This is a genomic window from uncultured Dysosmobacter sp. (genome assembly GCF_947631635.1).
Lineage (GTDB): Bacteria > Bacillota > Clostridia > Oscillospirales > Oscillospiraceae > Oscillibacter.
Genome location: NZ_CANRMB010000026.1, coordinates 1 through 52,696, shown reverse-complemented (window position 1 = coordinate 52,696; position 52,696 = coordinate 1). Strand labels below are relative to the sequence as shown.

The 52,696-nt window shown below is 57.5% G+C and carries 45 protein-coding genes; 10 read left to right on the top strand and 35 right to left on the bottom strand.

Annotation, left to right across the window (positions count from 1 at the left end; all coding sequences use genetic code 11):
• Nucleotides 1–76: 76 nt before the first annotated feature.
• From Q0Z71_RS12655 to Q0Z71_RS12595, 13 genes are all read right to left on the bottom strand, one after another.
• On the bottom strand, nt 77–1,219 hold the full coding sequence (locus Q0Z71_RS12655; RefSeq protein ID WP_298023261.1) for an acyl-CoA dehydrogenase family protein: 1,143 nt from the start codon (nt 1,217–1,219) through the stop codon (nt 77–79).
• An 85-nt stretch (nt 1,220–1,304) separates the two neighbouring features.
• Complete coding sequence (locus Q0Z71_RS12650) at nt 1,305–1,895, bottom strand: flavodoxin family protein (RefSeq protein ID WP_298023258.1); 591 nt, start codon at nt 1,893–1,895, stop codon at nt 1,305–1,307.
• Nucleotides 1,896–2,019: 124 nt separating this feature from the next.
• Nucleotides 2,020–3,474 (bottom strand): 4-hydroxyphenylacetate 3-hydroxylase family protein, encoded by a 1,455-nt coding sequence (locus Q0Z71_RS12645; RefSeq protein WP_298023255.1) that lies wholly within the window; start codon nt 3,472–3,474, stop codon nt 2,020–2,022.
• An 89-nt stretch (nt 3,475–3,563) separates the two neighbouring features.
• Nucleotides 3,564–4,100: a 2-oxoacid:acceptor oxidoreductase family protein gene (locus tag Q0Z71_RS12640; RefSeq protein ID WP_298023252.1), complete on the bottom strand. Its 537-nt coding sequence runs from the start codon at nt 4,098–4,100 to the stop codon at nt 3,564–3,566.
• Entirely contained in the window at nt 4,101–4,850 is a 750-nt protein-coding gene (locus Q0Z71_RS12635) for a thiamine pyrophosphate-dependent enzyme (RefSeq protein WP_298023250.1), read from the bottom strand.
• Between the two features lie 3 nt (nt 4,851–4,853).
• A complete protein-coding gene (gene vorB, locus Q0Z71_RS12630; RefSeq protein WP_298023247.1) occupies nt 4,854–5,936 on the bottom strand; it encodes a 3-methyl-2-oxobutanoate dehydrogenase subunit VorB in 1,083 nt (360 codons plus the stop codon).
• Nucleotides 5,937–5,953: 17 nt separating this feature from the next.
• The gene (locus Q0Z71_RS12625) at nt 5,954–6,169 is read right to left on the bottom strand and encodes a 4Fe-4S binding protein (protein WP_298023244.1); all 216 of its coding nucleotides are present in this window, start codon (nt 6,167–6,169) and stop codon (nt 5,954–5,956) included.
• A gap of 72 nt (nt 6,170–6,241) precedes the next feature.
• Nucleotides 6,242–6,952 (bottom strand): ATP-binding protein, encoded by a 711-nt coding sequence (locus Q0Z71_RS12620; protein ID WP_298023242.1) that lies wholly within the window; start codon nt 6,950–6,952, stop codon nt 6,242–6,244.
• Nucleotides 6,953–6,957: 5 nt separating this feature from the next.
• Entirely contained in the window at nt 6,958–7,893 is a 936-nt protein-coding gene (locus Q0Z71_RS12615) for a ketopantoate reductase family protein (RefSeq protein WP_298023239.1), read from the bottom strand.
• A gap of 69 nt (nt 7,894–7,962) precedes the next feature.
• Complete coding sequence (locus tag Q0Z71_RS12610) at nt 7,963–9,249, bottom strand: TRAP transporter large permease (RefSeq protein WP_298023234.1); 1,287 nt, start codon at nt 9,247–9,249, stop codon at nt 7,963–7,965.
• 56 nt (nt 9,250–9,305) lie between these two features.
• Nucleotides 9,306–9,797 carry a TRAP transporter small permease gene (locus Q0Z71_RS12605; RefSeq protein WP_298023230.1) on the bottom strand — a complete coding sequence of 164 codons (492 nt, stop codon included), beginning with the start codon at nt 9,795–9,797 and terminating at the stop codon, nt 9,306–9,308.
• A 22-nt stretch (nt 9,798–9,819) separates the two neighbouring features.
• Nucleotides 9,820–10,872 carry a TRAP transporter substrate-binding protein DctP gene (dctP, locus tag Q0Z71_RS12600; protein ID WP_298023227.1) on the bottom strand — a complete coding sequence of 351 codons (1,053 nt, stop codon included), beginning with the start codon at nt 10,870–10,872 and terminating at the stop codon, nt 9,820–9,822.
• A gap of 1,137 nt (nt 10,873–12,009) precedes the next feature.
• Entirely contained in the window at nt 12,010–12,753 is a 744-nt protein-coding gene (locus tag Q0Z71_RS12595) for a FadR/GntR family transcriptional regulator (protein ID WP_298023223.1), read from the bottom strand.
• A 210-nt stretch (nt 12,754–12,963) separates the two neighbouring features.
• Between Q0Z71_RS12595 and Q0Z71_RS12590 the strand changes: the two genes are divergently transcribed.
• A complete protein-coding gene (locus Q0Z71_RS12590; protein ID WP_298023221.1) occupies nt 12,964–13,845 on the top strand; it encodes a PfkB family carbohydrate kinase in 882 nt (293 codons plus the stop codon).
• A 403-nt stretch (nt 13,846–14,248) separates the two neighbouring features.
• On the opposite strand, the gene Q0Z71_RS12585 is transcribed toward Q0Z71_RS12590, so the two are convergent.
• Nucleotides 14,249–15,265 carry a LacI family DNA-binding transcriptional regulator gene (locus Q0Z71_RS12585; protein WP_298023219.1) on the bottom strand — a complete coding sequence of 339 codons (1,017 nt, stop codon included), beginning with the start codon at nt 15,263–15,265 and terminating at the stop codon, nt 14,249–14,251.
• Nucleotides 15,266–15,512: 247 nt separating this feature from the next.
• Here Q0Z71_RS12585 and Q0Z71_RS12580 point away from each other — a divergent pair, with 247 nt between their 5' ends.
• The 6 genes from Q0Z71_RS12580 to Q0Z71_RS12555 all read left to right on the top strand — a co-directional run bounded on the left by Q0Z71_RS12580 (nt 15,513) and on the right by Q0Z71_RS12555 (nt 23,256).
• Complete coding sequence (locus Q0Z71_RS12580) at nt 15,513–16,571, top strand: transposase (protein WP_298023217.1); 1,059 nt, start codon at nt 15,513–15,515, stop codon at nt 16,569–16,571.
• Nucleotides 16,572–17,048: 477 nt separating this feature from the next.
• On the top strand, nt 17,049–18,068 hold the full coding sequence (locus tag Q0Z71_RS12575) for a LacI family DNA-binding transcriptional regulator (protein ID WP_298023215.1): 1,020 nt from the start codon (nt 17,049–17,051) through the stop codon (nt 18,066–18,068).
• 2 nt (nt 18,069–18,070) lie between these two features.
• Nucleotides 18,071–19,108 (top strand): endonuclease/exonuclease/phosphatase family protein, encoded by a 1,038-nt coding sequence (locus Q0Z71_RS12570; protein ID WP_298023213.1) that lies wholly within the window; start codon nt 18,071–18,073, stop codon nt 19,106–19,108.
• Between the two features lie 76 nt (nt 19,109–19,184).
• Nucleotides 19,185–20,267 (top strand): ABC transporter substrate-binding protein, encoded by a 1,083-nt coding sequence (locus Q0Z71_RS12565; RefSeq protein WP_298023211.1) that lies wholly within the window; start codon nt 19,185–19,187, stop codon nt 20,265–20,267.
• A 107-nt stretch (nt 20,268–20,374) separates the two neighbouring features.
• Nucleotides 20,375–22,141, top strand: coding sequence for an iron ABC transporter permease (locus Q0Z71_RS12560; protein WP_298023209.1), 1,767 nt, complete (start codon nt 20,375–20,377; stop codon nt 22,139–22,141).
• A complete protein-coding gene (locus Q0Z71_RS12555; RefSeq protein WP_298023207.1) occupies nt 22,138–23,256 on the top strand; it encodes an ABC transporter ATP-binding protein in 1,119 nt (372 codons plus the stop codon). Before Q0Z71_RS12560 ends, Q0Z71_RS12555 begins: the two co-directional genes overlap by 4 nt.
• A 463-nt stretch (nt 23,257–23,719) precedes the next feature.
• Here the strand turns inward: Q0Z71_RS12555 and Q0Z71_RS12550 are convergent, their stop codons facing one another.
• A complete protein-coding gene (locus Q0Z71_RS12550; RefSeq protein ID WP_298023198.1) occupies nt 23,720–24,730 on the bottom strand; it encodes an ATP-dependent 6-phosphofructokinase in 1,011 nt (336 codons plus the stop codon).
• A gap of 465 nt (nt 24,731–25,195) precedes the next feature.
• Complete coding sequence (locus Q0Z71_RS12545; RefSeq protein ID WP_298023195.1) at nt 25,196–25,822, bottom strand: alpha/beta fold hydrolase; 627 nt, start codon at nt 25,820–25,822, stop codon at nt 25,196–25,198.
• Between the two features lie 150 nt (nt 25,823–25,972).
• On the opposite strand from Q0Z71_RS12545, the gene Q0Z71_RS12540 reads away from it, so the two are divergent.
• Nucleotides 25,973–26,746 (top strand): nucleoside phosphorylase, encoded by a 774-nt coding sequence (locus Q0Z71_RS12540; RefSeq protein WP_298023192.1) that lies wholly within the window; start codon nt 25,973–25,975, stop codon nt 26,744–26,746.
• Between the two features lie 108 nt (nt 26,747–26,854).
• Here the strand turns inward: Q0Z71_RS12540 and Q0Z71_RS12535 are convergent, their stop codons facing one another.
• The 10 genes from Q0Z71_RS12535 to Q0Z71_RS12490 form a co-directional block, all read right to left on the bottom strand.
• On the bottom strand, nt 26,855–27,784 hold the full coding sequence (locus tag Q0Z71_RS12535; protein ID WP_298023189.1) for a sugar phosphate isomerase/epimerase: 930 nt from the start codon (nt 27,782–27,784) through the stop codon (nt 26,855–26,857).
• 117 nt (nt 27,785–27,901) lie between these two features.
• On the bottom strand, nt 27,902–29,068 hold the full coding sequence (locus tag Q0Z71_RS12530) for a zinc-binding dehydrogenase (RefSeq protein ID WP_298023186.1): 1,167 nt from the start codon (nt 29,066–29,068) through the stop codon (nt 27,902–27,904).
• Nucleotides 29,069–29,083: 15 nt separating this feature from the next.
• Nucleotides 29,084–30,247 carry a zinc-binding dehydrogenase gene (locus Q0Z71_RS12525; RefSeq protein WP_298023183.1) on the bottom strand — a complete coding sequence of 388 codons (1,164 nt, stop codon included), beginning with the start codon at nt 30,245–30,247 and terminating at the stop codon, nt 29,084–29,086.
• A gap of 55 nt (nt 30,248–30,302) precedes the next feature.
• Nucleotides 30,303–31,289: a LacI family DNA-binding transcriptional regulator gene (locus tag Q0Z71_RS12520; RefSeq protein WP_298023180.1), complete on the bottom strand. Its 987-nt coding sequence runs from the start codon at nt 31,287–31,289 to the stop codon at nt 30,303–30,305.
• Nucleotides 31,290–31,499: 210 nt separating this feature from the next.
• Nucleotides 31,500–32,492: a sugar ABC transporter substrate-binding protein gene (locus Q0Z71_RS12515; RefSeq protein ID WP_298023177.1), complete on the bottom strand. Its 993-nt coding sequence runs from the start codon at nt 32,490–32,492 to the stop codon at nt 31,500–31,502.
• A 64-nt stretch (nt 32,493–32,556) separates the two neighbouring features.
• On the bottom strand, nt 32,557–33,549 hold the full coding sequence (locus tag Q0Z71_RS12510) for an ABC transporter permease (RefSeq protein WP_298023174.1): 993 nt from the start codon (nt 33,547–33,549) through the stop codon (nt 32,557–32,559).
• Between the two features lie 19 nt (nt 33,550–33,568).
• Complete coding sequence (locus Q0Z71_RS12505) at nt 33,569–34,993, bottom strand: sugar ABC transporter ATP-binding protein (RefSeq protein WP_298023171.1); 1,425 nt, start codon at nt 34,991–34,993, stop codon at nt 33,569–33,571.
• 758 nt (nt 34,994–35,751) lie between these two features.
• Nucleotides 35,752–37,296 (bottom strand): nitrite/sulfite reductase, encoded by a 1,545-nt coding sequence (locus Q0Z71_RS12500; protein ID WP_363316716.1) that lies wholly within the window; start codon nt 37,294–37,296, stop codon nt 35,752–35,754.
• A gap of 201 nt (nt 37,297–37,497) precedes the next feature.
• Entirely contained in the window at nt 37,498–40,017 is a 2,520-nt protein-coding gene (locus Q0Z71_RS12495; protein ID WP_298023168.1) for a heavy metal translocating P-type ATPase, read from the bottom strand.
• 225 nt (nt 40,018–40,242) lie between these two features.
• Complete coding sequence (locus Q0Z71_RS12490) at nt 40,243–40,539, bottom strand: metal-sensing transcriptional repressor (RefSeq protein WP_298023165.1); 297 nt, start codon at nt 40,537–40,539, stop codon at nt 40,243–40,245.
• A gap of 179 nt (nt 40,540–40,718) precedes the next feature.
• On the opposite strand from Q0Z71_RS12490, the gene yfcE reads away from it, so the two are divergent.
• A complete protein-coding gene (gene yfcE, locus Q0Z71_RS12485; RefSeq protein WP_298023163.1) occupies nt 40,719–41,261 on the top strand; it encodes a phosphodiesterase in 543 nt (180 codons plus the stop codon).
• A 36-nt stretch (nt 41,262–41,297) separates the two neighbouring features.
• On the opposite strand, the gene Q0Z71_RS12480 is transcribed toward yfcE, so the two are convergent.
• Nucleotides 41,298–42,194: a TIGR01212 family radical SAM protein gene (locus Q0Z71_RS12480; protein ID WP_298023160.1), complete on the bottom strand. Its 897-nt coding sequence runs from the start codon at nt 42,192–42,194 to the stop codon at nt 41,298–41,300.
• A 162-nt stretch (nt 42,195–42,356) separates the two neighbouring features.
• Here Q0Z71_RS12480 and Q0Z71_RS12475 point away from each other — a divergent pair, with 162 nt between their 5' ends.
• Complete coding sequence (locus tag Q0Z71_RS12475; protein ID WP_298023157.1) at nt 42,357–42,815, top strand: helix-turn-helix domain-containing protein; 459 nt, start codon at nt 42,357–42,359, stop codon at nt 42,813–42,815.
• A 78-nt stretch (nt 42,816–42,893) separates the two neighbouring features.
• Here the strand turns inward: Q0Z71_RS12475 and lpdA are convergent, their stop codons facing one another.
• The 8 genes from lpdA to Q0Z71_RS12435 form a co-directional block, all read right to left on the bottom strand.
• Nucleotides 42,894–44,639, bottom strand: coding sequence for a dihydrolipoyl dehydrogenase (lpdA, locus tag Q0Z71_RS12470; protein ID WP_298023154.1), 1,746 nt, complete (start codon nt 44,637–44,639; stop codon nt 42,894–42,896).
• Between the two features lie 114 nt (nt 44,640–44,753).
• Entirely contained in the window at nt 44,754–46,100 is a 1,347-nt protein-coding gene (locus Q0Z71_RS12465; RefSeq protein WP_298023150.1) for a 2-oxo acid dehydrogenase subunit E2, read from the bottom strand.
• Between the two features lie 27 nt (nt 46,101–46,127).
• Nucleotides 46,128–47,102: an alpha-ketoacid dehydrogenase subunit beta gene (locus Q0Z71_RS12460; protein ID WP_298023147.1), complete on the bottom strand. Its 975-nt coding sequence runs from the start codon at nt 47,100–47,102 to the stop codon at nt 46,128–46,130.
• 20 nt (nt 47,103–47,122) lie between these two features.
• Complete coding sequence (locus tag Q0Z71_RS12455) at nt 47,123–48,106, bottom strand: thiamine pyrophosphate-dependent dehydrogenase E1 component subunit alpha (protein WP_298023145.1); 984 nt, start codon at nt 48,104–48,106, stop codon at nt 47,123–47,125.
• A gap of 196 nt (nt 48,107–48,302) precedes the next feature.
• Nucleotides 48,303–49,355 (bottom strand): DctP family TRAP transporter solute-binding subunit, encoded by a 1,053-nt coding sequence (locus Q0Z71_RS12450; RefSeq protein ID WP_298023142.1) that lies wholly within the window; start codon nt 49,353–49,355, stop codon nt 48,303–48,305.
• Between the two features lie 73 nt (nt 49,356–49,428).
• Nucleotides 49,429–50,733, bottom strand: coding sequence for a TRAP transporter large permease (locus Q0Z71_RS12445; protein ID WP_298023140.1), 1,305 nt, complete (start codon nt 50,731–50,733; stop codon nt 49,429–49,431).
• Nucleotides 50,733–51,248, bottom strand: coding sequence for a TRAP transporter small permease (locus Q0Z71_RS12440; protein ID WP_298023137.1), 516 nt, complete (start codon nt 51,246–51,248; stop codon nt 50,733–50,735). The genes Q0Z71_RS12445 and Q0Z71_RS12440 overlap by 1 nt, the downstream gene beginning before the upstream one ends.
• A 249-nt stretch (nt 51,249–51,497) precedes the next feature.
• The gene (locus tag Q0Z71_RS12435; protein ID WP_298023134.1) at nt 51,498–52,496 is read right to left on the bottom strand and encodes a lipoate--protein ligase; all 999 of its coding nucleotides are present in this window, start codon (nt 52,494–52,496) and stop codon (nt 51,498–51,500) included.
• Between the last annotated feature and the right edge of the window lie 200 nt (nt 52,497–52,696).

Genomic DNA, 52,696 nt, shown 5'->3' with positions numbered 1-52,696 from the left:
ACTGCCACCTTGCCGGAGGTATCGGGAACCTGCTTAATACTAACAATGATCTTCATTTTTACCTTTACCTCCTATCTCACTTGAGCAATGCACGGGAAATAACGGTCTTCTGAACTTCAGAAGTGCCCTCATAAATGGTCAAAATGCGGGCATCACGGTAGATTCTCTCAATAGCATAATCTTTCATATAGCCATAGCCGCCATGGATCTGCAATGCCTTTGCGGCAACCCAGTTCGCGGTTTCAGAAGCATAGTATTTTGCCATAGAGGCATTCTTTCCTGCGTACTTTTTGTTGTCCAGCAATTCTGCCGCCTTGTAAGTCAGCAAATAGGCCGCCTCAACACGAGTAGCCATATCCGCCAGATAAAACTGCAATCCCTGCTTGTCAGCAATAGGCTTGCCGAACTGAACTCTCTGTTTCGCATACTCAACAGCAGCATTCAAAGCGGCTTCTGCCTCACCACAGGCCTGCGCGGCAATACCAATGCGGCCGCTGTCCAAGCCGCCCATGGCAACCTTGAAACCGTCGCCGACCTTACCCAGGATCGTGCTCTTATGGACCCGGCAATCCTGCAAGATCAACTCGGAGACAGACGCTCCATGGATTCCCATCTTCTCCTCCAGCTTACCGACTACAAAGCCCGGAGTATTTCTGTCAACCAGGAAAGCCGTCATACCACCGTGATTCTTTTTCACACGATCTGTCAGGGCAATCACTACGGCATAGGCGCCCTCTTCTTTGCCGAGATTGCTGATAAAGCACTTGGAGCCGTTCAGCACATAATAGTCTCCGTCTGCCACAGCTGTGGTCTGAAGAGACCCGGCGTCAGAACCGGCATTGGGCTCGGTCAATGCAAACGCCCCCACATAGCCGGAGCATGCCATGCCCAGATATTTCTTTTTCTGTTCCTCATTGCCGAACTTGGTGATAATGTAGTTCACCAAGAGATGCACTGCGAACATTTCAGCCGTGCTGGCGCACGCCTTGGCGATCTCAGAAATCGCCATTACCTTACAAACATCGGATAGACCTGCGCCGCCGTATTCCTTTGGAACATTGAGTCCCATCAGTCCCAGTTTCGCCATCTTTTCAACGGTCTCCTGGGGGAAGCGTCCGGTCTTATCGAGTTCATCCGCAAGGGGTGCCACCTCATTTGCTGAAAATTCTTTTAGCATTTTCAGCAGCATTTCTTGTTCTTTAGTAAACTCAAACGTCATAATCCTATACTCCCTCTTGAATTTTGATTATTTAAAAGAACATTCACGATCATGGTCAGCGCTTCATAACTCACAATAGATTCGTCTATTTTGATCGTTCAGCTTTCCCGCTTAGGAAACGTGCGAATTGCCTCGCATGCAGTGCTTTTTCTTCTGTCATAAAGGTTGACTGGTAGCCATGATCATGCTCTGCCAAAATTCCCTGAAAAACCAGCTTGGAATGCTTGCAATATCGCTGCATTCCCTGGGTCCACAGGTCCGCTCCCTTCCCTGGTGGATAGCCACAGGTGGTTAACAGTGCCAAATACTTGCCTTCCCATAGCGCTGGACCTTTTCTCTCTCCATAGTATTTATTCATTCCATACACCAGCCTGTCCAGCATTGCCTTCATGGGCGGTGTACAATACCAAGAATAAATCGGGGTAGCCAACAAGATCAGGTCACAAGCTAATATCGTATCGAAGATATATTGCATATCGTCCCGTTGCTGACATCCAAAAACCGACCAATCTTGCTGACATTTTCGACATGCTATGCAGGGCAAAATCTGTTTTTCATATAGCCATATTTTTTTATAAGTATTACCGCAAACTATCCACTCTGCCAAAAAGGAGTTCAGCAGCTGTTCTGTATTTCCATCTTTCCTCGGACTACCCTGTAAAACGCAACAGTTCATACATTCAATTCCTGCAGTTTAGTTCTACGAAATCTGTACAAATCGCCCTGCCAATATGGGGCAGGATACCGGCGGTCATATCGAGCCGCCAGCATCCCATCCCAGCAGCACTCTTCTTATGCTATTAGAACTCTTTGATTCCCGCCAAATGCCTTGCGAAAGCTTTCTTGCCCTCCAAGTCGGCCTGCCTCCGGATCATAATGCGCTGTGCCTGGGGAGAGCCCGCGCCATGCATGGACTCTGTCCGGAATCCCACGGCGGCGGTTCCCAGCGTCAGATTCTCAACAAGGCGCAATGCACGCAGGCGCGTTTCTGCATCGACCCCGTTGGCGCCCTTCAGATATTTCTCAATATAGGGGCCGGTCACCTCGTTGCGCAGATCTTTTTCGGAAGGTGCGGTGACCATGATACCGCCAGCAATATCCTCAGCGAGCCGGCAGATCTCATAGGGGAAGCGCGTAACATTTTGCTTGCAGACATTGGCAAGCAGGTTATCGATATAATAATTTCCCGCGGCGGTTTTGGTTCCCAGCGTGGCGCTTGCGATACCGCAGCTATACAGCGTCTCATTCAAATGGATCATCTCAATAAGCTTGTCATTGATATGGGACACCTTCGACACGCCGTTATACTCTGCTACAAGGGCCGCTGCGCCAATAACGCAGTCTCCCACGCCGGACTTACAGCCGCCATAGCTGTTGCGGTGGTACCCTGCAAAGCGTTCCACCACGACTCCGGCAAATTCCGTCTCCCCGTTCAGGAAGATGCGCTCATTGGGCACAAATACATTGTCAAAAATTGTAAGTGCCTCTACTCCGCCATAATTTACGTTTCCACAATCGATCGGACAGCCTTCAAGCTTTCTGGTGTCGCAGCTCTGACGGCCTACGATCATGGTTATGCCCGGCGTGTCACAAGGCACAGCAAATGCGATCGCATAATCCTCATCGCCGGGTTTGAGCGCCATGGTCGGCATGACAAAGACTTCATGCGCATTTGTAATTCCCGTCAGATGCGCTTTTGCTCCGCGAACAACTACACCATCCGGTCTGCGTTCGACCACATGCAGATACATATCGGGGTCTTCCTGCTGTCTGGGCGGAATCGTCCGGTCGCCCTTGGGATCCGTCAAAGCGCCGCCCACGATCAGATCCTCGTCCTGCACGTGAATCATAAACTTTTTGAAATTTTCAAAATAGCTCGTTCCGTATTTTTGATCCACTTCATAAGTGGTCGCATACAGGGCATTGGAGCCATCACAGATAACGCAACGCTGGAAACAGGAGCCGGTCATCTGTCCCATCAGGCGCTGCATCTGATTCTTCTTGATCAGGTCATCAACGCTCTGATGGATCGTGCTGAAGCGATTGATCTTGTGGCCAGTCAGATTCGACGTAGTTGTTAACAGATCCTCATACTCCGGCATCAGTGCCATATCGTAGCTTAGCCGTAAGCAGTTCAGTGAAGGCCGTAAAACAGGGTTGTCTACATGGTTTTCAACTTTCTTTCCCGCCATGTAGATGTTCCAATTCATTTTGCGGATGCTCTCCACATATTGATCGCCTGTCATCAGTGGCATTTTTGTTTCCTCCAAACGTGGTTTAAACGCAGGGCCTACGCGGCAATTCCGCAGCGGATCGCCGCGTAGGCCCTGTCATTGTGTTAGTCTTAGTCTGCCTGCCAGGCTTCCAGAGCCTCCAGGTTCAGCGGGATCATAGCCGCCTTCTTCCCGGCGAACGTCTTTTCCACAACCTTCTGGATGCTCTCCATCTTCACAACCTTGGTCATTCTGACGATGGCGCCCAGCATAACCATGTTGGAGGTTTTTTCATTCCCAAGCTGCTTCTTTGCGATCTCAACCGCATCCACCTTGTGGACCTCGATGTCATCTCTGGAAGAATCCTGCGTAATCAAAGACTGGTTGACGAACATTCTGCCGCCGGCGCTCAGCTTACCCTCAAATTTCCGCATAGACGCCAGGTTCATAACAACGATATCCGTGGGTGCGTTGATAACCGGGCAGCTGATCTCATTATCAGACACAATGACGCTGCAGTTCGCAGTGCCGCCGCGCATCTCCGGGCCGTAGGACGGCAGGTATGTAACCTTTTTCCCTTCCAAAATCGCGGCCTTTGCAATCATCTGCCCCATGACCATAACGCCCTGGCCGCCGGAACCCGCAATCAGTAATTTTGTAGTAGCCATTTATTTTACCTCCTCGGGGCAACGGAAGTTGCCAAGTGGATAATAGGGAATCATATTCTCAGCCAGCCAATCGGGGGCCTTAGCAGGCGGCACGCCCCAGTTGGACGGGCAGGTGGACAGGAACTCCACGAAAGCAAAGCCGAGTCTCTTCTCCTGCACTTCAAAAGCCTTCTGCACAGCCTTCTTCGCCTGCCGAACATGTGCGGGAGTATCCAAAGCAACGCGCTCAACAAAGACCGCGCACTCGCACTGCGCGATAATTTCGCTCATTTTCAGGGGCATGCCGTGCTTTTCCACATAGCGGCCCATAGGAGCGGTGGTGGCCTTCTGGCCGATCAGCGTGGTAGGCGCCATCTGTCCGCCGGTCATTCCGTAAATGGCATTGTTGATGAAGAACGTGCTGAACTTTTCACCGCGCTCGGCAGCGTGCAGGATCTCGTTGCCGCCAATGGAGGTCAGGTCGCCATCTCCCTGATAGGTGAAAATGTACTTATCCGGATGGACTCTGCGCACACCGGAAGCCACCGCGGGAGCGCGGCCATGGAACGCCTCGATCATATCCACCTTCATGAATCTGGGAGCCGCAATGGAGCACCCCACGGGAGCGATGCCAATGGTATCCTTCAAGACTCCCTTTTCTTCCAGAACTTCCATGATCAAGCGATGGGCGATACCATGCGTGCAGCCCGGGCAATAGGAGGTGCTGACAGACTCTTCCATTCCCTTTGTGTATTCAAAAACGGTCTTCATACCTCACTTCACTCCTTTCAGAATTTCCTTCGTCTCATCCACGATGTCCTGGGAAGAGAACAACACGCCGCCCGTTCTGGAGATCAGCTTCACGGGCCAGCGGCCATTGGCGCCCAGCTTAACATCTTCCATCATCTGGCCAAGGCTCAGCTCAACAGAGATGATGACCTTTGTCTTGGGGCCAATCTCGTCAAATGCGGCGTAGGGATACGGCCACACGCTGATGGGACGGATCATGCCAGTATTGATTCCCTCGGCCTTCAGCATCTCCATGGCTTCCGTAGTGATACGGGCAGGCGTACCATAGGACACAAAAACGACCTCAGCATCTTCCAGATCACGGGTCTCATAGCGGACCAAGTTCTTCTCCGCCTTATCATAGTAGACCTTCTGCTCCAGGTTGCTCTCCTGCAGCTCCTCAGGAGACCAGGGCATTGCGTGGATACGGTTCTTTTCCGCACGGTCACCCTGGCCAGTCAGCGCCCACGGCTTATAAGCGCGAATTGCCGCGTCGCCCATAACGGGCTCCTTGTGCTCCGGCAGCTCAACAGCCTCCATCATCTGGCCCATCATTGCGTCACACAAGATGCAGACAGGATTTCTGTATTCGTCCGCCAATGCAACGCCCTCATAAATCAGGTCAACAGCTTCCTGCATCGTGGTGGGAGCAAACGTAATCAGGTGATAGTCGCCATTGCCGCCGCCCCGGGTAGCCTGACGGTAGTCGGCCTGAGAAGGACGGATGTCGCCGATGCCGGGGCCGCCACGGGAAACGCTGACCAGCAGGATAGGCAAATGGCAAACACAAAGTCCGCTCATTCCCTCCTGCATCAGGGCAATGCCGGGAGAAGAGGAGGAGAGCATCACGTTGCCGCCGGCGGCCGCTGCGCCGATTCCCATATTCACAGCGCCCAGCTCACTCTCAGCCTGTACAAAGCAGCCGCCGATCTCGTCCATATGTGCCGCCATGTACTCAGGAATCTCACTCTGCGGAGTAATCGGGTAACCAAAGTAGAATCTTGCACCGCCGCGCATTGCCGCTTCGCAGAACGCCTCGTTACCCTTCATCAAAATTTTTTCAGCCATTTCGCAAAATCCTCCCTTTATTCAGTATAGACACTGATAACGCCATCCGGGCACATGATCGCACAGGTAGCGCAGCCGACACAACTGTCAGGCTCCAGCAGACCCACAGGATGGTAGCCGAGTGCATTGACCTCTTCCGTGTCGAGCCCAAGAATATGCTTGGGGCAGAATTTCACGCACAGTCCACATCCTTTGCATTTGTCCGAATTAAACTTTAGAATGCCTTTTGCCATTTTATTTTTTCTCCTTTCAACCCAGGTAGTAATTTGGTGCTTCGCACCAAGACATGACTCGCGCCATCGTCCTTAAACTTGTTGATCCAGCCAGCTATCGCGCATCTCCAGATGAAGGGGGAAAATCTCCCCTTCAATAGGCTCTCTGGCAATTCGCTCCTTCAGGGCATCCAGAAGATGTTCCTCGCAGCTGCTGTATTTGACCGGTACGCCCAACTGATCGCCGATTTGCTTTGCCAACCGATACCCTTTTAAAATATCGTCAATGGTTGTCTGTCGAATCATGTGTGTATTATTAAAAATCCCGGTGATCCGCAGGCCGCTGGTCGCTTCCATCTGCTTCAGCAGCGGAATTGCCTTTTCTGCGGTAGCGGTGATAGGCCGATTCGCATTCACCACCGCGAAAACATCGCAGTCGTCTACGCGGAGAAGGTCCTGGAACTGCATCAACAGTTTTGCACCGGAAGGATCGCCGCCTGCATCCACGACCGCCCGATATTCCTTGTTCTCCAACGGGCGGCGGATAGCCGGATCCAGTGCGGGGACCTCATCTGTAATCATTTTTCCATACAGGTTGCTAAGATTCTCAACGCCGAGTTTCTCCATCATTTCCTTTTTTTCACGACTGCGGAAAAATGGATTGGCAATATCCAGATCTGCGATAGCGGTCTTAGCGCCAGTCTCCTGGCGGACACGCAGTGCATAGTTAACAGAGCATTCTGTTTTTCCACTGCCGAAATGCCCAATGAAAACTACGATCCGCTTATCATTTCGGACGCTCATATGCTTTACCGCTTGCCGTATTTGCGCTGCTTTACCTTCACCAGATCCACAATGATCTCATTCACCGGTGTGGGCACGCCCAGCTTTTTACCCTCTCGAACCACAGCACCGTTGATCAGGTCGATCTCAGTGGGGCGCTCATTCAGCACATCCAGCAGCATGGAGCACTGGTTGCCAACCGTAAAGCCGCAAACTTCCTTCACGTGAGCCAAAGGATCCTCATAGCTCAGCTTGACACCCAGAGCACGGGCAACCGCGATAGCCTCCTTGACTGCCGCTACATGGATCACATTCGCCTCCGGGATAGACCAGAGCTCATCGTTGGTCAAGTTCATAGCAGCGGCGCAGCCATTGATTCCCACATTCACGATCAGCTTGTCCCAGATAAGGCCGTTCACGCTTTCAGAGACATGCGTCTCAAACCCGGCCTCACGCAAAACTGCGCCCACAGCCTCAATACGCGGGGTGACCTGTCCGTGGATATCACCGATTACCGTCTTGCCAACTCCCTTGTTCATGTCCAGAATCTTGCCGGGAGCCAGCATGCGGGCGCCCTGTTCCGTCGTTCCGCAGGCCACATTGTCATAGCCGATGATCTCGCCGATCACCTCGGCATTGCCCAGGCCGTTCTGCACCGTCAGTGCCATGGTATCAGGTCCGAACAGACCCTTGTTGGCCTCGATAGCGGCACGGGTAGCGGTTCCCTTGACGAAGATGATGACCAGATCGCAGGGACCGATCACGGAAGAATCCTCAACGGCCTTTGCGTTTTTGTAGTATGTATCCTTGCCATCGCACTGGATGCACAGGCCATCCTCGTTGATCTTCTTCACATGATCCTTGTACACATCCACCAGCCAAACCTCATTGGTGGGGACTGCGGAGAGCTTTCCTCCATACAGGGAGCCCATGCCGCCGGCGCCCAAGACGCAGATTTTCATTGCTTAACCACTCCTTTTAGAATTTCCGAATATCTGTAAGATTTCTATATCAGCCAAATACTCTCTCCATCAGGCTCGCATCATTCTTACCAAGAGCAGGGAGATGTCGGGAATATAGGTGACCAGCATCAAAACAACGACCAAGGCTATAAACATTGGGATTACCCGTTTTACCTGCTCCGCGAATACCACGCGCTTGTCAACACCGGTAGCCACAAACAGATTGATGCCCAGCGGCGGAGTGATCAGGCCCATGGTAAGATTCATCACCATGACCACGCCGAACTGGATCGCGTCATATCCAAGCGCGGCGACCAGTGGGTAGAAGATCGGGGTATAAATATAGGTGGAAGCGGTCGTCTCCATAAAGCAGCCGTTGATCAGCAGAATGATATTGATGACCAAGAGGATGATAAAGAGGTTATCCGTGACACTCAGCACCATGTTGGAGAGTTTCGCAGGGACCTGCTGTCTCGTGACAACATAGGCGAAAATATTGGCTGTCGCAACAATGAACATGATGGAAGCCGTGGTCTTGACGGCCTCAAAGGCAAGGTCCATCATTTCGGACATCTTGACGCCCTTATAAATAAAGACAGAGGCCAGGAATCCGTACATCGCCGCGACAGCAGCGGCCTCGGTGGGAGTGAACAGGCCGGAATAGATGCCGCCAAGGATGATGACGGGCATCAGAAGGGCCCAGATGGCGCTGCGGAACGCACGCCAAAGCCTGCCCAGATTGATTCCCTTGTTGCGGCTGCCCCAGCCATACTTGGCGGCGCAGTAAACATCAATAATAATCAGCGCCACGCCCATCAGGACGCCCGGCAATACGCCGGCGGCAAACAGTTCGCTGACAGAGCAGCCGGTGATCAGCGCATAGTTGACAAATGGTATACTGGGCGGAATGATACATCCGATGATGCCGCCCGAGGCCGCCAGCGCGGCCGCAAAGCCGGCGGGATACCCATCGTCGATCATCTGCGGGATCAAAATGCCGCCGATAGCCGCCACAGTAGCGGGCGCCGAACCGGAAATAGCGGCGAAGAACATACAGGCCACAACTGTGACGACGCCCAGGGAACCAGGCATCCATCCCAGCAGCTCATAGCAGACGTTGACGATCTGCTGGGAAATGCCGCCCTTGCCCATAATGACGCCGGCCAGTACAAACATGGGGATCGCGATCAAAACAGTTGAGTCCAAAGCGGTCACCATGCGCTGTGCCGCAAGGAAAAGCTGCTCCGCCTGTCCGCCCACGACCATGGACATCATGGGGGCTGCGCCGATGCATACTGCAATCGGCGCCCCCACCACGATCAAAATCGCCAGAACAACGAATAATGTAGCAATCATATCTTGCACCTCATCACAACCGATTTATTCTCTACGTATAGCATCCCACGCCGCCATCACTCACGGGGATAGAGATAGGACTTGTGGCGAAAGATCTGGAGCAGCATCTGAACGATAGAGAGGATACTGCTGACAGGCACGATGCCATAAATCAGATACATGGGGAGATGCATTGCAGCGGACGCCTGTCCACTGGCAATGATCTGGCGGGTCAGCACAAAGCCGAACCAGGTAAGCACTACCATGAAAAGGATCGTGACAATATCGGAGAGCAGTCTGAAAAACTTGCGGGTGCGCTCCGGGAAAAGCTTCTCCACGAAAACGGTGATTCCGATATGGGAACCATAGCGAAACGCGGCAGCAATTCCCAGGAAAGAGCAGTAAATGCTCATATACCGCAGGATCTCATCGCCCCAGTTGAAGGAAAAGCCGAAGATGTACCGCAAAATCACGTTCATGCACATGATAACCGCCATGGCCATGATCAAAATGCTCGCCAAAAACTTTGTGATGGGTGTTTTATCAATAAAATCTAAAAGTTTCTTCATATGCTTTTATCTCTCTCGGCTATCAGGACTTCGCCGCCGCTACAGCTTCCTTGTACGCCTCCACCAGCTCGTCGCCGACCTTCTCACGGACAAGGTTTTCCACGTCGGCGGTAGCCGCAACGAACTGCTGCTTCTCTTCCTCAGTGGGATAGTAGACCTGGAGACCGGCATCCTCCATGACCTTCAGATATTCCTCGTCGTTCTGCTGGTTGAACTCGCGCTCATACTGGCAGTACTTGGCGCCGTACTCCGCCATCAGCTCCTGCAGGTCAGCGGGCAGCTTGTCCCAGGCGGCCTTGCTCATGCAGACCAGATAGGGATCATAGATATGGGGGAGATAGGTCATATAGTTGACGACCTCGGAAAGGCCCAGGGCGTAAGTCAGAGCAACGCCGTTCTCCTGGCCGTCCACGGTACCCTGTTGCAGCGCCGTGTACAGCTCCGCGGCGGAAACGGGAGTCGCGGAAGCGCCCAGGTCGTTGACGATCTTCATGTGGATATCATTCTCCTGGGTGCGGATCTTCAGACCGACCATGTCGGCGGGGGTATGGATCTCCTTCTTGGCGTTGGAGAACATACGCAGGCTGTTCTCGGCCCAGCCCAGGAACTTCCAGTTGGCCTCTTCCTCAGTCTTTGCGCCCAGCATCTGGCCGAACTCGCCGTCATAGACAGCCCAGCCCACCTCGCGCTCGTCAATCAGATAGGGCATGGATGCGACGCTGACGCAGGGGGCGAAGTTCGCCACAACGGCAGAGGAAATCACGGCGCAGTCAATTGTTCCAAGGGTGATGCCCTCCAGGATCTCGCGCTCGGCGCCCAGCTGGGAAGCGGGATAATGTTCGATCTTCAGTCTGCCATTAGACGCTTCTTCCAGTTCTGCCGCCATCTTTTCAGTTGCCAGCGCAAGGCGGTCATTGGTTGAAGAGGAATGCGCCCAGGAAAGGGTATATACGGTACCATCGTCCGCCGCCGGCTCCGCGCCGGGTTCAGTGGATTCTTTGTCTCCACCCCCGCACGCCGTCATGCTAACAAGAACCATCAGAGCCATAGCCAATGCAAACAATCTTTTCTTCATCTTTTTTCCACCTTTCTTTTCATCTGCTCATCATTTACGTTCTCTCTGCTTCGTGAACTGCTGTGTCTCCTTCGCTCCTCCTTTCAAAGCATCCATCATCATCGCGGATCACCATAATTTTTAGCCTCCGCTGCCCATAAATGAGATGTCTGCCTCTGACATAGAATAGATATGGATTCCCCAAAATTCATCATATCTATTTTCGGATACATCATATCTTTTTCTCTCTTATTTGTCAATTTATTTCTTTTATCTCCTGCAATATTTGTCGTATTTAATATTTTTTTACATATTTTTTTGTATATCTTCTAAAAATTCATCCGACTTTTATTTTGCTGTAAAAGAAAAAACGTCCGCCAACCTGTTGTCCTAAAAGCCTGGAGTCCTTCGCACCCATTTGAATCAAAGTGTTCTTTCATCTTCATTCATCATCCCCCGGCCAGTTTTCCAATCAGGATCTCTTCATAAAAGAATATCTCTATCCCAAAATAAAGCAGGAGAGGATGTCTCTTGACATTCTCTCCTGCTTCAACAGTACCAGACGCTCCCATCCGGCGTATCATGAATCCTTTTAAAACAAGGCTTACAGGCGGCAATTTGTCTTTCACCTGCAGTGGCAATATTCCATTGGCGTAAGACTACCGATCCGCTTTAACATCTTCAGCAATCGCAAAAGCTGCTGTCCTGCCGTGTTTTCCGAACCGCTGTAATTGTTTCATACTCCGCCTTTCCGATTTCATTCGATACCGCCTGCCGGTATATTGCGGCCCGCAATCACTGCGGAACAACCGTCCGGGCTCCGGTACATCTCTTGATGACGGTGTTAAACGCGCGGAACGCCGGACGGATCTTATTTCCCGGTCTCATATGACAGAAAACAATGCTCCCGTCTAAAACGGCAGTCCGCTGTATAGCCAGCCGCAAATAGCATGGCCGCCTGTTCCATTCGTATCTTTCGGTTAAGCCCTGCGGAGTCCCATCGCCGGAGCTTCTGATATCCGCCAAAAGGCTCCCTTCCCCGATTCAACAAAAATCAGAGAAGGGAGCCCTTTTACACAAATCAGCGTATTTGAAATCAGGTCAAGACCATGACCCATTTTATTTACTGGCCAGTCATTTTAACAATGGCTTTTGTATCTAATTGCAATTCTTTTTTAAATATTTGATTTCCTGCGCCCGCTCTTTCTCAGCTTTTGCAGCAATATAGAACTCCCGGCTTCTGGTCAAATGCGCGATCATCGCAAATTTTGCTCCCAACGCATCATGCCGGCATATTGCCCTTGTTAAAACAGTATGTTCCTTCGTCACTGCCTCCCGAAGCTCCGCATCCCAAGTAGTGATAGCTAAACTGATGGAAGAGTTGATAATAGGGATCAGGTTTTTTACCACACCATTTCCACTGCATTCCGCAATATAGCCATGGTAGGCGGTCTCAGCTTTCAGATGGTCCGTATAATCATCCTTGCTGTATGTCTTTGCCAGTACCATTTCATGCAAACGGAGCAATTTTTTCTCCTGTTCCGGAGTGATCCGCGCTGCGGCCATAGATGCAATCTCCGGCTCCAGAAGAAGGCGGACCTCCATCAACTCCAGCGCTAGTTCAACCCCTCCGTCCTTTCCGTACATGAATACCAGTCCCAGCGGATCTTCCGGGATTCCCCTTTTGTCCGAGACATACGTACCAGAACCCTGGCGTACATTGAGTATATTTCTGGATTCCAGACTTCTCACAGCTTCTCTGAGCGTACTTCGCCCAATCCCTAACATTTTAGCTAAATTGGCCTCATTTGGCAATCGTTCTCCCGGCTGCATATTATTGTCGAGAATCAATTGTATAATTTGTTCAGATGCGTCGTCTGTCAACTGCTTTTTACTCTTCAAATTCAATTCCATCCTCATGTTTTTTACCCTTTGGTTTATTTTGGAATTATATCAGACCCCCCGCAATAAAGCAACAAATTTGGAATGAAATTTTATTGTTTCATATTTGAATCCATATATTCTATCTCTTTTGGGACCGGGAATTTTTCGTTGCTCCGGTGAACAGTTTATGATAAACTTATTTTTACAATTTACGACAAGGAGGAAACTATGGGGAAACAATATGATGTGCTGGTCATTGGGCCGGTGTCTCTGGACCACAACATCGATTACCAGGGCAACGAGCGCAGGGAAGTCGGCGGCGCAGTCGTGGCTTCCAGCTTTGCCGCCGCCAAAAGCGGCAACCGCACCGCGCTGTTCACCAAGCTGAACCCCGCCGATGCCGATGTGGAGGCGCGCTTCTTCAACTCCGGCGCCGACGTATATTGGAAGCCCTCCAAGGAAACTTGTTCCATCCGCAATCAGTATTTCACCGCCGACAAGGAAAAGCGGTCCTGCACCTCCATGGGTGTCTGCGACCCGTTCCGGTTCGACGAACTGCCGGATATCCAAACGAAGATCTATCACTTCGCAGGTCTGGTCTATGGCGACTTTGACGGCGCGCTGTTTGCCGAGGCAGCCAGGCACGGCAAGGTGGCGGTGGACGTCCAGTGTCTGCTGCGGCATGTGGAGGCCGACAGGACCATGGCCTTCCACGACTGGGCGGAGAAAAAGAAGTACCTGCCCTGCATCGACTATCTCAAGACCGACGCCGCCGAGGCGGAGATCCTCACCGGCCTCACCGACCGGGCGGAGGCCGCCAAGCTGCTGTACAGCTGGGGCGCCAGGGAGGTCCTCATCACCCACAACACCGAGGTCCTGGCCTATGACGGCAAGAACATCTACACCTGCCCCATCAAGGCCCGAAACCTCTCCGGGCGCACCGGCCGCGGCGACACCACGTTTGCCGGCTACATCACCGAGCGTCAGCGGGCGGACATCGCTGAGGCGCTGCAATACTGCACGGCCCTGGTGTCCCTGAAAATGGAGACCCCCGGCCCCTTCCAGAGTACCCGCCAGGATGTTCTGGACTATATCCAGGCATTCTATTAAGGCCGCCTCTCTTTGCAGAGTGCCCCCATATAGTCCATTAACTCGAAAAAACGCACGGGATTTTTCAAGCGGGCGATGCCCGCTGTGCGTAAAGCGCACAGGGATTGTCTGTGAAATGCAAATCAAGGCCGCGGTCCGTGGCCTGTCACATCGCACATGCGCTGTGATACTTGAAAAGTGGATTTGCCACTTTTCAAGTTATTTATAAGAAATACAACTCCCCCGCGCAGAACATCCGGCTCTGCGCGGGGGAGCTTTTGCAGAACGCCGGTCCGCCGCCGCGCTGCACAGGGCGCTCCCCAAAATGGCATCCAGTGAAGGCGTTCCTCTCCGGGAATGCAGGGAAGCGCAAAAGGGCGGATGATGCCGCGAAGCATCCTCCGCCCTTTTCAGGCGCCTCATTTCAGACCCGGCCGCAGGTGCTGCGCTCCAGCAGCACCGGGCGAATCAAACGGATCCCCGGCCCGAAACGCTCCGGGGCGTCCAGGCGCTCCAGCAGATACTCCACCGTCCCCTCCATCAGCTCTTTTTTACAGGGGTCCAGGGTGGTCAGGCGGATCTGGGGATAGGCTGCATAGCTGATATTGTCAAATCCCATGAGGGAGACATCCCGGGGAATGGAGATATGGAACTCCTTGGCGGCGGCCATGACGCCCAATGCGATACTGTCACAGGATGCAAAGATCGCCGTCTCCTGGAGGCCATCCAGAAAAATCTGCTTCGCCAGATGATATCCCACATCAATGGTGGAAGAGAGGGTCTCGTTGGGCATGAGCCGCACTGCCATCCCCAGCTGCCGGGCGGTATCCGTAAAGCTCTCGCACCGAAGGGAATGGGAAACGCTGCTCTGCCGCATGCCCAAATAGACGACCCGGCGGTGCCCCAGGCCATACAGGTATTCCGCGGCTATCCGGCCTCCCACAAGATTGTCTGTGGTGACCGCCGGCACCGCCGCAGGCGCGGCGGCCACATCATAGATCCCCTGAAGCACGATGGGTACCCGGTTCATATACCGCTGGATCAACTCCGGTGCCTGCCGCGATGAGCTGAACAGGATGATGCCTGCCACACGGTGGCCGATCAGGAAGTCAAACAGCTGGCTGATATCGGGGTCCTCCACACGCCCATGGCAGACCATGATGTGATAGCCGCGTTGGCGCGCATACTGCTCCAGCTTCAGCACCATCTCCGCAAAGAGGGGGTTGTCCAGACCGGGCAGGATGCAGCTGATAATGTCGGAGCGGCCCGCGCTGAGGCTTCTGGCCAGCTGGTTGACCTGGTAGCCATACTGATGGCAGAGTGCCAGGATCTTTCTGCGGGTCTCCTCGCTGACATTGGGCGAGCCGTTCAGCGTCCGCGACACGGTGGAGTGGGAGACCCCGGCCAGTCTGGCAATGTCCTTGATCGTGACAGTACTCATGCATACCTCGTATTATTAAAGAGTAGTATTTATAGCCCCCTCTCCAGGGGTATGCTACACTGTAGGGGATGCTGTGGATTGGTGCTGCATACCTACCGCACAGACGGTTCATGGGAGGCTCCAACCACAGCCCTTTGCAGTTTTGTTAATCAGTTAGATACCGTCAGACGATTGATGTGGAACGAGGTTACAAGGCAAAGGCTCTGTGGATTCAGCATCCAACAATTTAAAGGCGGAGGTTTTGCGTATGATCTATGTTGGAATTGATGTAGCAAAGGACAAGCACAACTGTTTCATTCTCAGTTCAGAGGGGGAGGTTCTGGCAGAAGTGTTCACCATCCCCAACTCTATGGACGGATTTCGCTGCCTGCTGGATCGGCTGCGCTCAGTCACCACCCCAGAGGACAAAATAAAAGTAGGTCTTGAGGCAACCGGGCATTACAGCTATAACCTCTTGGGATTCCTTCTCAACAACGGTCTGGCAACCTATGTTTTGAATCCCCTGCACACCAATCTCTACCGAAAAAGCCTATCCTTGCGGAAGACTAAGACCGATAAAGTTGACGCACGCACCATTGCGGCTATGCTCATGTCCGATGTGGGCCTCAAGCCCTACACGGACACAGTATACCACAACGAGGAACTGAAGTCACTCACAAGATACCGTTTTGACAAGGTCAGAGAACGGGCTAAACTGAAGCAGTCCATTGCCCGGTTGGTTTGTATCCTGTTCCCGGAGTTGGAGAAGTTGGTTCCAACACTGCATATGGCTTCAGTCTATGCCCTTTTGGATGAGTTTTCCGGTGCCAGGCAGATTGCAGAGGCTAATCTGACCAGGTTGAAGTATCTCCTGGGTGACGCCTCCAAGGGCCGTTACGGGCGAGATATGGCCCTTGCTATCCGGGATGCCGCCAGGACTTCTGTTGGATCGGTTATGCCAGCCAAATCTTTGGAGCTCCGGCACACCATCCATCTCATTCAGGAACTGGATACGGAAATTGACGAGGTGGAGGTTTCCATTCAGGCAATCATGGAACAGATAAACTCTCCCATTACCACCATTCCTGGCATGGGTTTCCGCATGGGAGCCATGATCTTGGCCGAGGTGGGGGATTTCTCCCGCTTTGCCCTCTACAATGCCACCAAGTATGTCTGCCACTGGGACCCTACCTTTGCGGCCTACCTCGCCAAGAAGCGTGCAGAAGGTAAGCACTACAATGTGGCGCTCTCTCATGCGGCAAAGAAATTGGTGCGGCTGATCTACGCAATGGAGAAGTCTGGGCAGGCATACCGGCCCGCAGCTTAACTTGACCTTCTAACTCCGTGGCGTCCCCAAAGGACGTCTGCCTTGTTATGCCCTTTTGCAGCCGTCTTGTTCATGGCATCCCTCCAAAATTTAGACTTGACTTTTAATAGTTAGTCTCCCATCCGTGTATGAACACGATTGCATAATTTGTGCAACCGAAAAGGATCCACACATCGCGCATTTCTTTGCATCTGCAAAAAGATTTGCGCATTTTGAACAAAAGTTTGAAAAAATTCAAAATTTTTTACGCTATATTGCTATTATAAAGGAAAGCGTCAAAAAACACAACGCAAAGCCGTGTCCAAAATTTGCACAAAAACAGTCCCATACTTATTGGGTAACTTGTAGAAAATGTTCTCATTTGTTGACACATTTTCCGAATCATGCTATCCTTTAAAAAGAACACGGTTGCATAACCTGCGGAGGCGCAGCACTCTTGTCCCGGTTTGACATGCCGTACGGGTGAGGACTCTGTCTATGGAACGAGTTACGATTTACGACGTCGCAAAGCTTGCAAAGGTCAGTCCGACAACGGTATCACGGGCACTGCACGACCATCCGGCCATCAGCAAAAAGACCAAGCAGCGTGTGCGCGCAGCCTGTGAGCAGCTGGCATATGTGCCGGACATCGTCGCACGGGGGCTGTCCGGACAGAAAACGCACACCATCGGCGTGATCGTCACGGATATCTCCGACCCCTATTTATCAGCCCTGTGCGCTGTGATCGAGCAGTACTGTTCCGCGCATGGCTACCGCGTGCTGTTGGGAAACACCCTCCACGATCCGCAATATGAGTTGGAAGCGGTGGGGCGGATGCTCTCCCAGCAGGTGGACGGCCTGCTGATCTCCGCCCATTCTCCCCAGTCCCAGGCGCGGCATAAGGCCCTGATCGGCAGTCTGCCCTGCGTCTATCTGGGAAATAACCACACCCCCGATTGCAGCTATGTGGAGGTAGACAATGACCGCGGCGCCTATGAGGCGGCTCAATACCTGTACCATCTGGGCCACCGCCGGATCGTTTTTGCAGGCGGCCGGGTGGGTTCCCGGACGCTGGAGCTCCGGCTGAACGGCTACCGCCGCTCCCTGCTGAGCCACGGCCTGATTCCCCGGGAAATCGTCGGCACGGAGCAGATGGCCGGTCTATGGCAGTGGTTCCGCCGGCAGCCGGCGGGTGGGGCGCAAAACGGACGCGCCTTTGACGCGGTGATCGCTTACACGGACATCATCGCTTTGAACATCCTCAACGCTGCTGAAACGGGCGGTCTGCGGGTCCCTGAGGATTTTTCCCTGATCGGTTTCGACGATATCGCTTTCGGCAGGCTCCGCCATGTGCGGCTGACCTCTGTCTCACAGAGCCACACCCGCACCGGACAGCTGGCTGTGGAGCGGCTTTTGGCACAGATCGACGGCCGCAGCGGCCAGACGGCGGACACCCTCCCGCCGGAGCTGATGATCCGGGACACCTGCCGCAGAATGGAAGATAAGGAGAGGTCATAAGTATGAGAGGTATTCCTCTTTCTGAGCGAAAAAACCTGGGGGCCCTGTTGGACACCCACAGTCAAAACGATGTGATGGCCCGCATCCCGCAGTTCTCGGAGGCGGAAACAGATAATTTCGTGGCGCCGCCGGCTGTCGTGCCGGAACAGCTGGGCGTTCTGATGTTCAATATGGAGCGGGGCGTCCATCTGGCGGAGATCCAGGAGTTCCTGCGGGACTGTCCGGATATTCAGCCCTTTGATGTGATTTTGGCAAATGAGCTGGACGACGGCTGCGCCCGGTCCGGCAACAGGAACACCGCCCGGGAACTGGCGGAGGCCTTTGGATTGAACTACGCCTGGGGTCTGGAATTCATCGAGCTGGTAAACGATGAGAACGAAAAAGGCTTCCACGGCAACGCGGTATTCTCCCGCTGGCCCATCACGCGGGCGGGCGTCATCCGCCTGCCGGAGCAATATAACTGGTATTTTGACCGCCAGAAGCGCATCGGCGGACGGCTGGCGGTATACGCCCAGCTGGATGTCGGCGGCAGGCCCCTGGGCGTGGTGTCCATCCACCTGGAGAACCGCACCCATGGCGAGGGCCGCCGGGTCCAGATGGAGACGATTTTGGAAGCGGTCCGCCGGGAGCTGCCGGATATGCCGGTGATCCTGGGCGGCGACCTGAACACCAACACCTTCGATGGCCGGGACAAGGAGGACATTGGAGACATCGCCACCGACCCGGAGATGCGCCGCCGCTGTCTGGAGGATGTTTTCTCCTTTGAGGAACTGCTGCCCATGTCCGCGGCGGACGGGTATCAGATCGTCCCGGAGGAGCCGAAGCTGACCCGCCGCAAGCCCCTGCCGGGCGGCGATTTTCTGCCGCTGCGGCTGGACTGGATCCTGCTGAAGGGCGCTGCGGCCACGGAGAGCCATATGGTCTCCACCGCCAGGGAGGACCTGACCTACGCAAAGCCCGGTTCCGCGCTGGAGGCGTTTACCGGCGCGGAGCTGTCCGACCACAATGCCATCTGGGCGCTCTGCCGTCTGGACGCCTGATACCGTTCCCCTTTCCATGAGGTCATGGAATCAAAAATAGTCCCAAAACCAAACGGATGAAAAGGAGAATCAAGCTATGAAGAAATCCACCAAACGCATATTCGCACTGCTTCTGACCGCTGTGATGCTGCTGGCCCTGACCGCCTGCGGCGGCGACAAGAAGACTGAGGACCCCTCCACCGGCGGCGACACATCTGCGGAGGCTCCCTCCAGCAACGAACTGACTGTCTACACCGCATTCCCCGAGGCCGAGGTCATCTATTATTTCAACGCCTTTGAGAAAGAGACCGGCATCAAAATCAACTACATCCGCCTGTCCGCCGGTGAGATGCTGACCCGTGTGGCCGCCGAGAAGGACAATCCCCAGGCCGCGCTGATGTTCGGCGGCTCCACCGATAACTACATCGCCGCCGAGGAGCAGGGCCTGCTGGAGCCCTATCAGTCCCCCGAGCTGAGCAGCACCCCCGACACCTATATCGATCCCACCGGCACCTGGAACCCCATCTACGTGGGCGCCATCGCCTTTGCCTGCAACAAGGACTGGTTCGAGGAGAAGGGCTATGACTATCCCACCAGCTGGGATGACCTGCTGGACCCCAAGTATCAGGGTGAGATCATCATGGCGCACCCCGCCACCTCCGGCACCGCCTACACCGTTCTGGCCACGCTGGTCCAGCTGAAGGGGGACGACGCGGTCTGGGATTACCTGACCAAGCTGAACGTGAACATGTCCCAGTACACCAAGTCCGGCGCTGCCGCTCCCAACTCCGTGGCCCTGGGCGAGTCTGCCATTGCTCTGACCTTCTCTCACGACGGCCTGCAGCCCACCGCCGAGGGCTATCCCATCGAGCTGTCCTTCCCCTCTGACGGCACCGGCTATGAGATCGGCGCCACCGCGCTGATCAAGGGCGGCCCCGCCGACGAGCAGGAGAATGCCAAGAAGTTCATCGACTGGATGTGCTCCGAGGCCGGCCAGGGCCTGTACGCTGAGAACAACTCCTTCCGTGTTCCCACCAACACCAAGGCTCCCGTGGCCGACGGTCTGGTGACGCTGGACTCCGTCTCCGTCATCGATTATGACGCCGTCTGGGCCGCCAGCGTGAAGAGTGAGTACACCGAGAAGTTCGAGGCTGCCATCGCCACCGCTCCCACCGAGTAATCTCCAGGACCATTTCCCCGGCCTTCCTCCCGCCAGAGGGGGAAGGCCGGAGGATTTTCAAGACCTGTTCCACAGGCCGGCCCCAACGAAACACAGGAGGAAACCAAATGGCAAAATCTTCTGAAAACAGCGGGAAAAAGATCGCCCGCGAGAAAAAGTGGAATGAGACGCGGATGATCATGCGTCAGCCGGTCATGCTGCTGGCGGTGCTGCTCACCATCGTTCTTCTGCTTTTGTTTGTGATCTATCCGTTGGCAAAGGTCCTGATCTTTGGCCTGACGGGGGAAGAGGGTGGCTTCTCGCTAGCCACGCTGCAATCCATCTTTTCCAGCACGCGCTACATCAAGACGTTTGGCCGCACCATGCTGCTGGGCCTGATCGTCGCTGTGATCGCCACCTTTATCGGCTATGTCTTTGCTTTTACCATCACCCGCACCAATGTCCCCTGCAAAGGATTTTTGAAAACAATCGCCACGCTGCCCATTCTGTCCCCGCCCTTCATCCTTTCGCTGTCCATCATCTTCCTGTTCGGCAAGCAGGGCCTGATCACCAATACGCTGCTGGGCATCAAGGACAACGATGTGTATGGTATGGGCAGCCTGATCGTAGTACAGGTGATGAGCTTCTTTCCCATCGCCTATATGACCCTTTCGGGTATCCTGGAATCCATCGACGCCTCCGTGGAGGACGCGGCCTGCAATATGGGCGCCGGCCGCTGGAAAACCTTCTGGACCGTCACGTTCCCCCTGTCCCTGCCGGGCATCATCTCCGGCTGCCTGCTGGTGTTCATCCAGTCCCTGGAGGACTTCTCCAATCCCGCCACCATCGGCGGCGACTTTACCACCTTGTCCGTGGAGGTCTATCAGATCATCACCGGCAGCTATGACATGCGCAAGGGCTCCGTTCTGGCGATCCTGCTGCTGCTCCCGGCCATGGTCGCCTTCCTGCTGAACAAGTACTGGGTCAACAAAAAGAGCTTCGTCACGGTCACCGGCAAGCCCACCCAGGCCCGGAAGCTGATGAACGAACCTCATATCAAGTGGCCTCTTTTCGCCTTCTGCATGGTGGTGGCCGCGGTCATCATTCTGTTCTACGGCACCGTGGTATTCGGTTCCTTCGTCACCACCTGGGGCCGGGATTACACCTTCACCCTGGCGCAATATCAGCGGGCTCTGGCCTATGGCTGGGACAGCCTGAAAAACTCCATGGTCCTGGGTCTGGCCTCCGCGCTGATCGGCGGCCTGCTGGGTATGATTATTGCCTACATCACCGCCAAGCGGAACTATTTCGGCAAGCGGTTCATCGAGGTCTCCTCCGTGCTGATGTTCGCGGTCCCCGGCACGGTGCTGGGCATCAGCTATGTGCTGGGCTTCAACTCCATCGACGTGTTCGGACATAAGTTCTCCCTCACCGGCACGGCCCTGATCCTGATCATCGTCTTTACCTTCCGGAATATGCCCGTGGCCATCGAGTCCGGCACCACCACGCTGCTGCAGATCGACAACTCCATCGAAGAGGCTTCCACCATTCTGGGCGCCGACAGCGGCTACTCTTTCCGCCGCATCACGCTGCCCATGCTGCGCAACGCCTTCTTCTCCGGCATCGTGTACTCCTTTGTAAAGGCCATCACCGCCGTCAGCGCGGTCATCTTCCTGGTCTCTCCCAGATGGAATCTGGTCACCAGCAAGATCTACACCCTGTTCGACCAGGCGAAGTACAGCCAGGCGGCCGCTTTCGTCACCATGCTGGTGGTCATCCTGCTGGTGTTCATCGGCATCTTCAATACCCTGATCAATTTGTTGCTGGCGCCTCGCTCCAAGGTGCCCCAGGCCAAAAATGCGGCCAGACTTGAGAAAACGGAGGGAACGAAATGAGCAATCAACACGAAAAGCCGGCTTTCAGCAAGAAGAGTTCCGGCGTGATCTTAAAGGATGTTACTAAGATCTTCCAGCAGCCCGATACCGGCAAGGACTTCGTGGCGGTGAACCACATCGACCTGGAGATCCAGGACGGCGAGATGGTGACGCTGCTGGGTCCCTCCGGCTGCGGCAAGACCACCACCCTCCGCATGATCTCCGGTTTTGAGTATCCCACCAGCGGAAATATCTTCATCGGCGAGCGGGATGTGGCGAAGATCCCCCCCAACAAGCGGGGCATCTCCATGGTGTTCCAGAGCTACGCCCTGTTCCCCCACATGAACATCTGGGAGAACATCGCCTACGGCCTGCGGGTGGAAAAGCTGCCCCAGGACGAGATCATCCGCCGCACCAACGACGTGGTGGAGCTGATGCAGCTCAAGGGCATGGAAAAGCGCTTCCCCAACCAGCTCTCCGGCGGCCAGCAGCAGCGTGTGGCCTTGGCCCGCGCCGTGGTCATCGAGCCCAGCGTCCTGCTGTTTGACGAGCCTCTGTCCAACCTGGACGCCAAGCTGCGGGAAAGCATGCGGGACGAGCTGCGCGCCCTGCAGAAGCGTCTGGGCATCACCTCCCTGTACGTCACCCATGACCAGTCCGAGGCCATGGCGATCTCGGACCGGGTCGTCATCATGAAGGACGGCAACATCATGCAGCAGGGCTCTCCCATGGAGATCTACGAGCAGCCCACCAGCCGCTTCGTGGCCAACTTCATCGGCAAGGCCAACTTCATCGACGGCACCTTCAAGGGCCGGGACGGCGAGGCCGCGCTGGTGGACGTGGGCAGACACACCTTCTCGATCCCCGCCCCCGGCAAAATGGCGGGCGTCACGGAGGGCGGTGCCTGCTGTCTGGCGGTCCGTCCGGAATCCATTCTGCTCTCCAAGGAGGAGGGCCCCCTGCCCGGCACGGTCAGCCGCGCCACCTACTATGGCGCCAAGGTGGAATACGAGGTCATCCTGGGCGACCAGCCCATCATTGTGGAGGTCTACAACCCCCAGCTGACAGAGCGCTTCGCCGAGGGCGACCAGGTCCATATGACCCTGATCGATCGCTGCGTCCGCGTTCTTCCGTAAAGAAAGCCGACTGGTCCCCACTGGCACGAAGCCAGTGGGGACCAGTTTTATATGCAATAAATCCAGGAACCGCCTATAAGGCGCTTCCTCCTTTTGAAAATTTGTGGATTGCAAGGTAAACTTCTTCATGACTGGGTACCGGTCTTCTCCTCCAACCGCCTCAAGGTTCCTCTGCCATCCGCCGGAGTACCTCCGGCGGATTCATATTGCAGAACCCCCTGTCCGGCAGGAGTCCCGGGCTGTCCATGGGAAACACCGGGTATCCACCTCCGGAGGAATGTCGCTTATGATCGCAATGCACGCTGTCTCCAGGACCGCAAGCTCCTTCGTAAAACGCTCACCCCGGCCCATCTCCCTTCTATCTCTCCATAAAAGGGGACCACATCTCCACTTCGGGAGATGCGGTCCCCTTTTCTCTATGCCGGCTGTTCCCGCCGTCCGCCGCTGCCCTTTCACGCGGTATTCAAAGGACTCCGCTCCTGCTGGTGGAAAGGGCCTCCAGAATCTGATAGCGGTCCATCTCAAAGGTTTTCGTCGTACCCAGCGCCTGTTCCATGTCCAAATCGACGATGCGTCCGTCCCGGGTGGCGATGACGCGGTTGCCCCGGTTTTCCATCAGCGATATAACGGCCTCATGGCCCATGCGGCTGGCCGTCTCCCGGTCCCGTGCAGAAGGCGTGCCGCCCCGCTGGATATGACCCAGCACGGTGACACGGGGATCGATGCCGGTCTCCTCATGGATACGCCTGCTGATCTCCAACGCGCTGCCGGCGCCTTCGGCCACTACGATCATATAGTGGGTCGTACCGGTGAGACGGGCCCGGCGGATCTTCTCCACGATGTCCCGGTCAAAGTCGATCTCATGCTCGGGGATCAGGACCGCCGTGGCGCCCACGGCGATGCCCACATACAGCGCCAGATATCCGGCGTGCCGCCCCATGACCTCCACCACAGAGCAGCGCTCATGGGACTGCATGGTGTCCCGCAGCTTATCGATACACGCGATGGCCGTATTGCAGGCGGTGTCGAAGCCGATGGTATAGTGGGAGCATCCGATGTCATTGTCGATGGTGGCGGGGATGCCGACCACCTGCAGGCGGTGGCCCGCCGCAGCTGCCTGTCTGGACAGGGCCAGAGCCCCCCGGAAGGTACCGTCGCCGCCGATGGCAACGATGCCGTCCAGACCCAGGAGCCTGCAGGTGGCCAGCGCCTTGGCCCGGCCGCTCTCCTCCCGAAACTCCTCACTGCGGGCGGTGTAAAGCATCGTGCCGCCCTTGTCGATAATATGGCTGACGCTGGACGCATCCATGTGGACAAAATCGCTGTTGATCAGTCCATTCCAGCCTCTTCGGATGCCGATGCAGTCCACACCGCTGCCCACAGCGGTCCGCACCACCGCGCGGACCGCCGCGTTCATGCCCGGCGCGTCTCCGCCGCTGGTCAAAACGCCGATACGCTTTACCTGTTTCTCCATATGACTCCTCCATGCTGTTCTATAAATGCGGCGGCCACCATACGGATCATTGGAAACGGCCTGTGGCAGCAGGTTCGCTCCACGCATGGAAACCAGTTGAATTGAATATACAGCCTCCGTCTTTTTCTGTCAAGATGATCCGGATTGAAAAGGAAATCGTCTCCGAAATCGATTAACCAAGTGGAAACTGTTTGAAATCAAAAAGTCTCAAAAATTGGAGCGCAAGCATTTGCGGGATGACTTTTTGCTCCAATATAGAATTTTCCCTGAAATTCTTGCCGTTTTGCCCGATATCCTCTGATCGATCTATGCAAGCCGGTGGGAACATACGGCAGGCCCTATACGGTCCCTGCGCAAAATACCAGTTGACTTTGGACGACTTAAGAAGTTCTTGAGCAAAGAAACAGAGATTTTTCCAAAATAAATCAGACAGTATCAAAATAAGGCTGCCTGATAGATGGGAGGTTATCCGATCCTGGAGTAAAAGCGCTGAAGTACTTCTGCCAGTTTTTCTGGTGCTTCAAGATTGACCTCATGCCCTGCCCCACTTATGATTTGAAGCTCCGCATTTCCTAAAATGTGAGCCATTTCTACAGATGCATCTCTATTTGCAGAATCCTTTTCACCGCAAATGATCAGGGTGGGGCAAACGACCTTTTCCAGCGACTTGCTGAAATCCAACTCCATCATTGTTTTACACAGATGGAGAAACGCAGTCTTTGTGAATCCCACTTTCTGGAACATGAACTTTGGCATAACGCGAAAGATCATATTCTGGAACTGCAGCAATTTTTTAGGCATCTTGTATTGCGCGGCAATCAGCACCAGAGAATTTACTTTTTCGGGATGATCCATGGCATAATTCAAAGCCAGCACACCGCCGAGTGACAAACCGCATAAATCAATAGGCTCCTCACCCTTGCTGCAAACATCTGAAAAGGCGGCATAAAGGTTTTTGTAAGAAGCTTCATTCCCGCGAACCATTTCCGATAGATCAGGGCACACACTGTTCTCTGCTGCCGCTAACTGTGCAACTGTTCTTCCCCAACTGTCCGGGGTCTGTCCCAGGTCATGTACGTATATTTGTTTCATGTCATTACTCCCGCAAATTCTGATTGAGTCCAGGATACCATACGGAATCGTCCAAAACAAGGACCTGATTCAGCCGGGATTGACAGGGCCCTGTCCTCCGGAGTAATATAGTGTTGTCACAGGAAACACAAAAGAAAGGAAGAATGTATCATGTCAGAGAATATCAGAATGCTGCATGTGAATCTGTGTAAGGGCGAGGTTGGCCGCTACGCCATCATCCCCGGAGACCCGGACCGGTGCGAGCTGATCGCGGCACACCTGGAAAATCCCCATCTGGTGACCCGGAAGCGGGAGTTCACCACCTGGGAGGGCACCCTGGACGGCGAGCGCATCACCGTGACCTCCACCGGCATTGGCGGTCCCTCCGCCGCCATCTGCATTGAGGAACTCCACAAGTGCGGCGTGGATACCTTTATCCGGGTCGGCACCTGCGCCTCCACCTGCCAGGATGTGCAGTGCGGAGATATCGTAGTTCCCTGCGGCACGGTCCGTATGGAAGGGACCGGCCGCCACTACCTGCCCATGGAGTTCCCTGCCGTCCCCAACTATCAGATCCTCAAGTGCCTGGAGGAGAGCTCCGTTGCCCTGGGCTTCCACACCGCCGTGGGCGTGAGCATCACCAAGGACTCCTTCTACACCCAGACCGAGCCGGAGACCAAGCCCATATCGGACGAGCTGATCCACCGCTGGAACAGCTACGTGCGGGGCGGCGCCGTGTGCACCTCCATGGAGGAGGCCACCCTCTTCCTCACCGGCGCCAGCCTGGGGGTCCGCACCGGTACCGTCATGGTCTCTGCCACCAATTTTGACGGCTCCGTCTCCAAGCGCAACAGTGCGGATGTCTATCCCACCAACACCATCCAAAAGCCCATCCAGGTCGCCATCGAGGCCCTGCGGCGGCTCATCCGGGAGGACCGGAAATAACCCCTTCCCTGTAAAAAAGACCTCCGGCTAAGCCGGAGGTCTTTTTATATACATATACAGCAAGGTCCTTAAACTCCCGTGCTGTCCGTGCGCTCCCGCGCTGTTACATTACAACAGCACCAGCGCTTCCCGCAGCGTCCGCAGAGAGGCCAGATGGCCCTCCAGCATAGGCAGTGTCAGGTCCTCCATCTCCAGGGACACGTCCCCGTCATAGCCGCCCATCCGCGCCACGGAGAAAAACTCCTGCCACCACTGCACGCCGTGTCCGGCGCCCACCGCCACATAGTTCCACGCCCGATTGCGGAACGCATCGATGGGCTTCGTGTCCAGCATCCCGTTTGGGCCGGACATCCGGCGCTCCGGCCGGGAATCCTTGCCATGGATGTGGTAAATGGCCCCTGCCTCGCCCAGCACCCGGGCGGCCTCGATGGGGTCGCCGCCCATCCAGAATAGATGGGAGGGGTCCAGGTTCATGCCCACCATGGGCCCCACCGCCGCCCGCAGCCGCAGCAGCGTCTCCGGATTGTACACCAGCTGCATCCCGTGGTTCTCCAGCGCGATGCGCTCGATCCCGCAGTCCGCCGCCATCGCTGTCAGCTTCTTCCATGCGGGGATGGCCACCTCGTTCCACTGGTAGTCCAGGATGTCCTGGGTCTCCGGCGGCCAGGAGGTCGTGATCCACACGGGGGTCCGGTCGCCGGGGCAGCCCGCCGGCAGGCCGCTCATCATGACGATCTTCTTCACGCCCAGCAGTCCCGCCAGGCGGAAGGTCTTTTCCGTCACATCCCAGTCCTTCTCATAGGCCAGAGGGTTGCCGGAGCAATTCAGGGCACACAGTTCGATATCTCTGCGCCGCATCGCGTCATACCACCGCTGCCGGGCAGTCTCGGAGGAGACCATCTCCTCCAGGTCGATATGGGGTGCCCCGGACCAGTTCCCGGTGCCGATCTCCACGGCGCCCACGCCCTGTTCCACACAAAAATCCAGCATATCCGCATAGGGCATGTCCAACGTGCAGGTCTTGATCGCAAGTCTCATAAAGCGCTCCTTTCGCTTGATCATCGGTCACGTATCACTGCGGAACAGCACCGCCGGCATTCAAACGGCGGTGCTGTTCCAGGTTAAAAGAAGAATGAAAAAGTATATCTGGATACTTTATTCATACCATGGGTCGATCAAAACCTTCATGCTCTCCTTGGTCATGCTGGTCTGGATGCCCTTCTCCGTCTCCGCCAGGGGGAACCGGTGACTGAACAGCCGTTCCCAGGGGAAGCGGTCCTTGGTCCGCAGCATCATCTCCATGACGGTCTTATAGCAGTTATGCGTGTGGTTCGTCATGCCGATGATCCGCAGGTTGTTGGCGCAGACCTCGTGAACATTCACGTCCACGCCGCCGCAGTCCACAAAGTTGCCCGGCTCCAGATACATGCCGGCCTTGCGCAGGTATTTCAAGCCCTCGGGGAACACCTCGGGCCGGCCCACGCACTCCACCACGATCTCCGCACCCCGGCCGTTGGTCTCCGCCTTGACGCGGGCAATGCGCTCCTCCGGCGTGGTCCGCTCCACATTGATCACCACATCGGCGCCGAAGGCCTTGGCGATGTCCAGCTTGTAATCGGAGATGTCCGTGGCGATGATCTTGCCCGCGCCCAGCATACGGGCCATGGCGATATGGGCGATGCCCAGCGGGCCGCAGCCCTGAACGGCCACCGTGTCGCCGAAGTTGAAGCCCTCCAGGGAGAAACCGCTGAATTCCCGCGCCTTCTCCAGGGTATAGGCCACGCACATGACCTCCGTGAAGCAGGCCATATCATTGGGCAGGCCGTCAGGGACCTTGTATACCCGGGTGCCGGGCTCGATGTACAGGTACTGGGCAAAGCCGCCGTACAGGTGGTTGCCGTCGTCGCAGGAGCGCATATTTCCATAGCTGAACTCCAGGTGCTCACACCAGGGATAGCTGGGGATATTCTTGCAGTACCAGCACTTGCCGCAGGTCACGTCCGGGCAGATGGTGACCCGGTCCCCCACCTTCAGATAGTCGCCGTCATAGGAGAGGTTCCGGGCGCCCTCCTCGTCGATGGCCGCGATCTCCATGACGATCTCATGGCCCTGGATGATGGGGAACGGCAGGTCGATCTCATTCTCCGTTCCCTTGTACTGGACCGTCTCGCCCCGGTAGCTGTGCTTATCCGTGCCGCAGACACCGGTCATCAGCACCCTGCAGATCGCCGCGCCCCTGCCCAGCGCAGGCATGTCGAAGGTGCGAAGCTCCATGTGGCCGGGCTTTACCAGCACGGCGGCCTGGACCTTGGTATCCATCATCATGACCGCCTCCCTTTACGCCATCCAGGGGTCGATCAAAACCTTCATGCTCTCCTTGGTCATGCTGGTCTGGATCGCCTTTTCCGTCTCCGCCAGGGGGAACCGGTGACTGAACAGCCGCTCCCAGGGGAACTGGTCCTTGGTCCGCAGCATCATCTCCATAACGGTCTTATACTTGGTGTGGGTGTGGTTGTTCATGCCGATGATCCGCAGGTTGTTGGCGCAGATCTCATGGACGTTCACACTGGCGCTGCCGCAGTCCACGAAGTTGCCCGGTTCGATGTACATACCGGCCTTGCGCAGGTACTTCAAGCCCTCGGGGAACACCTCGGGACGGCCCACGCACTCCACCACGACGTCCGCACCCCGGCCGCTGGTCTCCGCCTTGATGCGGGCGATGCGCTCCTCCGGCGTGGTCTTTTCCACATTCATCACCACATCGGCGCCGAAGGCCTTGGCAATGTCCAGCTTGTAATCGGAGATGTCCGTGCAGATGATCTTGCCCGCGCCCATCATGCGGGCCATGGCGATGTGTGCGATGCCCAGGGGGCCGGTGCCCTGCAGGACCACGGTGTCGCCGAAGTTGAAGCCCTCCAGGGAGAAGCCGCTGAACTCCCGGGCCTTCTCCAGGGTATAGGTCACGCACATGACCTCCGTGAAGCAGGCCAGGTCGTCGGGCAGGCCGTCGGGGATCTTGTACAGCCGGGCGCCCGGCTCGATATACATATACTGGGAGAAGCCGCCGTAAAGCTGGTTGCCGGTGTTGCAGGAGCGGTTGTGCCCATAGTGGAACTGCGCCTTTTCGCACCAGGGATAGCTGGGCATGTTCTTGCAGTACCAGCACTTGCCGCAGACCACGTCCGGGCAGATGGTGACCCGGTCCCCCACCTTCAGATAGTCGCCGTCATAGGAGAGGTTCCGGGCGCCCTCCTCGTCAATGGCCACGATCTCCATGGCCAGCTCATGGCCCTGGATGATGGGGAACGGGATAGAAAACTCATCCGGCGTTCCCTTGTACTGCACGGTCTCGCCGCTGTACGTGTGCTTGTCCGTGCCGCAGACGCCGGCCATCAGCACCTTGCAGATCGCCGCACCCTTGCCCAGCGCAGGCATGTTGAACTCCTGGATCTCGATCTTTCCAGACCCAACCGTCACAGCTGCCTTCAGTTTCTTCTCCATGTGAAATCCTCCCTTGCTTGCGGCGGCGCCCATCACCCAGGCATACCGTCCGCTGTTATGTTTTGCGGATAATGATCTCCGGTTCAAACATGATTTGGTTGATCTGCCGGTACGGCTCCTTCGACGCGATCATCTCCACCAGCATTTTCATGCCGTGGGAGCCGATCTGGTAGTCGGCCTGCGCGATGGTCGTCAGCGGATAGTCCAAATACTGGTCATTGGCGATGTCGTCGTAGCCCACGATACTGATCTCGTCCGGGATCTTATACCCGGCCGCCCGGGCCGCGCTCAGCGCGCCGATGGCCACAATATCAGATGAACAGAACACGCCGATGGGCGGTCTGCATGTTTTCAAAATTCGTTCCAGCGCACGGCTCCCGTCCTTAAAGGTCAGGTTGTCGTACAGAATATGGGTTTTCAAAAAGGGCATGTCCTTTTCCCGAAAGGCCGTCTGCAGCCCCTGGGTGCGGGTGGCGGCCACGGAGATATTCTCCGGTCCGCTCAGAAAGAAGATGTTTCGCTTTCCCTGTTCCAGCAAGTACTTCGCCGCCAGGTACGCGCCTCTGAAATCATTGTTGATCACATAGCTGACGGAATCAAAGGCCGAGCTGCACCGGGAGAGGAACAAAAACGGCACGCTGATGTTCTGGTAGTTCTTTTCCCGCACGGGGACCGCCAGCAGTCCGGCCACGTCCAGCCGCTGGATTCGGCCCAGCTGCTCCACCTCCAGGTCCGGGTTCTCTCCGGTATGGCAGGCCACCACGGAGTAGTCATGCGTCCGGGCGATGTCCTCCACGCCCCGCCACAGGCGGGCAAAATAGGGATTGGAGACGTCGGGCACCAAAAAGCCGATGATCTGCCGTTCCTTCTTCAGGGAGCTCTCCAGCAGATTGGAGCGGTATTGGCTGGCCCGCGCCACCTCGATGATCCGGCGGCGTGTGCTCTCAGAGATCTCAGGACTCTGATTCAACGCCTTGGAAACCGTGGAAACGGAGGTCCCAGTCATTTCCGCAATCTCTTTCAATGTGATTCGTTTTGCCATACATGCCTCCAAAGTCTGTCCGGCGGCAGCGGTCTCCCGCGCCGCGCTGGTGTGATGTATCACTCAGTATAGACAAAAGGGGCTGTTGTAGCAAGGCGCCCTTCGGCCGACGGCCGGCCATTTTCAGGAAGCGGGGGAGGACCCGCGCCGCAGGCCCTCCCCGCGTTTCTCATATGCCAGCCGCGGTCTGGCCGCGCTGTGCGTCGGCGCTTAGTGCCAGTTCAGATACTCCTCCGCGTTGTCGATGGTGACCATGGAGCAGGGCGTATACATATCCTCGGGAGCCGTGCCGTTCACGATCAGCTCATACAGGGCCTTCACGCCCTCCTGCGCCATCACGCCGGGGGTCTGGGCCACGGTGGAGGTCATGCCGCCGTCCAGGATGGACTGGGCGCCGTTGGGAGAGCCGTCGAAGCCGATGACCTTCACGTCACGGCCGGAGGCCTGCACAGCGGTGGCCGCGCCCATGGCGCCGGTGTCACTGGTGACATAGATGCACTTCAGGTCGGGATAGGCTGTCAGCAGGTTCTCCGCGATGCCCATGGCCGTGCCCTGGTCGCCGTTGCAGGGCTGCACGTCGCCCACCAGCTCGACGGTGGAAGCGTCGCCGATGCCGTCCAGATAGCCGTTGGTGCGGTCGGTGTGGCACTGGTTGCCCAGGGTGCCGGTGATCATGGCCACCTGGCCCTCGATGTTCTCCACGGTCCACTGGCCGGCCAGGAAGCCGCCGTCATAGTTGTTGGTGCCGATAAACGCGGCCACATCGGCGCCCTCGTCAGCGTTGGTGTCCAGGCAGATGACCGGGACGTTCTTGGAATTGGCCTTCTTGATGGTGTCCACCACCTCGGCGGTGCCGCAGGGCACGATCAGCACGCCGTCCACGCCCTTTTCCAGATAGGACTCAAACATGGTGATCTGCTCGTTGACGCCGTCCTCAGAGGGAGGGGCGGAGCAGACGATCTCCACTGTGTACTCGTCGTTGGACAGCTCGGCGGCAGCCGCCTGGGCAAAGTCCTGCATGGCCACAAAGTAGGGGTTGGAAAGCGTTTTGGGCAGCAGCGCGATGGTCAGGGTTTTCTTCTCTGCGGTCTCGGACTGGGCGGGTGCGTTGTCCTCGGGGGCCTTTTCCGCTTCCTTACCGCCGCAGGCGGCCAGGGAGAGGCAAAGCGCCAGGGTCAGCATCAGTGCAAGTGCTCTTTTCATGTTCTTTTCCTCCTCAGATTTGTTTATCTCTCAACACAGGTTCTGTGTGCGAGTCCGGTTGGGTTCAGTCCACACGCTTGGCGGCACGGGCCTTTCGCTGGACGTCCACAATGACCGCCAGCAGAATGACCGCACCGGTGATCATCTGCTGATAGTATGTGGAGACCTCCAACAGCACGATGGCGTTGCGGATGATGGCCACCACGATGGCACCCAGCACCGTGCCGATGATGCCGCCCTCGCCGCCCAGGACGGAGGTGCCGCCCAGCACGGAGGCCGCCACGGCCTCCATCTCATAGGACTGTCCGGCGTTGGCCTGGGCCGCGCCCAAACGGGTCACATATACAATGCCCGCGATGGCGACCATCACGCCGGAGATGATGTACACCTTGCACTCGTTCCAGCGGGTCTTGATGCCGGAGAGCCGGGCCGCCTCCCGGTTGGAGCCCACCGCCAGGATATAGCGGCCGGTGGCTGTATAGGAGAGGATAAACTGTCCCACAGCGGCGGCCACGACGAAAATGATGACCGGCACCGGAATGCCCAGCACTCTTCCGCTGCCGATCCAGCGGAAGGAGGCATTGGTGATGGAAATGGGGCTTGCCTGGGTGATGACCAGGGTCAGGCCGCGGCAGAGGTACATGGTGCTGAGCGTCATGATAAAGGGCGGGATCTTCAGGCAGGAGATAACCGTTCCGTTGGCAAGCCCCACCAGGGCGCCCACCAGGATACTGGCCACTACAGCCAGGAAAATCGATCCCTGGTGCTCCACGATATAGGCCGCCACAACGCCCACCAGCGCCAGCAGCGAGCCCTGGCTCAGGTCGATGCCGCCGGTCATCAGCACAAAGGACATGCCCAGCGCCATGATGACATACACCGCCGCCTGCAGCAGAATGCTGGTCAGGTTGCTGACCGTCAGGAAGCGGGAATTTGCAATGGGCAGCGCCACCAGCAGCACCACCAGCGGCACCGCCGCGGACATCCAGGGATAATTAAAACTGTGCCGGTGCTTCTTCTTGGGAGCTGCCGGAGCGGCTTCTTTCGTCTGTTTCATGCTGTCGTTCCCTCCTGTTTTAAATAGAATAGCTCATGATGCGTTCCTGGGTGGCGTCCCTGCGGTCGATATCCGCCGTGATGCGGCCGTCCCGCATGACGAGGACCCGGTCGCAGATCCCCAGGATCTCCGGAAGCTCCGAGGAGATCACAATGACCGCCGCGCCCTTTCCCACCAGGTCGTTGATGATCTGGTAGATCTCGCTCTTTGCACCCACGTCGATGCCCCGCGTCGGCTCATCAAAGATATAGATGTTCGCCTCGGAGCAGAGCCACTTGGCAAACACGACCTTCTGCTGGTTGCCGCCGCTGAGGAATTTGCTCAGCCGGTTGATGCCGGGCGTCTTGATGCGCAGCTTTTCCCGGTATTCCTCCGCTGTTTTCCGCTCCTTTTTTGCGTCCAGAATGACGCCTTTGCTGAATTTCCGCTTTAAAGACGGCAGGGTGATGTTCTCCTTCACGGACTTGGAGAGGATCAGACCCTCCACCTTCCGGTCCTCCGGCAGATAGCCGATGCCGTTGGCGATGGCCTCCGCAGGATTGGTGACTCTCACCTGCCTGCCGTTGATGTAGATCTCACCGGAGGTCCGGGGAATCGCTCCGATGATCGCCTTTGCCGTGGAGGTGCGGCCGGAGCCCACCAGGCCGGAAAAGCCCAGGACCTCGCCCCTATGGAGCCGGAAGGAGATATCATAGATCGTATTGGGGACCTGGATATCCCGGACCTCAAACAGCACCTCTCCGATGCAGCTCTCTCTCGCCGGGAATTTTTCCTCCAGCGTCCGGCCAACAATCATATTGATGATCTCATCCATATCCGCCGTCTTGCAGTTTTCGATCTCGCCGGTCAGCTCACCGTCCCGGAAGATCGTAGCCCGGTCGCCGATCTGGCGGATCTCCTCCATGCGGTGGGACACATAGATGAACGTCACGCCCTTCTTTTTCAAGGTCTCGATGATGCGGAACAGGTTCTTGATCTCATGCTCCGACAGGGAGGACGTGGGCTCGTCCAGAATGATAATGGAGGGATTCTGGGAGAATACCTTGACGATCTCCACGATCTGCTGGTCCGCCACGGAGAGCCGCCGCACCTGGGTGCGGGGATTGATATGATCCACTCCCAGCTCGCGGATCCAGCGCTCGCATTCCTCATAGGTGCGCTTCCAGTCAATGGTCCCCGAAGCGGTCCGGATCTCCCGGGTCAAAAACACGTTCTCCGCCACATTCAAATGCGGGATCAGGCTGTTCTCCTGAAACACCGTTCCAATGCCCAGCTTTCTGGACTGCAGAATGTCATGGATCTGAACGGGCTTTTCATTCAGATAGATCGTCCCGCCCTCGTCGGCCTGATAAACGCCTGTCAGGATCTTGATCAGCGTCGATTTTCCCGCGCCGTTCTCTCCGAGCAGAACGTGTACGTCCCCACGGCGGATCTCAAAGGACATATTCTTCAGTGCCTTTACGCCCGGAAATGTCTTGGAAATATTCTCGAATCGCAAAATACTGTCAGACATCCTAATTTTCGCCTCTTTCCCTCAAAAAAATCAGTTGTTTTTCACAATTCATGATAGGAGCCTTTCCTGCTTTCAGCAAGGCTTTTTCAGCGAAAAACATTTCGAAAAAGCGAAATTTTTTTCGCTTTCCAAGTTATTTTACGGTTCAAACATTTCAATTTTTTTGTTTCCATCTGAAAATCAACTGTTATCGTCCGGAAAAAATCGCTTATAATCGTTTTCGTATCTTTGATCATTTCCACTATTTTCCCGCTTTTTTCACAAAATTTCATAATCCTGATCCCGCATTGGTGCGCCCCCTTGCGCTTTCCACTGATGAGTCCCTTCCTATCCGATAAAGGAAGCCATCTTTCTAACAGATAACCGCTTCTAGCACAACGCCAGCCGCCGGACTGTCATCTTCCACATCAATGATAAAACTGCTGAAAAAGCTCTGAGCAATGTTGCGAGAAAAAGCCTCAACAGCTTTCCAATAACGATCGTGTTAAATGGCCGGATAAAAACAATATCTTTGACTTCAGTTCTGCATCTGCTGCGAACGTCACGAAGTCTCACCTATATTCACTTGCTGGCAGCTTAAATTATAAAAAAGCCCAGTTCAGCACAAGACTGAACTGGGCTTTCTGAAACGATGATCTTTATTGCCTACTTTTCTTAACAGATGCTCCCAATCAATGTTTTATATGATTTTATGCATATTTGGAAATGATGGCCTTCAGTTCTCCGCCGTGGTCCCTTGCCCAGGGTTCCCATGTCGTGCCAGCAGCCGTGACAGCCTGTCCCAGCTCCACCAGCAGGGCGGGGACGTCCTTCTCCAGGATGACCGCCGCCGGCTCGCCGAACCGGGCCTCTCCCAGTGCGTCGCTGCCGCCCAGAAACAGTTTGAAAGCCGGCATGGGCTTGCCATCCACCGGGCGCACACAGCCCTGGAAGCCGATGGCACCGGCCTGGTGGGCGGCGCAGCTGGAGGGGCAGCCGGAGATGCAGACCTTCGGCAGCGCGCCGTCAGGCAAATCGGCCTCCCGCACCGCCGCCACAGCGGCCTGGAGCAGGCTCTGGCTGTCCCGCACGCCCTGCTGGCAGATGGAGGCTCCAATACAGGCCACACTGTGTTCAAAGGTGGTCTTTGCGCCGTCGGCGGTAGCCGCCAGCACTCTGCGGGCCTCCCCTGCGGTCAGGTTGATGATATACAGCGTCTCATGGGGGGCGACGCGGCACTCTGCGCCGGGGATGTCCTTCAAAAGGGCATACAGCTCCGCGGGCTTGTTCACCGGCAGGCTGCCGCCGATGGGATGATACTGCACCGCATACAGGCCGGGCTGCTTCTGGGGGATGGCCCTGGGGTCGGAGATCGTCTCTCCCGCCCCCCTGTCCAGGCCGGCAGGCGCTTCCAGACCTGAGAGGTCCAGTCCTCCGGCGGCCTTGACGGCGGCCACGTTGGACAGATAGGCCTCCTTCAAGCCGTCGGCTCCCAGGGTCTCCTGCATGTAGCGGGTGCGGGCCTTGGCGCGGTTCTCATAGTTGCCGTGGGCGCAGAAGGTGTCGATCATCGCCTTGATATAGTACAGGATCTCCCGGGGCTGGACCGCCTCGTCCACCAGAACGCCCATGCGGTGGTTGTTGCCCAGGCCGCCTGCGATATACAGGGCAAAGGTTCCGTCCGGCCGGGCCCGGAAGCCCATATCCCGGAAGGCGCTGTGTACGGAGTCGTCAACGCCGTTGCAGAAGGCGATCTTCAGCTTGCGGGGCATGTGGATGTCCCGGCAGATGGACAGCAGGTACTCCGTCGCCGCCTCCGCATAGGGCATCACGTCGAAGGCCTCGCCGGGCTGCACACCGGACAGGGGGCTGCAGATCACGTTGCGGGGATTGTCTCCGCCGCCGCCCCGGCTGATGATCCCGCATCCGATCGCCGCCTCCATGATGGGGGGCACCTGTCCCGCGGTCAGGTCATGGAGCTGGATGGTCTCACAGGTGGTCAGCTTCATCAGGCCCACCTGGTATTTCTCCACCGTCTCCGCCAGGAATTTCAGCCGGTCCACGGTCAGCCGCCCTCCCGGTAGGCGGAGGCGCAGCATGTGCTTGGAAGGGTCCCGCTGGGCATAGGAGCCCATTCCGCCGGAGATCCCCTTGTAGCGGTTCTTGTCGATCCCGCCCTGGGCAAAGGAGTCGATCTTTTCCGCAAATTCGCCGATCTCCCTGCGGAAAGTCTGGATCCATTGTTCATTCATCATGAAGGCAAATCCTCTCTCATCAAATTTTCCCGCCGCTCCGGTATCCGGCGCGGTGTGCTCATCCTCTTACAGTGGAAGTATATCACAGCATCTGTCTTGCAGACAATCCCCAAATGATGCCGGGACCTGCCTGGAGCACACATTTTTTCGATCCCATAAAAAAGGCTGCCGCGGCCTCCTGTGCCGCGGCAGCCTTTTTCATCACTGGATGGACAGCACCTTGTAGTCCTGGGCCTCCACAGCGGCCTTCAGGGTCTCGTCGGCCACTGCCTCGCCCAGCGTCACGACGGCGGTGCCCTTCTCATGGCTGACATCCGCTCCGGTCACGCCGGGGACGGCCTCCAGGCACTTCTTTACGCGGGCCTCGCAGTGTCCGCACATCATGCCCTCGATCTTCATGGTCTTTTCCATAGCAGCATTCTCCTTTTTCGTTTTGGATTTGATTTTTTTATCCCTACTCGCGTCGCGGAGCTTGAACAGATTCAGCCGCAGCGCGTTGGAAACCACACAAAAACTGCTGAGACTCATGGCCGCGGCGCCGAACATGGGGTTCAGCTTCCAGCCGAAGATGGGGATCCAGATGCCCGCCGCCAGGGGGATCCCGATGACATTGTAGAAAAACGCCCAGAACAGGTTCTCATGGATGTTCCGCAGGGTGGCGCGGCTGAGCCGGACCGCCGCCGGCACATCGCTGAGCCGGCTCTTCATCAGCACCACATCCGCCGCGTCGATGGCGATGTCCGTGCCCGCGCCGATGGCGATACCGATATCCGCCCGGGTCAGGGCCGGCGCGTCGTTGATGCCGTCGCCCACCATGGCCACCCGGCCCTTTTTCTTCAGGGCGCGGATAACGCTCTCCTTGCCGTCCGGCAGGACCCCGGCAATGACCTCGTCCACGCCCGCCTGTTTGCCGATGGCCCTGGCGGTCCGCTCATTGTCGCCGGTGAGCATGACCACGTGGATGCCCATGTTCTGCAATTCCTTTACCGCCTGGGGACTGTCCTCCTTGATGACGTCCGCCACGGCGATGATGCCTGCCAATTTTCCCTCCTGCGCAAAGAAGAGCGGCGTCTTGCCCTCCTCCGCCAGACGGTCGGCGGCTGTCCGCAGCTCTGCGGGCACCTCCGCCGTTTGGCTGATGAACTTCAGATTGCCGCCGGTCAGCACCGCGCCGTCCCGAATTGCGGACAGGCCGTTGCCGGGGAGGGCCCGGAAGTCCGTGACCTCCGCAGCATCCAGCCCAAGCTCCTCCGCCCTCTGTAAGACCGCCCGGGCCAGGGGGTGCTCGCTCTTCTTCTCCAGCGCGCAGGCCAGCTGGAGCAGCTCCGTCTCCGTCAGGCCCGCCGCGGGCAGGACATCCGTCACCTTTGGCTCGCCGCTGGTGATGGTGCCGGTCTTGTCCAGCGCCACCACCTCCACCTTGCCGGCCTCCTCCAAAGAGACGGCGGTCTTGAACAGAATGCCGTTCTTGGCGCCCATGCCGTTGCCCACCATGATGGCCACGGGGGTCGCCAGCCCCAGGGCGCAGGGGCAGCTGATGACCAGCACGGAGATGCCCCGGGCCAGGGCAAAGCCGATGCTCTCCCCCGCCAGCAGCCAGACGATCAGCGTGACCGCCGCGATGGAGATCACCGCCGGGACGAAGATGCCGGACACCTTGTCCGCCACCTTGGCGATGGGCGCCTTGGTGGCCGCCGCGTCACTGACCATCTGGATGATCTGGGACAGAGTGGTGTCCTCCCCCACCCGGGTGGCTTCGCACTTGATAAAGCCGGACTGGTTCAGCGTGGCCGCCGACACATGGTCTCCCGCCGCCTTGTCCACCGGAATGCTCTCGCCGGTCAGGGCGGATTCGTTCACCGCGCTGGTGCCCTCCAGCACCACGCCGTCCACGGGGATGTTCTCGCCGGGCCGGACCACAAACACATCGCCCTTGCGCACCTGGTCGATGGAGACCTCCGCCTCCGCGCCGTCCCGCAGGATGGTGGCCGTCTTGGGCGCCAGCTTCATGAGACTCTTCAAGGCGTCCGTCGTCCTGCCCTTGGAGCGGGCCTCCAGCATCTTGCCCACGGTGATCAGGGTCAGGATCATGGCCGCGGACTCAAAATAGAACTCGTGCATATAGGCCATGACTCCCGCCATGTCGCCCTTCATCTGGGCGTCGGTCATGGCAAATAGGGCGTAGGTGCTGTATACAAAGGACGCGCCGGAACCCAAGGCAACCAGGGTGTCCATATTCGGTGCCCGGTGCCACAGGCTCTTAAAGCCGCTGATGAAGAATTTTTGGTTGATGACCATGATGATAACCGACAGCAGCAGCTGGATCAGGCCCATGGCCACATGGTTTCCCTCTAAAAAGGCCGGGACCGGCCAGCCCCACATCATATGCCCCATGGAGAGGTACATCAAAACGATCAAAAAGCCCAGGGAGGCGATCAGCCGCCGTTTCAGCACCGGTGTCTCCCGGTCCTTCAATGCGTCCTCCAGATCCGGTGCCGAGCCGGCGGTCTTTTCCGCCGCCGCACCCTTCAGCGCCGCGCCGTATCCCGCCTCCTCCACCGCCGAGATGACCGCCTGGGCGGAGGCGGTGCCCTCCACGCCCATGGAGTTGGTCAGCAGGCTGACGGAGCAGGACGTGACGCCCGGCACCTTTGAGACGGCCTTTTCCACCCGGGCGCTGCAGGCCGCGCAGCTCATGCCCGTCACAGTATATTGTTCCATGGATACCTCCTTGTGTCCGCTGTTCCAGCATTCCGCAGGGTAAGAACCTGTATGCACAAGCGTTTAACACCGTCTGGGCGGGTCTTTTCCCGCCATACTGCGTTGCTTTTTCTTAAAATACACAAAGTATTTCTGCGTCAAAGCGCCTTGTCTGCCGGGGAAATCCCGCGTCCATCCGGCATTCCCCGCTTGTGCATACAGGTTCTAAGTGCTTCCTCTGCGTGTTTATTTCATCAATTTTTGCAGGGTGGAGACCAGCTCATCAATGGTCTCATCCTTGCCCGCCCGGATATCCCGGGCCACACAGGTCTTGATGTGCTGGGCAAGCAGTTCCTTGCTGAACGCGTTCAGCGCCGCGTTGGCCGCGGCCACCTGCGCCAGGATATCGGTGCAGTAAGCGCTTTTTTCCACCATGCCCCGGATGCCCCGGATCTGTCCCTCAATGCGGTTCAGCCGGTGGATCAGATGCCTGTACTCCTCTTCCGTGCGCTCTTTCGTCTTGTGGCAGCTGCATTCTTCCATCTGGATCTCCCACCTTTCTGTGCCGCATTATATACCCCCTATGGGTATATGTCAAGAGGCATTTCCTGTCAAAACTGCTTTGGCGCCTGCCCTTCCGCCATGGCAAACTGTGCATCTGCAGTTGCTTTTGCGGCAAAAAAACGGTAAAATAAGTGCATCTCATCAAAGGAGACGTTTCCATGAAACTGTTGATCGCATCCGATCTCCACGGCTCCGCCTATTATGCCCGGGCTCTGCTGGCGGCTTTTCAGCGGGAGCGGGCCGGCAGGATGGTGCTGCTGGGAGACTTGCTGTACCACGGCCCCCGGAACGACCTGCCTGAGGAATACGATACCAAAGCTGTCACCGCCCTGCTGAACGGCGTAGCGGACAAGCTGCTGTGCGTCCGGGGCAACTGCGATTCCGAGGTGGACCAGATGGTCCTCCATTTTCCGGTGCTGGCTGATTACGCCTTTTTGTCGGTGGACGGCCTGACCATCTATGCCACTCACGGCCACCTCCATGGACCGGACGACCCGCCGCCTCTGACAGAGGGGGATATTCTTCTCTGCGGGCACACCCACCTGCCGGTGTGCCGTGACTGCGGGAAGTTTACCTATTTAAATCCCGGCTCCCTCGCTCTTCCCAAGTCCGATACCCCCCACAGCTATATGACCCTGGAAAACGGCGTCTTTGTCTGGCACGACCTGCTGACCGGCGAAGCTTTTCAGCCGCTTGAATAAACAGCAGCCACCGCGGAAGTTCCGCGGTGGCCGTTTTTACATAAGAGCGCTGCCCTGCACCACATCATCCCGGCGGAAGGCGCTGTGAATGGCATTCAGCACGCGCTTTTTATCGCCGCTCCACAGCGGCGCCAGCAGGTCCCGTTTGGCGCCGTCCCCTGTCAGGCGGTGGATGACGATTTCCCGGGGAAGGTGCCGCACACACGTCTCCAGTGCGGCGATGTATGCGTCCAACTCCATGGTCTGCATTTTTCCCGCCCGCCACGCCTCTGCCAAATCTGTTCCCCGCAGAACATGCAGCAGGTGAAATTTGATACCATCCGCGCCGCTTTGTCCAATATATTGTGCAGTTTGTGCCATCATATGCTGTGTTTCTCCAGGCAGGCCCAGGATCTGATGGGTCACGACCGTGATGCCTGCCGCCTTCAGCCGCCGCACCGCGTCCTCATAGACCGGCAGGTCATACCCCCGCCGGATATAGCGTGCGGAGGCTGGGTGGATCGTCTGAAGCCCCAGCTCCACCCAGACGGGTTTGGTCCGGTTCAGTTCCGCCAGCAGGTCCAGGGTCTCCTCTGGAAGGCAGTCCGGCCGTGTAGCGACGGACAGGATCACCACGTCCTCCGGCTCCATGGCTTGGGTGTACAATTTCCGCAGCCGCTCCACTGGTCCATAGGTATTGGTGAAGGATTGAAAATAGGCGATATATTTTGCATTCTTTCCTGCCTTCGCCGCCACCCGGTCCCTGGCAGCCTCCAGCTGCGCCGGGATGTCTCCCTGCTCCGCAAAGGCTCCCGCTCCATCGCAGAATATGCAGCCGCGGTCCCCCAACGTCCCATCCCGGTTGGGACAGGTACAGCCGGATGACAGCGCCAGCTTGTATACTTTGCTATTATATTGCGCTTTTAGGTTATTATTTAAATCATTCCAATACATATTGGTTCTCCATATCGGCTGTATTCTCCTCTATCAAAGCAAAAATGCACGCAAATTGCAAGTCTTTTTCCAGCAGGCCTCACGCCCTAAAAAAGGCTTTCGTTTCCAGCCAGCTTGCGCTATAATAGCGTTGATCTGTGATTTCGCAAAGGAGGTCTTTTTATGATCACAATGGCACAGCGTATTGAAGCGCTGCGGACGGAGCGGGGCATCAGCCGTCCCGCATTGTCCACCGCCCTGGGGCTTCCCAGAACGGCTGTGGAGAAATTTGAGACAGGCCGCCAGACACCCACCCAGGACCAGCAGGAAAAGCTGGCTTCCTATTTTGGCGTCTCCCTGTTTTATCTGCGCGGTGAGAGCGATGATCCCACCCGGATGGAAAATTGGCTGAATACCGGCTATGTGGAGGACGCTCCCGCACCCAAGCCTGTTCCCCGCCCAGTCAAGGTCGTCGCCCAGTCCTCTTCCGCCGGACAGAGTGACAGCTCCATGTTCCGTGCTTTTATGAAGAGCAAGTCCTTTCAGGACCTGCTGCGGGCCACGGTGCTGGATGTTCTGCGCTCTCCGGAGGGACAGGCACTGCTCACCAAAGCTGTCCAAAAAGAGCTGGGACGCCGTTGACCACAGACAACATGCCCTCGATTTACAAAAAGAGGCCGCTGCGTGAGCAGCGGCCTCTTTTGTGCTGTCTAAAAGGCTTTAGTTCTTGGTATGGATAGCACGCTTCTCCACATTCAGGGCAGCTTCCCGCATGGTCTCGGTGACCGTAGGATGGCTGTGGATGGTGGAGATCAGCTCATCGATGGTGGCTTCCAGGCGGATGGCCAGGGCGCCCTCGGCGATCAGGTCCGTGGCACGGGGTCCGATGATGTGCATCCCCAGCACCTCGCCGTACTTGGCGTCGGCGATGATCTTCACCAGGCCCTCGCCGCCGTTCAGGATCAGCGCCTTGCCGTTGGCGCTCATGGGGAACTTGCCCACCTTGTAGTTCAGGCCCTGGGCCTTGCACTGCTCCTCTGTCAGGCCCACGGAAGCCGCCTCCGGCTCCATGTAGACGCAGGTGGGATTGGTCTTTTCGTCGTACACGGCGGGAATTCCGCAGATGTTCTCCGCGGCCACCTCGCCCATGGCGGAGGCGGTGTGGGCCAGCTGTGCCCTGCCGAACACGCAGTCGCCGATGGCATACACGCCGGGGACATTGGTCTCCATCCTGTCATTGACGATGATCCGGCCCCGGTCGTTGTTCAGGCCGCCGGCTTCCAGGTTCAGGGAAGCGGTGTTTGCCTTGCGGCCGATGGCCACCAGGACCTTCTCCGCCTCAAAGCTGACGGCCTCGCCGGCCTTATTCTTGCAGACCACCTTGGTGCCCACGGGAGATGCCTCCACAGCCTGCACAGGGCACTCCAGGTGGAACTCCATGCCCATCTTCTTCATATGGGCCACACCGATCTTGGTCAGATCGCCGTCCAGCATGGGCAGCATGTGGTCCATGGCTTCAACGACCGTGATCTTGGTGCCGAAGGCCGCATAGGCGCAGGCCAGCTCCAGGCCGATGACGCCGCCGCCGATGACCACCATGGTCTTGGGCAGGGCCTCCAGGCTCAGGGCGCCGGTGGAGTCGATGCAGTTGGGGTTCTCCTTGATGCCGGGAATGGGCGGCACGGAGTTGACGGAGCCGGTTGCCAGGATGATGGCGTCGGCGGTCATCTCCTCGGTGGTGCCGTCGGCCTTCTTGACAGACAGCCTGCCCGGCGCCGCGAAGGAGGCCTCGCCGTCGATCTTGGCGACCTTGTTCAGCTTGAACAGGCCCGCAATGCCGCTGGTCAGCTTCTTGCTGACGGCGTTCTTGTGGGCGATGACCTGGGGGAAGTCCACTTCCACGCCAGTGACCTTCACGCCGATATCAGCGCCCTGCTCCTTGATCTGGGAGACCAGCTCGGCGCTGTGCAGCAGGCACTTGGTGGGGATGCAGCCCACGTTCAGACAGGTGCCGCCCAGGTGCTCCTTCTCGATCACCGTGACCTTGGCGCCCAGCTGGGCCGCACGGATGGCGGCCACATAGCCGCCGGGGCCGCCGCCGACTACGATCACGCTCTTGGGACCGGCAGCGGGAGCCGCGGCAGGGGCAGCAGCGGGGGCGGCAGGTGCGGCGGAAGCAGTCTCAGCCGCGGGAGCGGCAGCGGGTGCAGCGCCGGGAACGGCCTCACCCTCGGCGCCGATATAGGCGATGACGCTCTTGCACGCGGCGGTCTCCCCTTCGGGCAGCAGGATTTTCAACAGGATGCCGTCCGCATCGGCTTCCACATCGTTGGTCAGCTTATCGGTGGCCACAGAGAACAGCACGTCGCCCTTTTTGACGGGCTGGCCCTCTTTGATCTTCCACTCTTCAATGGTGCCTTCGGTCATGGTCAGACCCAGCTTCGGCATCAAAACTTCAGTAGCCATAGGAATCGTCCTTCTTTCCGTTTGAACAAATAACTTTGGAAATCACTCTGCCCGGCACGCCGTGGACCGCAGCAGAAATGTCCCGGAGAGGAGCTTGGCTCCCCCCTGCGGTCATTATACCAGCATCAGATAGGGGTTCTCCAGCAGCTCGCAGATACGCTTGAGGAACTTGGAGGCCATCACGCCGTCGATGACGCGGTGGTCAGCGGTCAGGCACAGGTTCATCATGGGACGGATCACGATCTGACCGTCACGCACCACGGGGGTATCCACCATGTCGCACACGCCCAGGATCGCCAGCTCAGGCTGGTTGATGATGGGGGAGAAATTGGTGATGCCGTAGGGGCCCAGGCTGGAGATGGTGAAGGTGCCGCCGGCCATATCCTCCATGGCGATCTTGCCGGAGCGGGTGGCCTCGATCAGCGCCTCGGTCTCCTTGGCAATCTGGGCCAGGGACTTCTCCTCGCAGTTCTTCACATTGGGGACGATCAGGCCGTCGCCCTTGGCAACAGCCAGCCCCATGTTCACATGGATGTGACGGGTCAGCATGTTGTTGGAGAAACTGGCGTTGATGTCGGGGAATTCGGTCAGGGCCTTGGCGACCACCTTCATCAGAATGTGGTTGTAGGTCAACTTGATCCCCTGCTCCTTCAGGCCGTCCTTCAGCTTGGCACGCAGCTCCTTCATCGCCGTGACATCCACGGGATGGGTATACGTGACTCTGGGAGAGGTGGTCCAGGAGGCGGACATGTTGGCGGCGATGCTGCGGCGCAGCGGGTTCACCTTCACGGGAGGCAGGTCGTTGCTGCCCTGCGCGGGAACGGCGGGAGCCGCGGCAGCCTCAGCGGGAGCGGCAGCGCCCACGCCGGCGGCGGCCAGAACATCGGCCTTCATCACGCGGCCCTGAACGTCCAGCTTGCTGACATCCACGCCCAGCTCGGCGGCCAGCTTGGCGGCCATGGGGCTGGTCTTGGCCCCGGCCACGAAGCTCTCCACGTCCTTGGCAACAATGGTGCCATTGGGACCGGTGCCGGGGATCACAGCCAGGTCATAGCCCTTCTCCCTGGCCAGCTTCTTGGCATAGGGGGTCGCCAGCACATATTCGCCGGCGGCGCGGGCCACAGGGGCGGCAGGAGCCGCAGCAGCCACAACGGGAGCGGCGGCGGCCGTTTCAGCGGCAGGGGCCGCGGCGGGAGCCGCGGAAGCGCCGGGGACCGCCTCGCCGGGCTGGCCGATATAGGCGATGACGCTCTTGCACGCAGCGGTCTCGCCCTCGGGCAGCAGGATCTTCAGCAGAGTGCCGTCAGTGTCGCACTCCACGTCGTTGGTCAGCTTATCCGTGGCCACAGAGAACAGCACGTCGCCGGCCTTGACGGCGTCGCCCTCTTTGAACTTCCATTCTTCAATGGTGCCCTCGGTCATGGTCAGGCCGAGCTTGGGCATCAATACTTCAGTTGCCATATTTGAAAATCTCCTTTTCAACAGGCATTAAAACATGCCCTTGATGCCCTTGACCAGGTCCTCCGGGAACACGCGCACCATCTTCTCCAGGGTGGGAGCAAAGGGGATGGGGCAGAAGGGCGCGCCGTAGCGCAGGATGGGGGCGTCCAGATACTCCATGGCCTGCTCAGCCACGGTGGCGGAGATCTCAGCGCCGAAGCCGCCCTGCTTCACAGCCTCGTGGACGATGCACAGGCGGTGGGTCTTCTTCACGGAGTTCAGCACGGTCTCTTTATCCCAGGGGGACAGGGTGATCAGGTCGATGACCTCGGCCTTGATGCCGTCCTTGGCCAGCAGGTCAGCCGCGCCCCGGGCGTTCTTCATGCCGATGGAGTAGGAGACGATGGTGACATCCGTGCCCTCACGCTCCACGCGGGCCTTGCCGATGGTATAGGGCACTTCCTCCCCCTTCTCGGGGAGCTCGCCTTTTTCCTTATAGAGGATCTTGTTCTCGAAGTAGATGACTGGATCGTCGCACTCGATGGCGGCCTTCAGGACCATTTTCGCGTCGTAGGGGTTGGAGGGGGCCACGACCTTGACGCCGGGGATGTGGGTGAACCAGGCCTCCACGCACTGGGAGTGCTGGGCGGCGCCCTGGATGGTCATACCGTCGGGAGCGCGCAGGACCAGGGGCACCTTGGCCTGGCCGCCGAACATGTAGCGGGCCTTGGCCATCTGGTTGAACACCTCGTCCATGGGCACGCCGATGAAGTCCGCAAAGTGCATATCCACCACGGGACGGGCACCGGCCAGCGCCGCGCCGACGCCGCCGCCGATGATAAAGGTCTCAGAAATAGGCGTATCGATGATCCGGCCGGGGAACGCCTGGGGCAGGCCCTTGAACTGGCCGAAAATGCCGCCCTGACGGGCCAGGTCCTCACCCATGGCGAAAATGGTATCGTCCTTTGCCATGGTCTCGGCCATCGCTTCCTGCGTGGCCTCTGCAAATGTGATCTTACGCATCGTTTTGTTCCTCCTTCGCCTTAGTCCACATAGACATACTTCAGATACTCAGAAGCATCGGGATATTCGCCAGCCAGAGCGAACTCCTTGGCGGCCTTGATCTTCTGCTCGCATTTGGCGTCCAGCTCGTCGCACTCAGCAGCAGTCATCAGCTCCAGCTCGGCGGCCTTCTGGCGGAACATCTTCAGAGGATCGGTGTCATGATAGATCTTCTGGGTCTCGGCATGGTCACGATACATCTCGGGGTCGCCGACAAAGTGGCCCTCGATCCGGTAGGTCTTGGCCTCGATGAAGGTGGGGCCCTCCCCGGCGCGGGCGCGGGCAACGGCTTCCTTCGCAGCCTCATACACGGCGAACACGTCCTGGCCGTCCACGATCACGCCGGGCACATGGTAACCGGCGGCACGGTCGGAGATGTTCTCCACATTGCAGGTGGTGCGGTAGGGAGTGGTGGAGGCCCAGCAGTTCATCTCATTGACAAAGATGACGGGCAGCTTCCAGGCGGAGGCGACGTTCATGGCCTCATGGAAGGTGCCGCGGTTGGACGCGCCGTCGCCGAAGAACACCACGGAGACCTTGTCGTTCTTCAGGATCATCTTGTTGGCGAGAGCCGCGCCGGTGGCCAGGTTGTAACCGCCGCCCACGACGCCGTTGGCGCCCAGCATACCCACGGAGAAGTCCGCAATGTGCATGGAGCCGCCGCGGCCCTGGCAGAGGCCCTCCTTCTTGCCGTAGATCTCCGCCATCATCCGCTTCACATCCGCGCCCTTTGCCACGCAGTGGCCGTGGCCGCGGTGGGTGGATTCGATCATGTCGTCCTTCCGCAGAGCGGCGCAGACACCGGTGGCGATGGCCTCCTCGCCGATGTACAGATGCACGAAACCGGGGATCTCGCCAGCCAGGAAATCATGCTTGACGGTCTCCTCAAACTTGCGGATGGTGCACATGGTCTCGTAGAACTGTGCCGCCTGCTCTTTCGTGTATGTTGCCGTTTTTGTTGCCATAGGAAAAACTCCCTTCTACCGGCTTTTTTGTCGGTATTTATTGAAAATCAACCATTTTTTGCACTTTTTTATTGGATTCGTCAAAAATTTCACTCGTTGGGTTCTGAAAAAACGTGGCGACAGTTCCCTGCTGCCACGTTTTTTCAGTTAACGCAACTTACAATTCTTGGCTAACTGTTATGTTTTAACGAGCCGCTTATTCGGTGAAAGCAGCGATCAGCTCGGGAGTCATCATCTCCACGAACTTGGGATCCTCATAGAGGCCGGCGGAAGCGGCCTTGAACTCCTCAACGGCCTCGGGAGACAGCTCGGAAACGGTCACACCGGCCGCCTTCCACTTTTCCAGAACTTCCTGGTCGCCCTCGCGCTCCAGCTTGCGCTGATTCTGGGCAGCCTTCAGGCCGCACTCATCAACGATCTTCTGCAGCTCGGGATCCAGGGAGTCGTACAGCTCGCCGTTCATGGTGAAGAAGATGCAGTCATACACGCCGGTCCAATAGGTGACGTACTTCTGGACCTCGGCGATGGAGGCGCCGTCAGCGGTGGGCAGGGGGTTCTCCTGACCGTCGTAAGTACCGGTCTGCAGGCCGGTGTAGACCTCGGACCAGTTGGCGTTGGTCCAGTTGGCGCCCCAGGCGTCATACTCGGCGTTCAGCAGCTCGGAACCGGCGACACGGATCTTCAGGCCCTTCATATCGGCCAGGGACTCGATGGGACGGACGCTGTTGGTGGGATGACGGAAGCCGTTCTCGGCGATGCCCAGCAGATGCAGGCCCATGCTCTCAACGACCTCGCCGACAGCCTTACCGGCGTCGCCGTCCAGCTTGGCATCGACGTCATCGAAGTTGTCAAACAGGAAGGGCAGGGAGACAACGTTCAGACGGGAATCGAAGTTGGAGTAGATGATGTTGGAGTGGGCGGACAGCTCGATGGTGCCGTCCATAACGCCCTGGATGCCCTCGGTCTGGTTGCCGGCAGTCAGCTGGTCAGCGGCATAGACCTCAACGGTGACAGCGCCGCCGGTGGCGTCGCTGACCATCTGGCCGAAGTCGCGGCCCATGTCGGCCCAGCAGGTGTTCTCGGTAGCGGAGCAGGTGAACTTCCAGGTCTGCTTCTCAAACTTGGGGGCATCGCCTTCGGTCTGGGTGGGCTCGTTGGCCGCGTCATCAGCGGGTTTGTCACCGCCGCCGCAGGCGACCAGGGACAGGCCCATGACCAGTGCGAGGATCAATGCAAGAAACTTTTTCATTGTTTTTCCTCCTTAAATTTTTGAGTTGCGTTTTATCTGATATCACTTGCGTGATGACAGATCCTCAGGACCATCAGCCCTTCAGGAAGATGGTGGAGAAAATGGGGATATAGGTGACGATCATCAGGGTGATGACACAGGCGATGATCATGGGCCACACGGCCTTGGAGATCGTCTCGATGGTAACGCGGGTCTTGTCCCTGATATCCTGCAGCTTGCTGCTGACACCGATGGCGACGAACAGGTTGACGCCCACAGGAGGCGTCACCTGACCGATGGCCAGATTCACGGTGGACAGCACGCCGAAGTGGATGGGGTTGATGCCCAGCTGGGTCGCCACGGGATACATGATGGGGATGAAGATGTACATGGCGGAGTTGGCATCCACGAAGCAGCCGGCGATCAGGAAGATCACGTTGACGATCAGCAGGAAGATATACTTGTTGCCGGCGATGTTCAGCAGCAGCTTCTGGGCCGCGCCGGAGATGCCGTGGACCGTGCAGATGTAGGAGAACAGTGTGGCGGCGCCGATGATCAGCATAATGCCGCCAGTGGTCTTGGTGGAATCGACCAGCAGGTCATACAGGTCCCGCAGCTTGACCTCACGATAGATGAACAGACCGACGATCAGGCCGTACACCACGGAGACAGCAGCGGCCTCGGTGGGCGTGAAGATGCCACCGTAGATGCCGCCCAGAATGATGACGGGCATCAGGAAGCCCCAGAACGCGGTGCGGAAGGACTTCCAGCGCTGGCCCCAGGTGGCCTTCTCCCGGGAGGAGGTCAGGCCCTTTCTGCGGACCTCGATCATGATGACGACCACCAGCGCGGCGCCCATCATAATGCCGGGAATGATGCCGCCCATGAACATATCGCCCACGGAGACGTCGGTGATGGAGGCGTACACCACGAATGCGATGGAGGGCGGGATGACGATGGCGATGGAGGATGCGGTGGCCATCATGGCGGAGGAGAAAGGTGCGGAGAAGCCGCCGCGATTGATCATAGCGGGGATCAGGATGATGCCCAGAGCCGCCACGGTGGCCGGACCGGAACCGGAGATGGCGCCGAAGAAGCAGGCCACCACCACGCACACGATGGCGATGCCTCCCCGCCGGTGGCCGATGCAGTCGTCAATGAACTGGACCAGACGGGTAGAGATACCGGCCTTGGCCATGATGTTGCCGGACAGCACGAAGAAGGGGATGGCCAGCAGCAAGAACTTTGCCATGCCGTTGTAGACGTTGGTGGGAACGATGGACAGCTTGTCGCCGGAGAAGAGCATGGCAAAGATGGAGGACATGCCCAGGCTGACGCAGATGGGGATGTTCAGGAACAGCATCACAAAGAAGGAGCCGAACAGGATCAGGTTAATCATCAGTCATTTCCCCCTTCCTCCGCGGAGATGCCGGGCGCGTTGTTGGACATCACATCCACACAGAACTCAATGGTGTGCAGGACCAGGAACACAGCGCCGATGGGCAGGAAAATGGTGAACACCCACTCAGGCCACTGCAGGGAGGAGGTGTGCTTGCCGGAGGCCATCTGGGAGGCCACCTTGTCGATGCCGGTCTTCAGCAGGATCAGCCAAAAGGCGGTGTTTGCAACGGTGATGATGGCGACAAAGATCTTCTTGCCGCCGACCTTCAAGCGGTCGAAAATCAGGGACAGGCTGATGAGGCTTCCCTCCCGCGCGCTCAGCGCGCAGCCCATCATGATCAACAGCACGAACAGGTTGATGACCAGCTCCTCAGTCCAGGCAAACTGGCTGTCGCTCAGCTTGCGGACCACGACGTTGGCAAAGGTGATCGCGGTGACGAAAACCAAAACAAGACTTGTAACGATTTTCTCGAATTCAGCCACGCCATTCATGATCGTTTTGTAGGCTTTCATTGAATCAATCCCTTCCTAATGATGCTGCGGCCCGCCGTCCGTCAGCTCCATGCACGGCCCTCTCTTTTCATCCGCGGCCCTTTGATGGAGCTTCCAGCGGCCAAACCGCTCCACAGAAACATGTTACCATTTCTGTAATGTGGACAAGTATAACACCGCGCCGCGAAAAGTACGGCACCGCTCCGCATCTCAGCGTTTCACAAGAGCGCTCCTGACTCTGTCAGCGCGTCACGCGGACTGCTTCCCAAATCAGTCCACATAGAACATCGTGTCCAGGACCTCGTCCCGGGTGATCGTCCCGAACAGCTCCCGCAGGGGGAACCTGTCCAACACCGCCGCCGCGTCCTCCCTGCGGAAGGCGCAGCCCTTCAACGCCTCGGTCAGCTCTCCCAACGGCGCGACAGAGAGGAAATCACCGTAAAACACGATATCCGTGATACAGCCCTTTTCCACAGCGGCCCGGACTTCCAGTCCGCCGCCGTCGAAACGGCGCTTATTCACAAGGTCATACTTGGGGGAACGTCCAAAGTTCCACGCCCAAGTGTCATATTTGGAGGCTTTCAGCGCCTCCACGGCGGCCAGCTCCTCCGCCGACAAGGCGGCGGATACCAAACCGCTTCCGGCCAGCGCCGCTTTCAGGTATTCCCAGAAGGCCGGCAGATCCATGTCCCGGGGCAGGAATTCCCGGATATTGCCGATCCGGCTCCGCACGGACTTGGCGCTCTTGGACTGGAACTTGGCCGGGTCCACATTCAGCGCCCCGGCCACCATGCCGGGATTGGCGTCAAACAGCAGGGTGCCGTGGTGCAGGATTCGGCCTCTCAAAAGCCGCTGGGCCGTGCCGGAGACCTTGCGGCCCTCCACCAGGATGTCGTTCCGGCCGGAGGCCTCCGCCTGAAGTCCCAGGCCCCGCAGCACCTCCACGATGGGACGGGTGAACCGCTCCATGGCCAGCCGCTCGGCCTCACCGGCGTCTGTGATAAAGGAATAGTTCAGATTGCCCAGATCATGGTACACCGCGCCGCCGCCGGTGATGCGCCGCACCACGCGGATCTGATGCTCCTCCACGAAGGCCCGGTTGATCTCCGCCTCCGCGTTTTGGTTCTGCCCGATGACGATAGTGTTGTCGTTCTGCCACAGCAGGAGGTAGTCGCCCTCCGTGCGGTTGGCCAGGACATACTCCTCAAAGGCCAGATTATAAAATGGGTTCTGTGAACCGGTTTCTAAATAATTTATGACAGCAGCCATATTCTGTCTGTTTCCTCACTTCCTGTTCATACCGTCCGACGGTCATATGGTATGTTGGTCCTACCAACTGCCTTACATAAACATTACCATTCTTGTTCGAAAGAGTCAAGTAGATCCTGCGGTTTGGGAGTGTCCAAACACGCAGTTAAAGGAAGTCAAAGAGAGAAAATGGCACAGCAATCCCTGGATGTTTGGAGCGA

Bases quoted from the DNA above. Each gene is read 5' to 3' on its own strand.
- Q0Z71_RS12655 (WP_298023261.1), bottom strand. From the start codon at position 1,219: ATGACGTTTGAGTTTACTAAAGAACAAGAAATGCTGCTGAAAATGCTA.
- Q0Z71_RS12650 (WP_298023258.1), bottom strand. From the start codon at position 1,895: ATGAACTGTTGCGTTTTACAGGGTAGTCCGAGGAAAGATGGAAATACA.
- Q0Z71_RS12645 (WP_298023255.1), bottom strand. From the start codon at position 3,474: ATGCCACTGATGACAGGCGATCAATATGTGGAGAGCATCCGCAAAATG.
- Q0Z71_RS12640 (WP_298023252.1), bottom strand. From the start codon at position 4,100: ATGGCTACTACAAAATTACTGATTGCGGGTTCCGGCGGCCAGGGCGTT.
- Q0Z71_RS12635 (WP_298023250.1), bottom strand. From the start codon at position 4,850: ATGAAGACCGTTTTTGAATACACAAAGGGAATGGAAGAGTCTGTCAGC.
- vorB (WP_298023247.1), bottom strand. From the start codon at position 5,936: ATGGCTGAAAAAATTTTGATGAAGGGTAACGAGGCGTTCTGCGAAGCG.
- Q0Z71_RS12625 (WP_298023244.1), bottom strand. From the start codon at position 6,169: ATGGCAAAAGGCATTCTAAAGTTTAATTCGGACAAATGCAAAGGATGT.
- Q0Z71_RS12620 (WP_298023242.1), bottom strand. From the start codon at position 6,952: ATGAGCGTCCGAAATGATAAGCGGATCGTAGTTTTCATTGGGCATTTC.
- Q0Z71_RS12615 (WP_298023239.1), bottom strand. From the start codon at position 7,893: ATGAAAATCTGCGTCTTGGGCGCCGGCGGCATGGGCTCCCTGTATGGA.
- Q0Z71_RS12610 (WP_298023234.1), bottom strand. From the start codon at position 9,249: ATGATTGCTACATTATTCGTTGTTCTGGCGATTTTGATCGTGGTGGGG.
- Q0Z71_RS12605 (WP_298023230.1), bottom strand. From the start codon at position 9,797: ATGAAGAAACTTTTAGATTTTATTGATAAAACACCCATCACAAAGTTT.
- dctP (WP_298023227.1), bottom strand. From the start codon at position 10,872: ATGAAGAAAAGATTGTTTGCATTGGCTATGGCTCTGATGGTTCTTGTT.
- Q0Z71_RS12590 (WP_298023221.1), top strand. From the start codon at position 12,964: ATGGGGAAACAATATGATGTGCTGGTCATTGGGCCGGTGTCTCTGGAC.
- Q0Z71_RS12585 (WP_298023219.1), bottom strand. From the start codon at position 15,265: ATGAGTACTGTCACGATCAAGGACATTGCCAGACTGGCCGGGGTCTCC.
- Q0Z71_RS12580 (WP_298023217.1), top strand. From the start codon at position 15,513: ATGATCTATGTTGGAATTGATGTAGCAAAGGACAAGCACAACTGTTTC.
- Q0Z71_RS12575 (WP_298023215.1), top strand. From the start codon at position 17,049: ATGGAACGAGTTACGATTTACGACGTCGCAAAGCTTGCAAAGGTCAGT.
- Q0Z71_RS12570 (WP_298023213.1), top strand. From the start codon at position 18,071: ATGAGAGGTATTCCTCTTTCTGAGCGAAAAAACCTGGGGGCCCTGTTG.
- Q0Z71_RS12565 (WP_298023211.1), top strand. From the start codon at position 19,185: ATGAAGAAATCCACCAAACGCATATTCGCACTGCTTCTGACCGCTGTG.
- Q0Z71_RS12560 (WP_298023209.1), top strand. From the start codon at position 20,375: ATGGCAAAATCTTCTGAAAACAGCGGGAAAAAGATCGCCCGCGAGAAA.
- Q0Z71_RS12555 (WP_298023207.1), top strand. From the start codon at position 22,138: ATGAGCAATCAACACGAAAAGCCGGCTTTCAGCAAGAAGAGTTCCGGC.
- Q0Z71_RS12550 (WP_298023198.1), bottom strand. From the start codon at position 24,730: ATGGAGAAACAGGTAAAGCGTATCGGCGTTTTGACCAGCGGCGGAGAC.
- Q0Z71_RS12545 (WP_298023195.1), bottom strand. From the start codon at position 25,822: ATGAAACAAATATACGTACATGACCTGGGACAGACCCCGGACAGTTGG.
- Q0Z71_RS12540 (WP_298023192.1), top strand. From the start codon at position 25,973: ATGTCAGAGAATATCAGAATGCTGCATGTGAATCTGTGTAAGGGCGAG.
- Q0Z71_RS12535 (WP_298023189.1), bottom strand. From the start codon at position 27,784: ATGAGACTTGCGATCAAGACCTGCACGTTGGACATGCCCTATGCGGAT.
- Q0Z71_RS12530 (WP_298023186.1), bottom strand. From the start codon at position 29,068: ATGATGGATACCAAGGTCCAGGCCGCCGTGCTGGTAAAGCCCGGCCAC.
- Q0Z71_RS12525 (WP_298023183.1), bottom strand. From the start codon at position 30,247: ATGGAGAAGAAACTGAAGGCAGCTGTGACGGTTGGGTCTGGAAAGATC.
- Q0Z71_RS12520 (WP_298023180.1), bottom strand. From the start codon at position 31,289: ATGGCAAAACGAATCACATTGAAAGAGATTGCGGAAATGACTGGGACC.
- Q0Z71_RS12515 (WP_298023177.1), bottom strand. From the start codon at position 32,492: ATGAAAAGAGCACTTGCACTGATGCTGACCCTGGCGCTTTGCCTCTCC.
- Q0Z71_RS12510 (WP_298023174.1), bottom strand. From the start codon at position 33,549: ATGAAACAGACGAAAGAAGCCGCTCCGGCAGCTCCCAAGAAGAAGCAC.
- Q0Z71_RS12505 (WP_298023171.1), bottom strand. From the start codon at position 34,993: ATGTCCTTTGAGATCCGCCGTGGGGACGTACACGTTCTGCTCGGAGAG.
- Q0Z71_RS12500 (WP_363316716.1), bottom strand. From the start codon at position 37,296: ATGATGAATGAACAATGGATCCAGACTTTCCGCAGGGAGATCGGCGAA.
- Q0Z71_RS12495 (WP_298023168.1), bottom strand. From the start codon at position 40,017: ATGGAACAATATACTGTGACGGGCATGAGCTGCGCGGCCTGCAGCGCC.
- Q0Z71_RS12490 (WP_298023165.1), bottom strand. From the start codon at position 40,539: ATGGAAGAATGCAGCTGCCACAAGACGAAAGAGCGCACGGAAGAGGAG.
- yfcE (WP_298023163.1), top strand. From the start codon at position 40,719: ATGAAACTGTTGATCGCATCCGATCTCCACGGCTCCGCCTATTATGCC.
- Q0Z71_RS12480 (WP_298023160.1), bottom strand. From the start codon at position 42,194: ATGTATTGGAATGATTTAAATAATAACCTAAAAGCGCAATATAATAGC.
- Q0Z71_RS12475 (WP_298023157.1), top strand. From the start codon at position 42,357: ATGATCACAATGGCACAGCGTATTGAAGCGCTGCGGACGGAGCGGGGC.
- lpdA (WP_298023154.1), bottom strand. From the start codon at position 44,639: ATGGCTACTGAAGTTTTGATGCCGAAGCTGGGTCTGACCATGACCGAA.
- Q0Z71_RS12465 (WP_298023150.1), bottom strand. From the start codon at position 46,100: ATGGCAACTGAAGTATTGATGCCCAAGCTCGGCCTGACCATGACCGAG.
- Q0Z71_RS12460 (WP_298023147.1), bottom strand. From the start codon at position 47,102: ATGCGTAAGATCACATTTGCAGAGGCCACGCAGGAAGCGATGGCCGAG.
- Q0Z71_RS12455 (WP_298023145.1), bottom strand. From the start codon at position 48,106: ATGGCAACAAAAACGGCAACATACACGAAAGAGCAGGCGGCACAGTTC.
- Q0Z71_RS12450 (WP_298023142.1), bottom strand. From the start codon at position 49,355: ATGAAAAAGTTTCTTGCATTGATCCTCGCACTGGTCATGGGCCTGTCC.
- Q0Z71_RS12445 (WP_298023140.1), bottom strand. From the start codon at position 50,733: ATGATTAACCTGATCCTGTTCGGCTCCTTCTTTGTGATGCTGTTCCTG.
- Q0Z71_RS12440 (WP_298023137.1), bottom strand. From the start codon at position 51,248: ATGAAAGCCTACAAAACGATCATGAATGGCGTGGCTGAATTCGAGAAA.
- Q0Z71_RS12435 (WP_298023134.1), bottom strand. From the start codon at position 52,496: ATGGCTGCTGTCATAAATTATTTAGAAACCGGTTCACAGAACCCATTT.